Here is a 55,366-nt window from a genome sequence, read left to right on the forward strand (position 1 = left end):
ACCTGCGCGACGTCGCCCGGCTGATCGTGGACGACCTCGGGCGGGGCCTGCCACAGGGGCGGCTGAACCTGGACCTTCCGCCGCGCCCAGTGATGTCCGATCTGGACCCCGACGTCTTCGGCATCGTCTGCCGGAACCTGGTCGAGAACGCCCTGCGTCATGGCTCGGAGGACGAGGCGATCGACATCGCCCTGTCAGACAATGGAACCTTCGTCGTGTCGAACGCCGGGCCCGTGGTCCCGGGCGACGCTCTTGACCGTCTGACAGCCCGATTCGAACGGGGGCCATCGGACGCCCCCGGAAGCGGTCTGGGGCTTGCCATCGTCGCGGCGATCGCCGAGCGCACGGGAAGCCGGCTTCATCTCAGCTCGCCGCGTCCGGGCCGCGCCTCGGGGTTCGAGGCAAGCGTGACGCTTCCGACGTCGGACCCGTCACCGCCAAAAACATTCGACCGTTGATATAGGTCAATGCGCGGTGTGCCGCGCCCTCTAGGGTCCGGTTCGATTTCTCGCATCAGACGGAGGAGCAAAGCCGTGCGAACATCGACCAGACTCAAGCTTGCAGCAGCCGCCTCGGCGATCGCGGTGGTGGCGGCGGCGGGCAACATGACCGATCCGGCGGGGTTCGGCTTCTTCGCGTCCCCGGCGCGGGCCGAAGACGGATCGGGCGGCCCCGAGAACTCGAAGGGGAACCAGGGCGGTCAGGGCGAAGGCAGCCAGGGGGCGCAGGCCGGCCAGGGCAATCAGGGCGGGCAGGGCACCGGCCAGGGTGGTCCCGACCCGGATTCGGATTCGAAAGGCCCGCAGGCCGGTGGGCCGGCCGACACGGGGTCGAGCGGCGGCAAGCCCGTCTGGGCGCAGGAAGGCATCCCCGAGGTCGAGCTTGGCCGGCTGAGCGTCGCGCGCTCGCCCGATCAGGTGCTCGACCGGGCCTATGCCGAGGCGCTGGCGACGCTGACGGACGAGATGATCGACTTCTACAACATCGCAAGCGACGATGGCTGGGTCGCCCTGCTTGACGCGCTTTCGAACGATTGGGACGAGCTGAGCCTGATCGACTCTCCTCTGCAGAACCTTTCGCTGATGAAGGAAGCGCTCGACGGCACATCCGCGCTGAGCGACCTGGGCGTGACAACGGACAACGACACGCTTCTGGCGATCTTCCTTGGCGTTGCCTCGGACAAGACCGTGGCCATCAGCACCGACACCGTCATCGCGGTCACGACGATCCTCGGCGACCCGGTGACCGGCAGCGACGCCGATGATCTGGCCGCGGCGGCCGAGGCGATCCGGATCGCGGTCCTGGCGGGCCACGGCTGAGGCAGGGAACAGGGCACCCCGGACCCATGCGGCCGGGGTGCCCCGGCATTTCAACCTTACTCGAGGGATGCTTTCGAACATGACGCGCTCGAACACGACGCAACGGGTCCGGTGTGCCGTCTCTGCCCTCGCGGCGGCGGCGGTGATTGGCCTTTCGCCCTTCGCCATGACATCGCCTGCCTTGGCGCAGGACCATACCGAAGAAGGCGGCCACGGCGGTGGACAGGGAAGCGGGAAGGGCGGGTCCGGCGGGCACGAGGATGGCGGCCACGAAGACGGCGGTCACGACGACGGGGGCCACGACGACGGAGGCCACGAGAGTGGCGGCAAGGGCCAGGGCGGTTCGGGTTCGGGCGGCGGCCAGGGGCAGGGCGCGGGCGAAGGTTCTGGCGCGGGCAACGGTGGTCAGGGCAGCCAGGGTGGACAGTCGCAATCCCGTCCGGTCTGGGCGCAGGAAGGCATCCCCGAGGTCGAGCTGGGCCGACTGAACGTCGCGCGGTCTCCGGCGCAGGTGATCGACCGGGCCTATGCCGAGGCCGTGGGCGCGATGACGCCCGAGGTGACGGCGTTCTACGCCCTGACTCTCGATCAGATGGAAACGGTCCTTCGCGAGGACTGGGACACGTTGCAGATCATCGACTCGCCGCTGCAGAATCTCGCGTTGCTGCGGGACGGGCTTGACGGGACGTCTATCCTTGTGTCGTCGGGGATCAACACGGACAACGACGCGCTTCTGGCCGTCTTCCTTGGCACCGCCTCGGACAAGGGGCTGCCCATCACGAGGGAGACAGCGCTTGCCGTATCGACCATCCTTGGGCAACCCTTGAGCGAGGGTGCAGCACAGGCGCTGGCAGAGGATGCTGAACGGATCAGGCTGGCGATCGTCGCAGGACACGGCTGAGGTAGAGCAGAAATGAACAACATTCTTGGACTTGGAACCGCAGCGGCGATCGCCGCCGCGGTTCTTCCCATGCAGGCGGGCGCGCAGGACACAGGCACCGTGCTTGGCCAGCGTGTCGCCAGCGTGACCTTCGGCCCCTACGCGCGGGTGGAGTTCGGAAGCGCGTCGCCGTCGCTCGATGGCGCCTACTGGCTGCCGCCGGGGGATTCCGATCCGCAGGTCAACTTCGATGCCACGCTTCTCGACGATCGCACCGGGTTCGGGTCAGCCGCGTTCGGCTATGACTGGCAGAACGGCTTTCGCGCCGAACTGGCGATCTTCGGCACCGGCACGTCGGATTTCACCGCGCCCTGTTCGTCCGTTTCGGACGGCAGTCCCTGCAGCGAACACAGCGACATCACCTCGGCTTCGGTCAGCACCTCCGGCTTTCTGGGCAACGTCTACTATGCCCCCTTCGAGGCACAGGGGTCGAATTCGATCTTCCAGCCCTTCGTCGTCGCCGGCATCGGCATCGCGCGCAACGAGGTCGGCGCGTGGACGCGGACCAAGAACCCGGACAACCCGACCCTGGCCGACAACACCGTGCGGACCTTCGAGGGGGCGACCAATTCGGACTTCGCGTGGTCCGTGGGTGTCGGCGCTGCGGTGCAGGTCACGCGTCCGGGGCAGTGGCCCGTGATCGTCGAGGCTGCATGGCGATACTACGATTTCGGCACGGCGTCGGGCGGGTCGCAGCCCGTCGGCACGGGAAGCTCACCGCGCGAGCCGCTGACCTTCGATCTTGACACTCAGGTGATCTCGATCGGCGTCCGGGTGCCGCTGCAGCGCTACTGAGCCACGCCCGAACCGCCGGTCCCGGGGGCGGCTTCCGGGGGCGGCTTCCCGGGGTGGCTTCTGGGCGGTTGATCTATGTCAGGGCGCTTGGCCAAGTCGCGCGGCATCCTTTCCCAAACGGGGAGGAGCCAGACGCCCATGCAGCGGTCTGCCGGATCACAGCGCGATGTTCGACGCAACGGCCCCGCGCGGGCGGTGGTGTCATGACCGGCGCCGTCTTGCTGTCCGATCCGCGCGATCTGCTTGCCGTCCTTCTGGGCCGGGGCTTCCGCGTGATCGCCCCGCAAGAGGCCGATGGCGTGATCGCCTACGCCCCGCTTTCCGATCCCGACGGCCTGCCACGCGGCCGCATCGACGAACAGTCGCCCGGCAGCTACCGCCTGACCGACGGCGATCCCGAACGCTGGTTCGACCAGGTCGTCGGACCCGGAAGCTGGAAGGCTTGGCTTTATCCTGCGCGCCGCAAGCTCTGGAGCGCCGAACGCAGCGCCGAGGGCCTGCGCTTCGACACGCCCGACGACCCCTGGCCCGAGACCGTGTTCTTCGGCGTCCGCCCCTGCGAACTGGCGGCGATGGAACGCCAGGACGATGTCTTCGGGTCGGGGCCGTTCGCGGATGGCGCCTATGGCCGGCGCCGGGCGGGCACGCTGGTTGTCGTGGTCCAGTGCGCCCGCGCGGCCGAGACCTGTTTCTGCGCCTCGATGGGCACGGGCCCCAGGGCCGATGCGGGCTTCGACCTTGCCATCACCGAGCTTGCGTCGGACGCCGGGCCGCGTCTTCTGGTCGAAAGCGGCAGCGACGCGGGGCAGGCGATCCTGGCCGACCTCGCCGCCCCGGCGGCGGCCGACGACGATCTGGCCGAGGCGCGTCGCGTTGCGGACGCCACGGCCCGCGCGCAGGTCCGGCACATGCCCGCCGAGGTGGCCGAAGGCCTGCCCCGGCGACCCGGGGCCGCCGTCTGGGACGAGATCGCCACCCGCTGCCTTGCCTGTGCCAACTGCACGCTGGCCTGCCCGACCTGCTTCTGCTCGGACGTCGAAGAGACCAGCGACCTGACCGGCGAGCACGCCGAACGCTGGCGGGTCTGGGACAGCTGCTTCTCGGCCGACTTCAGCTATATCCACGGCGGTTCTGTCCGGCCGTCGACGGCCGCGCGCTATCGCCAGTGGATGACGCACAAGCTGGCCTGGTGGCACGATCAGTTCGGCGCCTCGGGCTGCGTCGGCTGCGGGCGCTGCATCACCTGGTGCCCCGTGGGCATCGACATCGTGGCCGAAGCCACCGCCGTCCTGGCCTGTCCCGAGGAGTGAGCCCATGGCGATCCACACGATCCGCGACCTTCTGGCCGGGCATCCGGCCTTCCGCGACTTCGACGACGAGGCGCTGGACCTCATCGCCGGCTGCGGCACCAACGTCCATTTCACCGCAGGCCGGCCGATCTTCCGCGAGGGCGATCCGGCCGACAAGGTCTTCATCCTTCGCCACGGCGACGCGGCCATCGAGATCGCGGCGCCCGGCGCGGGTCCGATCGTGGTCGAATCCCTCCACCCCGGCGACGTGGTGGACTGGTCGTGGCTGGTGCCGCCGCGCCGCGCCATGTCGGACGCCCGCGCCGTGACCGACGTCAGCGCGATCAGCCTTGACGCGTCCTGCGTGCTGCGCAAGTGCGACGAACACCCGGGCCTCGGCTACCAGATGTTCAAGCTCTGGCTGCCGCACCTGGCGCAAAGGGTGCGGGCGCAGCGGCTTCAGCTTCTGGACCTCTACGGCCCCGATGCGCGCTGAGGCGGACACCCGCGCGCCTTCGGGCGACCCGATGCGGCCGCGCGCCTTTCGCGTGACCGAGGTCTGGCGCGAGCTTGACGACGTCGTCTCGATGCGCCTCGCCGGACCGGGAGGCGAGCCCTTCGCCTTCGCGCCGGGCCAGTTCAACATGCTCTACGCCTTCGGCGTGGGCGAGATCGCGGTCTCGATCTCGGGCGATCCGGCGCGGCCGGACGAGCTGCTGCATACGATCCGCGACGTGGGCGCGGTGTCGGGCGCGCTGGCCCGGTCTGGGCAGGGCACGGTGCTGGGGGTGCGGGGGCCCTTCGGGGCCGGCTGGCCGGTCGAGGGCGAACGCGGGCGGCATCTTCTGTTCGTCGCTGGCGGGCTTGGCCTGGCGCCGCTTCGGCCCGCGATCTACCGCGCGCTGTCGGCGCCCCGGCTTTACCGGGGGATCACGCTGATCATGGGCGCGCGCTCCCCGCGCGAGCTGCTTTACGCCTATCAGCTGGCCGGCTGGGCGGCCGGGCAGGCCCTGCGCCTGTTCGTCACCGTCGATCACGCGGGCCCGGAATGGACCGGGGCGGTGGGCGTCGTGACCGGGCAGTTCGCCCGCGCCCTCGAGGGGATCGACCCGGCCTCGGTGTCGGCCTTCGTCTGCGGCCCCGAGGTGATGATGCGCCACGGATGCGCCGATCTGGCGGACCTTGGCGTGCCGGCCGACCGGCAGTGGATCTCGATGGAGCGGAACATGAAATGCGCCGTGGGCCTGTGCGGGCATTGCCAGTTCGGGGCCGACTTCGTCTGCCGCGACGGCCCGGTCTTCCGGTATGACCGAATGGCCCGCCGCCTTGGCGTGAGGGAGCTCTGAGATGGCGCGACCGAAGCTTGCGGTGTGGAAATTCGCCTCGTGCGACGGCTGCCAGCTGTCGCTTCTGGATTGCGAGGACGAGCTTCTCGCCATCGCCGGGGCCATCGACATCTCGCATTTCCTCGAAGCGACAAGCCGCGTGACCGAGGGGCCCTATGACCTGTCGCTGGTCGAGGGCTCCATCACCACGGCCCACGACGCCGCGCGCATCCGCGAGATCCGCGCGCAATCGAAGGTGCTGGTCTCGATCGGGGCATGCGCCACCGCCGGCGGCATCCAGGCGCTGCGCAACCACGCCGAGGTCGGCGAATGGACGCGCGCGGTCTATGCCCATCCCGACTATATCTCGACGCTGGCCACCTCGACAGCGATCTCGGACCATGTGACGGTCGATCTGGAACTGCACGGCTGCCCGGTGTCGAAGGCGCACCTGCTGGAACTGGTCGCGGCCACGCTGTCCGGGCGCAGGCCGCAGATCCCCAATGTCTCGCAATGCGTCGAGTGCAAGCGCCACGGCACGCCCTGCGTCCTGGTCTCGAAGGGGGTGCCCTGCCTCGGCCCCGTGACACGGGCGGGCTGCGGCAACCTTTGCCCCTCGGTCGGGCGGGGGTGCTATGGCTGCTTCGGGCCGGTTCCGGGCGCGAACACGGCCGAGTTGTCGGCCCGCTTCAAGGCACTGGGGCTGTCGGAGGCCGAGCAGCAGGCGCTTTATCGCGGCTTCACCTGCGCGGCGCCCGCGTTCGAGACGGCCGGCTTCGGGGCGGCGGGAGGCGGCGATGACTGAACGCACGATCAAGGTCGATGCGCTGGCGCGCGTGGAAGGCGAGGGGGCGCTTTACGTGCGTCTGCGCGACCGGACGGTCGAGGCCGTCGAGTTCCGCATCTTCGAGCCGCCGCGCTTCTTCGAGGCGCTTCTGCGCGGCCGGCCTGCGGCCGACGCGCCCGACATCACCTCGCGCATCTGCGGCATCTGCCCCATCGCCTATATCATGAGCGCCTCCGAGGCGGTGGAAGACGCGCTGGGCATCGCGATCACGCCCGAGATCCACGCCCTGCGGCGGATGATCTATTGCGGCGAGTGGATCCAGAGCCACGTCCTGCACGCCGCCATGCTGCACGCCCCCGACTTCCTCGGCCTGCCCGACGCGATCGAGATTGCGCGCGCCGACCCCGACCTCGTGCGCACGGCGCTGCGGCTGAAGAAGATCGGCAACAGCCTGATGGAGGTGATCGGCGGGCGCGCGGTGCATCCCGTCAACACCCGCATCGGCGGCTTCTTCCGGGCGCCCGATCGCGACCGCATCGCCGCGCTGATCCCCGAGCTTGAATGGGGCGCTGCCGCGGCGCGCGAGCTTTCGCTGGCCTTCGCCCGCTTCGACTTTCCGCAGGACGAGGGCGACTATACCTTCGTCTCGCTCGTCCACCCCGAGGTCTATCCGATCCTCGAGGGCCGCATCGGGTCGAACCGGGGCCTCGACATCGCGAAATCGGAATTCGGCGATGTCTTCCACGAAACTCATGTCGCGCGGTCGAACGCGCTTCACGGCCACATGCGCGGCGCCGAAAGCTATATGGTCGGGCCGCTGGCACGCTATGCCAACAACTTCGACCGCCTACCCGAGGTCTGCCGGCAGACCGCGCGCGAGGCGGGTCTGGGCCCGATCGAGCGCAATCCCTTCAAGTCGATCATCGTGCGGATGATCGAGGTGCAGTTCGCCTGCCTCGAGGCGCTGCGCCTGGCCCGCGCCTATGCGGCCCCTGTGCCGGCCCATCTCGAGGCCGCGCCGCGCGCCGGAGAGGGCTTCGGTTGCACCGAGGCGCCGCGCGGCATCTGCCATCATACCTACGTCCTTGACGACGAGGCGCGCATCCTGTCGGCCACCATCGTTCCGCCGACCTCGCAGAACCAGCCGCAGATCGAAGTCGACCTCCGGCGGGTGATCGAGGCGGCGCTCGACCTTGACGACGCGGCGTTGCAGCGGCGCTGCGAACAGGCGATCCGCAACTACGATCCCTGCATTTCCTGCGCCACGCATTTCCTCAAGCTGACGGTCGAGCGTGTCTGAGGATCTTGGCGCCGTCTCGCGGGTCATCGGCGTGGGCCACCCGTTCCGGCGCGACGACGGGGTGGGTCCGTGGCTGGCCGCGGAACTGGCGCGGCGGGGCATCGAGGCCACCGCGCACACGGGCGATGGCGCGGGCCTGGTCGAGGTGCTGGCGCAGGCGGCCGAAACGGGCGAGGCCCTTCTGTTCGCCGACGCCACGCAGTCGGGCGCGCCGCCAGGCACCGTCGTCGTCCTTGACGCCCATGCCGCGCCGCTGCCGCCCGACACCTTCCGCAACTCGACGCACGAATTCGGCCTTGCGGCGGCGGTCGAGACGGCGCGCGCGCTGGGCCTCTTACCGGCCTCGGTCGTGATCGTCGGTATCGAAGGGCAGGATTTCACCTTCGGCGACGGGCTGAGCGCGCCGGTCGAGGCAGCCGCCCTTGCCGTGCTCGACCGTCTGGTGCGGGCGCTTGGCGCGGAATCGGGGCGCGACCGCACGGCGCTTTTCACGTCGCCCGTCCCCGACTAGTCTGGCCAGGCGGAGGGCCGATGTCGCTCGAGTTTCCGAACCCTGATCTGACCGCCCAGGCCTTTTCCGAGGAAGCCTGGGCCGAGGTGCTGTCGGCGGTCGATCGCGCCTATGCCGACCTTGTCAGCTATCAGGAGCAACTCGAACGGCAGAACGAGGACCTGCACGAGTTCCGGCGCTTTCTGGCCTCCATCCTGACCTCGGTCAGCGACGTGATGGCCGTGGTGCGGCGCGACTGCACGATCGAACAGGCCAGCCGGTCGCTGGGCGAGGCGCTGGGCTGCGGCGCCGAGGCGCTTCAGGGGCGCGACGTGACGACGCTGTTCGCCCCGGACGAGGCCGCCAAGCTGGCCGAGGCGCTGGACGCCGTGCGCCAGACGCGCGCGCCGGTGCGGTTCGAGACCCTGCTGCAGGGCAGCGACGGGCCCGCGCCCTTCGATGTGTCGGTCACGGCGCGCGTCAGCGACCGGGGCCGGATGATCGGGGCGGTGATCCTTGGCCGGCCTCTGGGTGAGCTTCGCCGCGCCTATGCCGAACTCGAGGCCAGCCACCGCAGCCTGAAAGAGGCGCAGACCCAGCTTGTGCGCAACGAGAAGCTCGCCTCGCTTGGCCGGCTTCTGGCCGGGGTGGCGCACGAACTGAACAACCCGATCAGCTTCGTCTACGCCAACGCCCACGCGCTCGAGCGCTATATCGGCCGGTTCGAAACCTATTTCGAACGGGTCGAGGCCGGCGCCCCGCGCGAGGAACTTGTCGAACTGCGCCAGACGCTGAAGTTGGACCGCGAACTCAAGAACCTGCGCACCGCAATCGATGGGGCGCGCGAAGGGTCCGAACGCGTGCGCGACATCGTGGCCGACCTGCGCCGCCTGTCGGTCGCGGGCGGCGCCACGCGCGAACGTTTCGATCTGGTCGAGGCCGCCCGCGTCGCCACACGCTGGGTTCTGCGCGGATCGAAATCGGGGATCGAGGCCCGGTTCGAAGGCTGCGACAGCCTGCAGATCCTGGGCAACGTCGGCCATGTCCAGCAGATCGTGATGAACCTGGTGCAGAACGCGCTCGACGCGATGGCCGGGGTCGAAGCCCCGGAACTGACGCTTGAGATCGGTCAGGGCGACGGCATCGCCTGGCTGACCGTGGCCGACACCGGCCCGGGCGTGCCCGAGGCCCTCGCGGCGTCGGTCTTCGATCCGTTCTTCACCACGAAGCCGGTCGGGCAGGGCACCGGGCTTGGCCTGTCGATCAGCCACAAGATCGCCGAGGAACATGGCGGCCGCCTTGTTCTGCTGCCCCGAGACAGGGGCGCGGCCTTCCGCCTTGAACTGCCGCAGGAGGGCGGGGCATGAACCTTCTGTGGCTTCAGTCCGCGGGCTGCGGCGGCTGCACCATGTCGCTTCTGTGCGCCGAGGACCCAAACATCCTTGAGTTGTTCGAAGGCGCGGGGATCGAGATCCTGTGGCATCCGGCCCTGTCCGAGGCCACCGGCGACGAGGTCGCAGCCCTGTTCGATCGCATCGTCGCGGGCGAGGTGGCGCTGGACGTCCTGTGCGTCGAAGGCTCGATCGTCACCGGCCCGCGTGGCACGGGGCGCTATCACATGCTGTCGGGCACTGGGCGGCCGATGCTGGACTGGGTGCGCGCGCTGGCGCCGCTGGCGCGCGAGGTCGTCGCCGTCGGGACCTGCGCGGCCTTCGGCGGCATGACGGCGGCCGGCGGCAATCCGGCGGGCGCGATCGGCCTTCAGTACGACGGCAGCCAGCCGGGCGGCGCGCTTGACGAAGGCTTCCGCGCGCGCGGCGGCCTGCCGGTCGTCAACGTGGCCGGATGCCCGACCCATCCCGACTGGGTCGCCCAGACGCTTCTGCTGCTGGCCGACGGCGGGCTTGGGGCCGGGGCGCTTGACGATTTCAACCGCCCGCGCTTCTACACCGACCACCTGGTCCATCACGCCTGCCCGAAAAACGAGTTCTACGAATACAAGGCCAGCGCCCGCGCCTTGTCCGAGATGGGCTGCATGATGGAGCATCTGGGCTGCATCGGCACCCAGGCGGTGGGCGACTGCAACATCCGGCCCTGGAACGGCGGCGGGTCCTGCACCCGGGGCGGCTATCCCTGCATCGCCTGCACCAGCCCCGAGTTCGAGGAACCGCGCCTGAGCTTCACCGAGACGCCCAAGGTCGCGGGCATCCCCGTGGGGCTGCCGTCGGACATGCCGAAGGCCTGGTTCATGGCGCTGGCGTCGCTGTCGAAGGCCGCGACGCCCGAACGGATCGCGCTCAACGCCCATTCCGACCGGATCGCCGTGGCGCCAAGGCCGAAACGGGAAACGCGATGAGCGGCCGGCAGCTTCTGGTCGGTCCGTTCAACAGGGTGGAGGGCGATCTCGAGGTCCGGCTCGAGGTCGAGGACGGCCGGGTGCGGGCGGCCTACGCCAATTCGCCGCTTTTTCGTGGTTTCGAAATCATGCTGCGGGGGCGCGATCCGCGCGACGCGCTGACGATTACGCCGCGGATCTGCGGCATCTGCTCGATCAGCCAGTCCGCGGCGGCGGCCTTCGCGCTGGCCGAGGCCTCGGGCGCCGAACCCACCCCGCAAGGTGCGCTTGCCGCCGCCATCCTGCACGGGGTCGAGAACCTTGCAGACCACGTCACCCATTTCAACCTGTTCTTCATGCCCGACTTCGCCCGCCCGGCCTATGCGCACCGCCCCTGGCACGCACGGATGGTCGAGCGGTTCACCGCCACGAAGGGAAGTGCGGCGCGCGCGGCGCTCGACGCGCGGGCGCGGCTGATGCACATCACCGGCGTTCTCGGGGGGAAGTGGCCGCATACGCTGGCGATCCAGCCCGCCGGCGTCACACGCGCGCCCGACATGGCCGAACGCGTCCGCATCCTGGCCACGCTGCGCAGCTTTCGCCGGCATCTGGAAGGCGCGCTCTTCGGCGCGCCGCTGGAGGACTTCACGGCGCTTTCGGGTCTTGCCGATCTTGACGCCTGGCAGATGGGGGACGCGGGGCTGTTCCTTGACGCCGCACGCGATCTGGGACTTGCCGGCCTGGGCGCGGGCCCGCGCCGCTATCTGTCGTTCGGCGCCTATCCCCAGCCCGCGGGGCGGACGACCCGGCCCGGGGTCTGGGTCGGCTCCGAAACCGGGGGCGCGGTTCATTCGCTTGACCCTGCCGGGATCGAAGAGGACGTGGCCCAAAGCTGGATGCTGGGCGCGCCCGCGCATCCCTATGACGGCGTGACCCGCCCCGACGAGGCGATGGCCGAGGCCGCCTACAGCTGGTGCAAGGCGCCGCGCCTTCAGGGCGCGCCCTGCGAAGTCGGCGCACTGGCGCGGCAGGCGGTCGACCGACACCCCCTTGGCGTGGCGCTGGCGGCCGAGGGCGGCGTGCGCGCGCGTGTGGCCGCGCGCCTGCTCGAGATCGCGCGCACCCAGATCTGGCTTGAGACCTGGGCGGGCGCGCTCGATCCGCAGGCGTCCTTCATGGGCCGGTTCGACCTGCCAGACACGGGGCAGGGCGCGGGTCTGGTCGAAGCCGCGCGGGGATCCCTCGGCCACTGGATCCGGATCGAGGGCGGGCGCATCGCAAATTACCAGATCGTCGCTCCGACGACCTGGAACTTCTCGCCCCGCGACGGGGCGGGGCGGCCCGGGCCGCTCGAGCTGGCGCTCGAGGGCGCGCCGGTCTGCGCGGACGAGGCAAGCCCGCTGTCGGTCCAGCACATCGTGCGCAGCTTCGACCCTTGCATGGTCTGCACGGTCCACTGATGCACGGCCTGCGCATCCGCGTGCGGGGGCAGGTGCAGGGCGTGGGGTTCCGGCCGTTCGTCTGGCAACTTGCGACCCGCTTGGGCGTTACGGGCGAGGTGCTGAACGACGCCGAGGGGGTGCTGATCCATGCCGCGGGCCCCGATCTCGACCGGTTCGTGCAAGCGCTGTCGGCCGAGGCGCCACCGCTGGCCCGGGTCGACGCGGTCGAGGCCGCCCCGGCCGAGGTGCCCGACCGCGCGGGCTTCGTCATCGCCGCCAGCGGCGGGCCGGGCGCCGAGACGCGGGTGACGCCCGACGCGGCGACCTGCGCCGATTGCCTGGCCGAGATCCGTGATCCGGCCGAACGCCGCTTCGGCTATGCCTTCGCCAACTGCACGAACTGCGGCCCGCGCTTCTCCATTCTCACCGGCCTGCCCTACGACCGGGCGCAGACGACGATGGCGGCCTTCGCGCTTTGCCCCGCCTGCCGCGCCGAATACGAGGACCCCGGCGACCGCCGCTTTCACGCCCAGCCCGTGGCCTGCCCCGCCTGCGGACCCCGCCTCTGGGCGGAAACCGTTGACGGCGAACGTCCGGGGGGCGATGCCATCGCCACCGCTGCCACCTGGCTGACGGCGGGCCGGATCGTCGCGCTGAAGGGCCTGGGGGGATTCCACCTGGCCTGCGACGCCACGAACCCCGACGCCGTCGCCGCGCTGCGGGCGCGCAAGCGCCGGCCTGGCAAGCCCTTCGCCCTCATGGCGCGGCTCGACGGCATCGCCCGCCATGCCGCCATCGACCCGGAGGAAGCCGCGCGTCTCGCCGATCCTGCGGCCCCCATCGTGCTGTTGCGCAAGGCGGGCCTGCCGCTGCCCGAGGGAATCGCCCCCGGCCAGGCGCGGCTGGGCTGGATGCTGCCCGCCACGCCACTGCATCACCTTCTGATCGACGCGGTGGCGGGGCCGCTGGTGATGACCTCGGGCAACCTCTCGGGCGAGCCGCAGGTAATCGGCAACGACGAGGCGCGCGAGACGCTGGCACCCTTCGTCGACGGCTTCCTGATGCACGACCGCGACATCGCGCGTCGCCTTGACGACGGGGTCGAGGTGCTGGGGCCGCAAGGCCCGATGGTCCTGCGCCGCGCGCGTGGGCGGGTGCCGGGGACGCTTCGCCTGCCCGACGGGCTGCCCAGCGGCCAGGTCGTGGCCTATGGCGGGCAGCTCAAGTCGGCGATCTGCCTGACCAAGGGCGGGCAGGCGCTGCTGTCGCATCACATGGGCGATCTCGACACGGCGCTGTCGGTTGCGGAGTTCGACAAGGCCGATCGCGATCTTGCCGGGCTGTTCGACCACCGCCCCGAAGCCGTGGCCGTGGACCTGCACCCCGATTTCCACGCCACGCGGCACGGGCGCGCGCGCGGCGCGGCGCTGGGCGTTCCGGTGGTCGAGGTGCAGCACCACCATGCCCACATGGCTGCCGCCTTGGGCGAGGCGGGCTGGCGTGGCGGTGTCGCCGTGGGACTGATCCTCGACGGGCTGGGGCTGGGGCCGGACGGCACCGTCTGGGGGGGCGAGGTTCTGGTCGGGGACTACGCCCGGGCCGACCGCGTGGCCCACCTGACGCCCGCACCGCTGGTGGGCGGCGACCGCGCGCAGGTCGAACCCTGGCGGAACGCCGTGGTGCGCCTTGACGCCGCCGGGCTTGGCGATCTGGCGGACGCGCTGTTCGCCGACCGGCCGCGCGCGCTTCTGCGCCAGGCGGCGGTGGCCGGTATCAATGCCCCGCTGTCAAGTTCCGCCGGGCGGCTTTTCGATGCCGTCGCCGCCTGCCTTGGACTCGCCGCCGATGGCCAGAGCTACGAGGGCGAGGCGGCCATGCTGCTCGAGGCGCTGGCGGCGGGATCGGTGGACAGGGGGGCTTACCCCTTCGGGGTGTCCGGGGCCGGGATCGACCCCGCGCCGGTGTTCCGCGCGCTGGCGCAGGACCTGCGGCAGGGGGTGGCGACCGGCGACATTGCGCGGCGGTTTCACGCGGGCCTCGCGCGGGCCTTCGCCGGGGCGGCGCGCCGCGCGGCGGATCAGGCGGGCACGCGGACGGTCGCGCTGTCGGGCGGCTGCTTCCAGAACCTGACGCTCTTGGGGATGGTCTGCGACGCGCTGACGGATCTGGAACTTTGCCGGCCGGGGCAGGTGCCCGCCAATGATGGCGGCCTTGCCTTCGGACAGGCGCTGGTGGCGCTGGCACGGCTGGAAACCCTCTGACCAGCCCGCGCTTGGGCCGGTAAGCGCCTTTGCGCGGCTGTGCGGCGGGATCTTCTGAAAATCCATTAAAAGCAATGGTTTGCGCCGACGCGTAGTGATGGCGGCTTTCGCTGTCGCATACGCCCGCATACCGCGACCCTGTGCCTGCAAGGCGCCATGTCGCGCGCCGGAACGATTCGGGGACGGAGGAGGACCGGGGTTGAGCCAGATCGAAACCTTCTACGACGTGATGCGCCGGCAGGGGATCACCCGCCGCAGCTTCATGAAATACTGCTCGCTCACGGCGGCGGCGCTGGGCCTTGGTCCGTCCTTCGTGCCGAAGATCGCCCATGCCATGGAGACAAAGCCCCGCACGCCGGTGATCTGGGTGCACGGACTGGAATGCACCTGCTGTTCGGAAAGCTTCATCCGCTCGGCCCATCCTCTGGCCAAGGACGTCGTGCTGTCGATGATCAGCCTCGATTACGACGACACGCTGATGGCGGCGGCCGGGCATCAGGCGGAAGCCGCGCTCGAAGACACCATCCAGAAGTACAAGGGCAACTACATCCTTGCCGTCGAAGGCAACCCGCCACTGAACGAGGACGGGATGTTCTGCATCGTCGGCGGCAAGCCCTTCGTCGAGCAACTGCGCCACGCCGCCAAGGACGCCAAGGCCATCATCAGCTGGGGGGCCTGCGCGTCCTACGGCTGCGTGCAGGCGGCCAAGCCCAACCCGACGCAGGCGACGCCGGTGCACAAGGTCATCACCGACAAGCCGATCATCAAGGTGCCCGGCTGCCCGCCCATCGCCGAGGTGATGACCGGCGTCATCACCTACATGCTGACCTTCGACCGCCTGCCCGAGCTTGACCGCCAGGGCCGCCCCGCGATGTTCTATTCCCAGCGCATCCACGACAAGTGCTACCGCCGGCCGCATTTCGACGCCGGTCAGTTCGTCGAGGCCTGGGACGACGAGTATGCGCGCAAGGGCTATTGCCTTTACAAGATGGGCTGCAAGGGCCCGACGACCTACAACGCCTGCTCGACCGTGCGCTGGAACGAAGGGACAAGCTTCCCGATCCAGTCGGGCCATGGCTGCATCGGCTGTTCCGAGGACGGCTTCTGGGACCAGGGCAGCTTCTACAACCGCGTCACCGACCTGACCCAGTTCGGGGTCGAGGCCAACGCCGACCGCGTGGGCCTTGCGGCGGCGGGGGTCGTCGGCGGGGGCATCGCGTTCCACGCCGCCGTCTCGGCGCTGAAATCCGCTCAGAAGAAAACCCAGGACCGCGTGTCCGAGAACGAGGAGGTCTGACCCATGGTCGTGCAAACCCCCAACGGCTTCACGCTTGACACCTCGGGCCAGCGGATCGTGGTCGATCCGGTCACCCGCATCGAAGGGCACATGCGCTGCGAGGTGAACGTCGACGAGAACAACGTCATCACCAACGCGGTCTCGACCGGCACGATGTGGCGCGGGCTCGAGGTGATCCTGAAAGGCCGTGACCCGCGCGACGCCTGGGCCTTCACCGAACGGATCTGCGGCGTCTGCACCGGGACCCATGCCCTGACCAGCGTCCGCGCGGTCGAGGACGCGCTGGGGATCACCATCCCCGACAACGCCAACTCGATCCGCAACATCATGCAGCTGAACCTGCAGATCCACGATCACATCGTGCACTTCTATCACCTGCACGCCCTTGACTGGGTCAATCCGATCAATGCCTTGCGCGCCGATCCGAAAGCGACGAGCGAACTTCAGCAGGCGGTGTCGCCGTCCCATCCGATGTCCTCGCCGGGCTATTTCCGCGACGTGCAGAACCGGCTGAAGCAGTTCGTCGACTCGGGCCAGCTGGGCCTGTTCAAGAACGGCTACTGGGACAACCCGGCCTACAAGCTGCCGCCCGAGGCCGACCTGATGGCCACGACGCACTATCTCGAGGCGCTGGACCTGCAGAAGGACATCGTCAAGATCCACGCGATCTTCGGCGGCAAGAACCCCCATCCCAACTGGCTGGTGGGCGGCGTGCCGTCGCCGATCAACATCGACGGCGTGGGCGCGGTGGGCGCGATCAACATGGAGCGGCTGAACATGGTCAGCTCCATCATCGACCAGTGCATCGCCTTCGTGAACAACGTCTATCTGCCCGACCTTGTCGCGATCGGCGGCTTCTACAAGGACTGGCTTTACGGTGGCGGATTGTCGTCGCAATCCGTCCTCGCCTATGGCGACATCCCCGAGCACGCCAACGACTTCTCGGCCGGCCAGCTGCACCTGCCGCGCGGCGCGATCATCAACGGCAACCTCAACGAGGTGCACGACGTCGACGTGCGAGACCCCGAACAGGTGCAGGAATTCGTCGACCATTCCTGGTACGACTACGGCGAGCCCGGCAAGGGCCTGCACCCCTGGGACGGCGTCACGCAGGCGAAGTACGAGCTTGGGCCCAACGCCAAGGGCACGCGGACCCATATCCTCGAACTGGACGAGGCGGCGAAGTATTCCTGGATCAAGGCGCCGCGCTGGCGCGGTCACGCGATGGAGGTGGGGCCGCTTGCCCGCTATATCATCGGCTACGCCAGCGGGCACGAGGACATCACCAACCAGGTGAAGGGGCTTCTGCGCACCATGGAGCTGCCGGTCGAGGCGCTGTTCTCGACGCTGGGACGGACGGCAGCGCGCGCGCTCGAGGCCGAGTACTGCGCGCGCCTTCAGAAGCACTTCTTCGACAAGCTCGTCGCGAACTGCCGCAACGGCGACACCGCGACCGCCAACGTCGAGAAGTGGGACCCCTCGACCTGGCCGAAAGAGGCCAAGGGCGTCGGCATGACCGAGGCGCCGCGCGGCGCGCTGGGCCACTGGGTGCAGATCCGCGACGGCCGGATCGAGAACTACCAGTGCGTGGTGCCCACGACCTGGAACGGCTCGCCCCGCGACACGGCCGGCAACATCGGCGCCTTCGAGGCCAGCCTGATGAACACGAAGGTCGAACGCCCCGAAGAACCGGTCGAGATCCTGCGCACGCTGCACAGCTTCGACCCCTGCCTGGCCTGTTCGACGCATGTCATGTCGCCGGACGGCAGGGAACTTACCACCGTCAAGGTCCGCTGAAGGAGGAACACCCATGAAACGACTAATCCTTGCCGCCACGGTCCTGCCGGTTCCCGCCTTCGCCCACGGCGTCCATGTCGCGCTTCCCGCCCCCGCGCACGAGGCGTTTCACGGCGGCATCCTTGCCGGCCTGATCGTCGTCGCGGCGGCCTTCGCCCTCGCGTGGCTGAAGGACCGCAGGCCATGAAGGTCGAGGTTTCCGATGACACGGTCGCCGCGCCGGTTCGGACCCGGGTGGACTTCTACTCGCCCCTCCCGCTGACCGGGGACGCCACCGACCGCGACCGCGCGACCATCACCCGGCGCACCAGCGTCTATGTCTACGAGGCGCCGGTGCGGCTGTGGCACTGGATCAACGCCGCCGCGATCATGACGCTGGTGGTCACGGGGTTCCTCATCGGTTCGCCGCCCCCCACGATGGAGATCGGCGAGGCGACCCACCAGTTCCTCTTCGGCTACATCCGCTTTGCGCATTTCGCGGCGGCGATGATCATGACGGTGGGCTTTTTCGGCCGGATCTACTGGGCCTTCGTTGGCAACAGCCACTCGCGTCAGATGTTCCTGCTGCCGCTGCACCGCAAGGCCTGGTGGGCCGAGGTCTGGCGCGAGGCGCGGTGGTACCTGTTCCTGGAATCCGAGCCGAAGAAATACGTGGGCCACAACCCGCTGGCGCAGATCGCGATGTTCTTCTTCATGACCGTGGGGCTCAGCTTCATGATCGTCACGGGCTTCGCGCTTTACGCCGAAGGGCTGGGACAGGGGTCCTGGGCCGATGCCATCTTCGGTCCGCTGCTGGCCTTCGTGGGCAACTCGATGGTGCTGCACCAGCTGCACCACCTGGGCATGTGGTTCATCGTGATCTTCATGATGATCCACATCTACGCGGCGATCCGCGAGGACATCATGTCCCGGCAGTCGATGGTGTCGACCATGATCTCGGGCACGCGCACCTTCAAGGACGACCGGCCGGACTGATCCTTTCCACCCACGGACCCCGAGTCGGGCGGGCGCTTCGGCGCCCGCCGTTCGTTCTGGCAGGCGGCCTTTCGATCCGGCGCCGATCTGAAAGCTTGATTTGCATCAAGGACGGTTCCGGCCATCCCGCCTAACCTGATTTGCGACGGGATTTCAGGCGGTTGGCGCGGGATGACCAGCAGTGGTCGTTTTTCATCCAGCCGGGCGGAAGGTCGATAAGCTGTTGAACATCCAAGGCGGCCGGCCTGAGCCGCGCGGATGAGGGAGGAAGACCATGACCGACCGCGTCCTTGTTCTGGGGATCGGCAACGTCCTTTGGGCCGACGAAGGCTTCGGCGTGCGCTGCGTCGAACGTCTGGCCGAGACGCGGGCCTTCGACGGCGACGTGACGCTGCTCGACGGGGGCACGCAGGGCCTTTACCTGCTTCCGTTCCTCGAAGAGGCCGACATCCTTCTGGTCTTCGACGCCATCGACTATGGCCTCGCGCCCGGCACGCTGAAGATCGTCGAGGGCGACGAGGTGCCCCGCTTCATGGGCGCCAAGAAGATGAGCCTCCACCAGACCGGTTTTCAGGACGTGATCGCCACCGCCCAGCTTCTGGGCCGCTGCCCGCCCGCGCTTTTCCTCGTGGGCTGCCAGCCCGAAGAGCTTGAGGATTACGGCGGCGGACTGCGGCCCGCGGTCGCCGCCCGCATCCCCGCGGCGATCGAGGTCGCCTGCGACTGGCTGGCCGCGCGCGGCATCGCCTCGCGCCCCGGAACCACCGTGACGGGCGATCTGGCTGACTGGTCGATCCGCCACGACGCCTACGAGGCCGGACGGCCCTCTGCCGACGAGGCCTGCCGCACAGGCGACGCCCGCTTCTTCCCCCCGGTCGGGGAGTAGGCCCATGTGCGTCGGCATCCCCATGCAGATCGTGTCGGCCGATGGGTTCATGGGCCGCGCGACGGACGGCACGCGCGAGGTCGCGCTTGACCTGGCGCTGACCGGCCCGCTCCCCGCGGGCACCTGGGTGCTGACCTTCCTTGGCGCCGCCCGCGAAGTCATCACCGAGGCCGAGGCCGCCCTTATTTCCGACGCCCTTGGCGCGCTGGCCCGGATCATGGCGGGGGGCGAGGCCGGCGACGCCTTCGCCGATCTCGACCGCAACGGTCCGCGCCTTCCACCCCATCTTGCCGCGGCCCATGCCGCCGGCCGCCATCAAGCCTGAGGAGGGACGGGGCATGTCGCACCCGCTGATCGACCGACTGACCACCGGGCTGGGCTGGCCCCGGCTCGAGGACGCGGGCGCGCTTGCCGCCTGGCGCGACCGGCCGGGCGCGCATGTGCTGTTCCTGCCCGGGGACTGGCAGCGCAACCTCGAGACCGCCGACGTGGCCGTGATCCTGCCCGAACTGCGCGCCGCCTTCCAGGGCCGTTTCGACTGCGCCGTGGCGGGCGAGGCGGTGGAAACCGTCGTCAAGGAGGCCTCGGGCGTCTTCAAGACGCCGGCGCTGATCTTCTACCGCGATGGCGTCTGCCTTGGCGGCATTCCCAATGTGCGCGACTGGGACGACTACATCGTCCTGACCGCGCGCTTCCTCGACCGTCCCGTCGTCGCTGCCTGAGGAGGCCCAGATGATCCGCGACTTCCAGCGTCCCCCGGTGGGCTTCGGCCCCGGCTCGCAGCCCGATCCCGAGGAGGGCGCGGCGCTTGAATTCATGGCGCTGCCCGGCGACATGCGCACCTATGTCCCGCACGTGCCGATGGTCGAGGCCGATGCCGCGCTTGCGCCGGCGCTGGCCTGTCTTTCACGGATCGCGGCGGCGGCCGGGCGGGTCGCCGGGGGTGCGGCGGCCGAGGTCGTCGACCTGCGCGGGCTCGACCCCGCCAACCGCCGCCTGATGGCCGAGACCCTGGGCGAGGGCGAGGTCGCCATGAAGCTGCGCGGCATCCCCGCGCTGTCGGTGCAGGAAAGCGTCTTTGCGGGCGTCTGGAGCGTGACCGGCGCCGGTGTCGACCGGGTCGAGGTGGCCCCGGTGCCCGAGGCCGCGCGGACCCGGGCCTTCGATCCGGTCACGGCGCCGGTCGCCGCGCCCGCCGGCCCCGGCGTGGTGAACGCGCCCGCGCTTCTGGCCGAGCTTCTGGACAAGAGCGCCGCCTTCGCGGGCGAGTTGCATGTCATCAACCTGACGCTTCTGCCCCATACAGAAGACGACCTTGCCTGGCTCGAGGCGCGGCTGGGGCAGGGGTCGTCCGACATCCTGTCGCGCGGCTATGGCAACTGCCGGGTGCGGGCCACGGCCACCCCCTTCGTCTGGCGCGTGCAGTTCTACAACTCGACCGACGCGCTGATCCTCGACACCTTCGAGGTCTCGTCCATGCCCGAGGTCGCGCTGGCCGCGCCCGAGGATCTGGCCGACAGCGCCCACCGCGTGGCCGAAGTGCTGGAGGCGATCCGATGAGCGGATTCGAAGGCTCGTACCTGGGCGCGTCCGACCGGATCAGCCCGCAGGCGATCATGGAATGCAAGATCTGCTGGACGCCCTATGACCCGGCCGAAGGCGACGATTTCCGTCAGGTCATGCCCGGCACCGCCTTCTCGGACCTGCCCGACGACTGGAGTTGCCCCAACTGCTCGGCGCCCAAGGCGCAGTTCATGGTGCTGGAGGATCCCGGCGCGAATGCGCTGCGCGATGCGGCCGTGGTGCGCGCGGCGACCGACCGGCTTGTGGCCGACTTCACCGAGATCTGGCACGCCAAGATGCGCGACGTGCCGTTGGTGAACAAGGCGCTGCGCGTCGAGGCGGTGGGGTTCCGGCGACTGGACGGCCGCATCGTCGGCGTGCTCGTCGCTCCGTGGTTCATGAACCTGATCCTTCTGCCGGACGGCGACGACTGGTCCGGCCTGCGGCCGGGCGAGAAGGAAGTCGTGGCCTTCCCGTCGGGCGACTACGAGTTCCTGCACAACGTCCGCGAGCTGACGGGCGGCTACAAGGCCTGTTCGCTGTTCTCGCCGATGGGCGAGTTCACCCGCCAGACCGACGCCACCGACGTGGCGCGCGCGGCGATGACGGCGCTGTTCGATCCCGCGCACCGCGACGGCACCGATCGCGCCGCCGACATCCGCGCCGCGCGCGAGGCCGAGCTTGCGCCGGTCGACCCCGAGACGGCGACCGATCCGAACGCTGCGCCCGTCTTCGACGAGGCGCCAAGCCGCCGCGCGGTCATCACCGGCGGTCTCGCCGTTGGGGAGGGGGCTGCCTGATGTTCGACGCCGCCGCCTCTGCCACCGCCCCTGCCACTGCCCCTGCCGCGCCTTCCGCACTTGTCGCCCAGCGGGCCCCGGGCGTGCCCGTGGACCGGCTGGTCGTCGGGCGGGACGTGGACGAGGTCGCGGCGCTTCTGCCGCGGCTGTTCAACCTGTGTCGCGCGGCGCAGGGCGCGGCGGTCGAGGCGGCGCTGGGCCGTCCTGTTGCGACCGCCGGCATCGCGCAGGAGATCCTGCGCGACCATCTTGTGAAGTTCCATGTCACCTGGCCCGCCTTCTTCGGCCTGCCGCCCGCGGCGCTTCCCGCCGACTGGGCCACGGGCGGCGAGGCGCTGCGCCGGGCGGTCTTCGGCGCCCCCGGCCGCGCCCCGGTCACCGCGGCCGAGGTCTTTGATTTCCTGGCGTCCGAGGACGGCGTCGCGCCCGTGCTGCGCCGGATCGACGGATGTTTCGCGCCGGGCGAGGCGGCGGCCCCGGGCATCGCGCCGGTCACGCCCGAGACGATGTGGGACGTCGGGCCTGTCGACAACTCGGTCGCCGCCCGCACCGCCGATCATCCCGCGATGCGGGCGATCGAGGCGGCGCGGGGCCGTGGCCCGCTGTGGCGCGCGGCGGCGCGGCTTTTCGACATCGAACGCGTGATCGCGGGCGGCGTGGCCGCGATCGTGGCGCCCCGGCGCGGCGAGGCCGTGGTGCCGGCCGCGCGCGGCGCTTACGCGGTGCGCATCGCGCTTGACGGCCGGGCCGTCACGGCCTTCGCGCGGGTGACACCGACCGACCATCTGCTGACACCGGGCGGCGTGCTTGACCGCGCCCTTTCGACGCTTCCCGCACTGAAGGCGGGACTTGGGCCGCTTCTTCTCGATATCCTCGACCCGTGCAGCCCGGTGCGGCTGCGGGAGGGCACCGATGCATGAGATGTCGCTGTGCGAAGGCATCCGCCGGATCGTCGACCAGGCGGCCGCCGCGCCCGACATCGCGCGGGTCACGCGCGTGCGGCTTGAGATCGGGCGCTTCGCCGGCGTCGAAAAGGCGGCGCTGTCCTTTGCCTGGGACGTGGTCATGCGGGGATCGAAGGCCGAGGGGGCGGAACTTCTGATGATCGACCTGCCCGGGCGGGCGACCTGCTTCGATTGCCTGCGCACGGTCGAGATCATGGACCGCCTCGACCCCTGTCCCGACTGCGGCGGGGGGCGGCTTCTGCCCGAGGGCGGCGACGAAATGCGGATCAGGGACATGGAGGTGATGTGATGTGCACGGTTTGCGGATGCGGCGACGGCAAGGTCGAAGGTCACGGTCATGCACACGGTCACGCACACGGGCATGACCACGGGCATGACCACGGTCATCCCCAGCATCATCACGGCCACGGGCACGACCATGGCCACGATCACCACCAGGGGCATTCCCACGGACATGCCCACGGGCACGACATTCACTACGGCACCGGCGCCGCAGGCGTCAGCGTTCCGGGGATGAGTCAGGAGCGCCTGATCGAGATCGAGACCGGCATCCTGACCGAGAACGACCGCTTCGCCGCCGCCAACCGGGCCCGTCTGGCGGGCCTTGACTGCTATGCCGTCAACCTCGTGTCGTCGCCCGGGTCGGGCAAGACCACGCTTCTGTGCGCCACCATCGCCGCACTGGCCAAGGCGGGCGAGGGGCCGGTGGCGGTGATCGAAGGCGACCAGCAGACCTCGAACGACGCCGACCGCATTCGCGCGACGGGCGCGCCGGCGGTGCAGGTCAACACCGGAAAGGGTTGCCACCTGGACGGGCACATGGTGGGGCATGCGCTCGATCACCTCGACATCGGCCGTGGCACCACGCTTTTCATCGAGAACGTCGGCAACCTTGTCTGCCCCGCCGCCTTCGATCTGGGCGAGGACGCGAAGGTCGCGGTGCTGTCGGTGACCGAGGGCGAGGACAAGCCGCTGAAGTATCCCGACATGTTCACCGCCGCGCGGCTGGCGCTTTTGAACAAGGTCGACCTGGCGCCGTTTTGTGACGTAGATATGGACCTTTACGAGTCGAACCTCAAGCGGGTGAACCCGCTGATCGAGGTCATCCGCATCTCGGCGCGCACGGGCGAGGGGCTGGATCGCTGGATCGCCTGGCTGCGGGCCGAGGCGCAGGCCAAGCGGATCAAGCGGGCGGCCGAGTGATGCCCGCGCGGTCGCTTCCCACGATCCTGGTCGTCGACGACGAACCCCATTCCGTCGCCTCGATGCGGATGGCGCTGGAAGACGACTTCGCCGTGCTCGAAGCCCGCAGCGCGGACGAGGCCTGGCGTCTGATGGAAGAGCACTGGGTGCAGGTCGTCATTTCGGACCAGCGGATGCCCGGGCGCTCGGGGATCGAGCTTCTGACCGAGATCCGCGACCGCTGGCCCGAGACCGTGCGCATCATCGTGACCGGCTATACCGAGACCGGCGACATGATCGACGCCATCAACGAGGCGGGGATCTATCAGTTCATCACCAAACCCTGGCATCCCGACCAGCTTCTGATGGCCGCCCGCAACGCCGCGCGTCTGTTCGAACTGGCCCGCGACCACGAGCGGATGACGCTTGAGATGCACTATCTCAGCAGCACCGCGAACGCCAAGCTCGAGGACCGCCGGCGCCTGCTGCAAGAGGGGCTGGGCTTCGACAAGATCCTGCGCGGGCCGAATTCCTCGCTCAATCCGGTGATCGCGCTGGCGCGGCAGTATGCAAGCTTCGACGTGCCGGTGCTGATTACGGGCGAGGCGGGCACCGGCAAGACCGACCTGGCGCGCGCGATGCACTATGGATCGCTGCGCGCCGACCGGCCGTTCTACGAACTCAACTGCGCGGGTCTGGGCGACGACGTGCTCGCGGCCGAGCTTTTCGGCATCCGAAAGGGCGCGATCCCGGGCGTGCCCGCGACGCGGATCGGGCTGCTTCAGAAGGCCGACCGGGGCACGCTGTTTCTCAACGGCGTCGACACGCTGTCGCCGGCGATGCAGATGGCGCTTCTGCGGCTGGCGCGGGAGGGCGCGTTCCAGCCGGTGGGCGGGCACGAGACGCTGTCGTCGGGCGCGCGGCTTCTGGTGGGCGCGCATCGTGACCTGCGCGATCTGGTGGGCGACGGTGCCTTCCGGGGCGATCTCTATTTCGCGCTGGCCGTGACCGAGCTTCAGCTGCCGCCGCTGCGCGCCCGTCCGGGCGACATCTCGCGGCTGGCCGAACGCTTCGTGCACGATGCCGCCGCGCGGCACGGCAAGCCGGTGCGCGGGATTTCCGCGGCGGCGCTGGAGTTCCTTGAACACTACGACTGGCCCGGCAACCTGCCCGAACTGGCCAACGAGGTGGTGCGGATGCTGATCCTCGCCCAGGGTGTGACGCTGGGGCCCGAACTGATCTCGCGCCATATCCTGCAGTCCGAACCGGGCGACGACGGCGCGGACCGCCGCGCGATGGACCTTGGGACCATGGATGGAACGCTCAAGGACCGGGTCGAGATGATGGAAATGCGCATCCTGCGCGAGACCATGACCCGGCTGAAGTGGAACAAGTCGCGCGCGGCCGGCGAACTGGGCCTGAGCCGGGTGGGGCTGCGCGCGAAACTCGACCGCTACGGGATCGAACCCCACGCGGCCTACGCCGAGGAGGGCTGAGCGATGTGCCTTGGAATTCCGGGTCAGATCACCGCGATCACCGACCGCGACCGCCTGATGGCGATGGCCGATGTCTCGGGCGTGCGGCGCGAGGTCTCGCTGGCGCCGGTCTCGGACCGGCCGCTGGAGGATCTGGTCGGCGAATGGGTGCTGATCCACGTGGGCTTCGCCATGGCCGTGATCGACGCGGACGAGGCGCAGGAAACGCTCGAGGCGCTGCGTGGTCTTGGCGAGGCGCAGGAAACGCTCGAACAGATGGCGGAAGGCGAAAAGGCGTTTATGGAGGCGCGGCCATGAGATACGTCGAGGAATTCCGCGATCCCAGGGCCGCGAAGGGCGTCCTTGGCGCGATCGCCCGCACCGCCGACGAGATCGGCGCCACCCGCGCGCGCCCGGTCCACATCATGGAGATCTGCGGCGGTCACACCCACGCGATTTTCCGCTACGGCCTCGACAAGCTGGTGCACGAGGGGATCGAGTTCATCCACGGCCCGGGCTGCCCGGTCTGCGTCCTGCCGATGAGCCGGGTCGACGAATGCGTCGAGCTGGCCGAGAGACCCGAGGTCATCTTCACCACCTTCGGCGACGCGATGCGGGTGCCGGGCACCAGGAAGTCGCTTCTGCAGGCCAAGGCCGGCGGGGCGGACATCCGCATGGTCTATTCGCCGCTCGACGCGCTGGAACTGGCGCGCCGGAACCCCGACCGCGAGGTGGTGTTCTTCGGCCTTGGGTTCGAGACAACGACGCCCTCGACCGCGCTGACGATCCAGCAAGCCGCGCGCGAGGGGCTGACGAACTTCACCGTCTTCTGCAACCACATCACCGTGCCGCCGCCGATCAAGGCGCTGCTCGACGATCCGCACATGGTGCTCGACGGTTTCGTGGGGCCGGGCCATGTGTCGATGGTGATCGGCATCCATCCCTACGACTTCATCGCGCGCGACTATGGCAAGCCGCTGGTCGTGGCCGGGTTCGAGCCGCTCGACCTGCTGCAATCGGTGCTGATGGTGCTGCGCCAGATCCGCGACGGCCGCGCCGAGATCGAGAACCAGTATGCGCGCGTCGTGCCCGAGCACGGCAATCCGGTCAGCCTGGCCGCGATCGCGGATGTCTACGAGCCGCGCCCAAGCTTCGAGTGGCGCGGCCTGGGCGAGATCGACGCCTCGGGGCTGCGTATCCGCCCGGCCTATGCCGCCTTCGACGCCGAGGCGAAGTTCGGCATCGGCTATGGCGCCGCGGCCGGCCGCCCGCCCGTGGCCGCACCCGAGGGCTGCGCCTGCGGGGCGGTGATGACCGGACGGCTGAAGCCCACCCAATGCCCGCAGTTCGGACGGGGCTGCACGCCCGAGACGCCGCTTGGCGCGCTCATGGTGTCGTCGGAAGGGGCCTGCGCGGCCTATTACCAGTATGGCGGCGCGCGCGCGGTGGAGGCGGCGGAATGACCATCTCGACCCCGGTTTCCCGCCTGCGCGACACCCATGTGACGCTGTCCCACGGCGGCGGCGGCCGGGCCATGCGCGATCTGGTCGAAGAGGTCTTCACCGCCGCTTTCCGGCCCCCGGGGATGGAGGATCAGGCCCGGCTGATGGACGCGGCCCTGCAGGTGCCCGGCGCGCGCCTTGCCTTCACCACCGACAGCTTCGTGGTCACGCCGGTCGAGTTTCCGGGCGGCGACATCGGCAAGATCGCGGTCTGCGGCACGGTCAACGACCTTGCGGTGGGCGGCGCGCGGCCGCTGTGGCTGTCGGCCTCGTTCATCATCGAGGAAGGCACCGAGATCGCGCTTCTGCGCCGGATCGTCGGCAGCATGGTGCGCGAGGCCGAGGCCGCGGGCGTGCGCATCGTGACCGGCGACACCAAGGTCGTGGGCCGCGGATCGGCTGACAGGGTCTTCGTGACCACCGCGGGCGTGGGGGTCATCCCCCCCGGGCGCGACCTTCTGGCCGAGGCGATCCGTCCGGGCGACGTGGCCATCGTCAACGGCGTCCTGGGCGACCATGGGGCGGCGATCCTGGCGGCGCGCGGCGAACTGGCGCTGTCGACCGAGTTGCAAAGCGACTGCCAGTCGCTGTGGCAGCTGATGGAGGCGGTTCTGGCCGCCGCGCCGAATGTCCGCGCCGCGCGCGACGCGACGCGCGGGGGGCTTGCCTCGGCGCTGAACGAGATGGCCGAAGCCGCGGGCGTCACCGTCGAGATCGACGAGACGCGCCTGCCGCTGCGCGACGAGGTGCGCGGCATGTGCGAGATCCTGGGACTTGATCCGCTTTATCTGGCGAACGAGGGCACGCTTGTTCTGTTCGTTCCGCCCGACGAGGCCGACGCCGCGCTGACAGCGATGCGCGCGACGCCGGCCGGGCGCGGCGCGGTCGCGATCGGACGGGCCCGGGCGCGGGCCGGCATGCCGGTCGTCATGACGACCGCCTTCGGGGGCAAGCGCATCGTCGACATGCTGGTGGGCGAGCAGCTTCCGCGCATCTGCTAGGCCCGCCCGGGCCGATCGGGCGGAACCCGCGCCTGCGCGGTTGACCGCCATCGCCGGCCGCCCTTATCTGGCGGCGGGGCGGTCCTGGGCGCTGACCCGAGGGATCTGGGCATGACGACGGACAAGGGCGATACCACGCAGGGCGGCGACCAGACAGGCGGGGCCGCGTCGCTTCTCAGGCTGGCATCGCTGTCGCCCTTCGGGCTGATCCTTGGAACGCTGTTCTTCGCGGCCTCGCTGACGCCCAGCCTTGTGCCCCGACCGCCGGTGATCCAGGGGGCGCTCGGCGGTTTCAGCCTGGCGGCGGGCTATGGCATCGCGGTTGCGCTTCAAACGGTCTGGCGCTGGCTGGGCCTTCCCGGCCCCAGGCTTCTGGCGCGCCGCGACGCGGTCCTGGCGGCGGTGGCGCTGTGCGCGGGGGCCGTGGGGCTGGCGCTTTGGTGGTCGGCGGGATGGCAGGACGGCCTGCGCGCCGTGATGGGGATGGAGCCGATCGACGCGGCCGGCCGGGCCACCATCGCCGCCACGGCGGTGGCGCTGGCAAGTGTGCTGCTGCTTCTGGCGCGTCTCTTCGCGCTGATCATGCGGTTTCTCGCGCGACGGCTTGAACATCGGATGCCGGGCCGGGTGGCGACGATCGTGGCGGTCGTGCTGACCGCGTTGCTGTTCTGGTCGATCGGGGACGGGGTCCTGGTGCGCGGGGCGATGCGGACGGCGGACGCGACTTTCCAGGCGCGCGACCGCGTGTTCGAGGCGACAAGCCCGCAGCCCACCGACCCGCTCAAGACCGGGGCGCCGGGATCGCTTCTGGCCTGGGAGGGGCTGGGCCGGGCCGGGCGCGAGATGATCGCGCGCGGACCCACGCGCGCCCAGATCGCGGCCGCGACGGGGCGTCCCGCGCTTGAACCCCTGCGGGTCTATGCCGGGCTGAACTCGGCCGAGACGCCGCGCGCGCGGGCCGAACTTGCGCTGGCCGAACTGATCCGCATCGGCGCGTTCGACCGTTCGACCCTTGTGATCGTGACGCCCACCGGCACCGGCTGGGTCGATCCCGAAGGCCAGTCGGCGCTGGAGTTCGTGCTGGGCGGCGACGTGGCGACGGTCGCGGTGCAGTATTCCTATCTGGCAAGCTGGATCGCGCTTCTGGCGCAGCCCGAATACGGCGTCGAGACCGCGCAGGCGGTCTTTGCCGCCGTCTATGACCACTGGAGCAGCCTGCCGCGCGACGCGCGCCCGCGGCTTTACCTCAACGGTCTCAGCCTGGGCGCCTATAACTCGGACCTCAGCCACGACACGTTCCAGGTGATCGGCGATCCCTTCCACGGGGCGCTCTGGGCCGGCCCGCCGTTCAACACCCGCACCTGGGTCGACGTGACGCGCGCCCGAAACCCGGACACGCCAGCCTGGTTGCCGATGTTCCGCGACGGATCGGTGGTGCGCTTCCTCGGGGCAGGGGGCGCGCAGCACGCCGCGCCCGCACCGTGGGGGGGCTATCGCGTCGTCTTTCTGCAATATGCCAGCGACGCGATCACATTTTACGATCCGGCCTCGTTCTGGCGGAAGCCCGACTGGATGGCCGCGCCGATCGGCCCGGACGTGTCGCCCGACTTCCGCTGGATCCCGGTCGTCACCTTCCTGCAACTGACCTTCGACATGATGTTCGCGGTCGCACCGCCCATGGGGCACGGACACGTCTATGCCTTCGGCGACTACGTCGATGCCTGGGCGTCCCTGACCGGCGCGCCGGGATGGACACCCGGGGGGCTCGACGCGCTCAAGCGCGCCTATGCCGACGGGTTCGGCGAAGGCAACTGACCGCCCGCCCGGCCCCGACAAACTTGCGACAGGTCAAGGCGGAAACCTTCCGCTCTCGCTATGTATTTGGGGACAGAGGCCCTGAAACAACACGCGAACACCCGCCATGCAACTGAAAACGCTGCCGATTCTACTTGCAACGACGAGTCTTCTTGCCAACCTTGCCGGTCTGGCCTTCGCCGGCTCGATCGAGATCGCGCCGCAAGGCGTGACCGAATGGAAATCCGTCTTCGGCCAGGTCGAAACGCGTGACCGGGTGCCGGCACGGGCAAGGACCGGCGGCACCATGGTCGCGCTTGACGTGACCGAGGGCGACAGCGTCAGCGCCGGCCAGCGCCTCGCGATGATCGAGGACCCCAAGCTCAGCTTCCAGATCGACGCGCTGGACGCACGGCTGACCTCGCTTCAGGCGCGTCTTGAAACCGCGCGCTCGGAACTGGCGCGCGGCGAGCAGTTGATCGAACGTGGCGTGATCACCGCGCAGCGGCTTGAAACGCTTCAGACCTCGGTCGACGTGATCGACGGCGAAATCGCTGGGCTGGGGTCCGAGCGACTTGTGATCGAACAGCAGATCGCCGAAGGCGAGGTGCTGTCGCCCGAAGCCGGGATCGTCCTGTCGGTTCCCGTCTCGCTTGGTTCGGTCGTCGCCCCGGGCGAAGCCGTCGCCGTTGTGGGCGGAGGCGGCGTCTTCCTGCGCCTCAGCGTGCCCGAGCGTCACGCCGAGGATCTGGCCGAAGGCGACACGATCGAGATCGGCGGCGAGGGCGAGGTGCGCACCGGCACGCTGGCCAAGCTTTACCCCCAGATCGATGGCGGCCGCGTCGCAGCCGATGTCGAGGTCGAAGGCCTTGATCCCCGCTTCGTGGGCCGCCGTGTCCCGGTACGGCTGCCAGTGGGCGAACGCATGGCGATCGTGGTACCGCAATCGGCCCTGTGGCAAAGCGGCGGGCTGGATTTCGTGATGGTCGAGGCCGCCGACGGCGCGGCGCAGCGCGTCGTCGTGCCCGGTGGCCGCGTGATGCGCGACGGCGAGGTCTGGCGCGAGATCCTGACCGGCCTTCACGCGGGCGACGTCGTGGTGACCGGCGATGAGTGACAGCAACTACGCGCCCTCGGGCGCCCTTGGCATCGCCGGCCGGCTGACGCGGGCCTTTCTTGCCTCGCCGCTTACGCCGCTGCTTCTCATGGCGTCGCTTGCCGTGGGGCTGATCGCGCTGGTCAGCCTCCCGCGTGAGGAAGAGCCGCAGATCTCGGTGCCACTGGTCGACATCCACGTGCAGGCCGACGGGCTTCGTGCCGAGGACGCGGTGAAGCTTGTGACCGAGCCGCTCGAGACCATCGTGAAGGGCATCGACCAGGTCGAACACGTCTATTCCGACACCCGCGACGACCGGGTGATGGTCACGGCGCGTTTCGAGGTGGGCGTGCCCTCGGACACCGCGATCCTGCGGGTGCGCGACAAGATCCTTGCCAATCTCGACCGCATTCCGGTGGGCATCCCCGAGCCGCTGGTCGTGGGCCGGGGCATCAACGACGTGGCGATCGTCGCGCTGACCTTCAGCCCGGCCGAGGGGCAGGACGGGATTTCGGCCGCCGATCTGACGCGGATCGCGCGCGAGGTCGAGGTGCGGCTGGCGCGGATCGACGACGTGGGGCTGACCTATGTCATCGGCGGCACCGACGAGGCGCTGCGCATCGCGCCCGATCCCGAACGGCTGGCGCTTTACGGGATCACGCTGCAGCAGCTTGCCGGCAAGGTGCAGGGCGCCAACCGCGCCGCGCCCGCCGGCACCCTGCGCGACGAAGGCGAGCAGGTGGGCCTGGTGATCGGCGATACGCTGTCGACGCCCGAAGAGATCGGCAACCTCGAACTGACCGCGCGCGACGGGCGCACCGTCTATGTCCGCGACGTGGCGACCGTCGCCTTCGTCACCGACATGGACGACCGCCATGTCGCCACCCTGCACCGGGGCGCCGATGGCGAGGTCCACCGCCGCCCGGCCGTGACGCTGGCGCTGGCCAAGCGCGCGGGCGCGAACGCGGTCCTGGTCGCCGAAGAGATCCTGCACCAGGTCGAGGCGATGCAGGGCGACCTGATCCCCGACAGCGTCGCGGTCGAGGTCACGCGCGACTATGGCGAGACGGCCGACGAGAAGGCCAACGAGCTTCTCTTCCACCTTGCCCTGGCGACCGTGTCGATCGTGGCGCTGGTCTTTGTCGCCATCGGCTGGCGCGAGGCGCTGGTGGTGGCGATCGTCATTCCGGTGACGATCCTGCTGACGCTCTTCGCGGCCTGGATCATGGGCTACACGCTGAACCGGGTGTCGCTGTTCGCGCTGATCTTCTCGATCGGCATCCTGGTGGACGACGCCATCGTGGTGATCGAGAACATCGCCCGGCACTGGGGGATGAAGCGCGAAGGCCAAAGCCGCTTCGGCGCGGCCGTGGCCGCCGTGGCCGAAGTGGGCAACCCCACAATCGTCGCCACGCTGACGGTGGTGGTGGCGCTTTTGCCGATGCTTTTCGTCTCGGGTCTGATGGGCCCCTACATGAGCCCGATCCCTGCGAACGCCTCGGCGGCGATGATCTTTTCGTTCTTCGTGGCGGTGATGATCACGCCCTGGCTCATGCTGAAGATCGCCGGGCGCGCGCCCTTGCACCATGACGAGGGCGAAGGCGCCTTTCCCGGCGGCCGCCTAGGCCGGATCTACGCCGCCGTCGCGCGGCCGGTCCTGAAGACCAAGGCGCGAAGCTGGACCTTTTTGCTGGTGGTCGCGGTGCTGTCCTTCGGATCGCTCGCGCTGCTTTACACCAAGGACGTGACGGTCAAGCTGCTGCCCTTCGACAACAAGTCCGAACTGTCGATCGTCATCGACCTGCCCGAGGGCGCCAGCGTCGAGGCGACCGACGCCGTGGCGCAGGCCGCCGCGCGCATCGCGCTTGAGCTGCCCGAGGTGCATTCGGCCCAGACCCATGCCGGCACGGCCTCGGCCTTCAACTTCAACGGCCTCGTGCGGCACTACTACCTGCGCCAGTCCCCCGAGATGGGCGACGTGCAACTGAACCTCGAGGCCAAGCACCACCGCGAGCGCACCAGCCACGAGATCGCGTTGGACCTGCGCGCGCGGCTGGCGGCGCTCGATCTGCCCGAGGGCACTGTGCTGAAGGTGGTCGAGCCGCCTCCGGGCCCGCCGGTGATCGCCACGCTTCTGGCCGAGATATATGGCCCCGACGCCGAGACGCGCCGCGCCGTGGCCGAGAAGGTGCGTGCCGCCTACGGCACGGTGCCCTTCGTCGTCGATATCGATGACAGCTATGGCGAACAGCCCCGGCGGCTTCGGGCCGAACTGAAACCGTCCGAGCTTGATTTCTACCGCGTGGCCGAGGCCGACGCGCTGGAAACGCTGCGGCTTCTGAACGGGTCGGTGACCGTGGGCTATTCGCACCGGGGCGAAGGGCGCCGCCCGATCCCCATCGTGATGGCGCGCGACCGGTCGCAGAACGTCATGGATGCGACCGCGCTGTCGACGCCGGTGCCCGCGAACGCGCTGCCCGGCGGACGCGGCGTGGTCGAACTGGGCGACGTGGTCGCGATCACCGAGGAACGCGCGTCCTTCCCCGTCTTCCGGCACAACGGCCACGACGTCATCATGGTCACGGGCGAACTTGCCGGGGCCTTCGAGGCGCCGCTTTACGGGATGCTCGCGGTGGCCGAGGCGCTTGACGCGATGGACTGGCCCGAAGGGACGAAGCCCGAGATCCGCCTGAACGGCCAGCCCGACAGCACCGAGACGCCGGTGCTGCTGTGGGACGGCGAATGGGAAGTGACCTGGGTCACCTTCCGCGACATGGGCGCGGCCTTCGGGGTGGCGCTTCTTGGGATCTACATCCTTGTCGTCGCGCAGTTCGGCAGCTTCCGCCTGCCGCTGGTGATCCTGACGCCCGTGCCGCTGACATTCCTTGGCATCATGGCGGGGCACTGGCTGTTCGGCGCGCCGTTCTCGGCCACGTCGATGATCGGGTTCATCGCGCTGGCCGGCATCATCGTGCGCAACTCGATCCTGCTGGTGGATTTCATCCGCCACGCCGACCCCGAGGGCAAGGTGACGGTCGAGCTTCTGATCGAGGCCGGCGCCACGCGCTTCAAGCCGATCCTTCTGACCGCGATCGCGGCGATGATCGGGGCGGCGGTGATCCTGGTCGACCCGATCTTCCAGGGTCTCGCGATCTCGCTTCTGTTCGGGCTTCTGTCCTCGACCGCGCTGACGGTGCTGGTGATCCCGGCGGTCTACCGGGTGATGAAGACCTGACGCGTCAGCCCATCGCCAGCAGGGCAAGGGCGACGATGGTGGCCAGAAACAGCGTCTCGGCCGCCAGAAGGCCCATCGAGGCGCGCCCGGCCTTCAGGACGTCGCGCGGCACGGTCTTGAGGCCCACCGCCGCGATCGAGGCCAGAAGCAGCCAGCGCGAGGCCCCCGCCGCGGCCTCGGTCACTGGCGCGGGCAGGGCGGCGACCGAGTTCAGCGCGGCAAGCGCCACGAAGGCCAGGACGAAGCCCGGCACCAGGGGCGGCCGCTTTCCGGCGAAGGCGGTCGCGGCCGTTCTCTGCCGGATCACGAGGGCCGCGACGACGACGATGGGCGCCAGCATCGCCACGCGCAGAAGCTTGACCAGGGTCGCCGTCTCGCCCGCCGCATCCGAGACCGAAAAGCCCGCCCCCACGACCTGCGCCACGTCATGGATCGTGGCGCCGATGTAGATGCCCGCCGCGCGGTCGTCGAAGGCCAGAAGCCCGCTCAGCACCGGGTAAAGGACCATCGCCACCGTCGACAGGACGGTGACGCCGACCACGGTGAAGACCAGCCGTTCCTCGGACCGCTCGTCCCGGGGCAGGATCGCGGCGATGGCCATGGCGGCCGAGGCACCGCAGATCGCCACCGCGCCCGCAGACAGAAACGCGAAGCGATAGCGGAACCCGAAGAAGCGCGCGGCCAGAAGGCCGAAGGCGATCGTGGCCAGCATCGCGCCCACGACAAGCGCCACGACCGGCGCGCCGAGGTCGGCCACCATGTCGAAGCTGATGCGCAGCCCCAGAAGCGCCACGCCCAGCCGCAGGACCTGCCGGGCGGTGAAATCGATGCCCGGGGCGATGCGGTCGACCTCGGACAGGAAGTTGAGCGCGATGCCGAAGAGAAGCGCCAGCAGCATCGCCGGCGCGCCATAGTGTTCGGACACGAACTGGCTGGCCAGCGCGACAAGACCCGCGACCAGGAAACCCGGCAGAAGACCGCGCAGCCTGTCGGGCAGGGGGGGCGGTCGGGCGTCGACGGTCATTGGCCGGACGCGCCCGCGGCCAGCGCGCGGGCGGCGTCGAGATAGTGCCGCGGCACCTCGATCCCCTCGGACTCGGCGCGGCGCCGGGCGGCGGCCCGCCGCGCGCCCGGAAGGCGTGCGCCCTCGACCGACAGGATGATCGAGACCAGCGTCTCGAGGCGGGCGCCGAAGGCCACCGGATCGGGCGGGGCAAGCGCCACAAGGAACTGTCCGACGCCCGGGGGCGGGCCGCCGGCGTTGAAGAACGACGACGCCTCGGCGCTGAGGGTGGACCCAGTCATGACGGCGGCGAAGATCTCGACCATCAGCGCCAGCGCCGTGCCCTTGGCGCCGCCAATCGGGATCATCGAGCCCTCGAGCGCGGCGTCGGGGTCGTTAGTGGGATGGCCGTCGCGGTCAAGCGCCCAGCCTTCGGGGATCGTCGTGCCCGATTTCTTCGCGTGCATCACCTTGCCGCGCGCGACCCGCGACAGGGACAGGTCGATGACCAGCGGATCGCCCGCCGCGCGCGGGGCGGCAAAGGCGATGGGATTGGTGCCGAAGACCGGCGTCGCGCCGCCCCAGGGCGCGATGGCGGCCGGGGCGTTGGCGAACATCAGCGCGACAAGCCCCTCGCGCGCCAGCCGTTCGACCTGAAGCGACAGCGCCCCGCAGTGGTGCGAACGGGTGATCGCCATGGTGGCACTGCCGCGGGCGCAGGCCAGCGGCGCACCTTCGGCGATGGCGCGGTCAAGCGCGGGGTAGGCGAAGCCAAAGCCCGCGTCGATCACGAGGCCGGTGTCGCTGACCCGGGTGCAGGTGACGTCCGCGCCGGCGTGGATCTTGCCCGCCCGGACCTGGGCCACGTAGTCCTCGACCCGGGAAAACCCGTGGCCGGCCTGGCCTTCGGCCTCGGCCGCGACAAGGGCGGCGGCGACCGAGCGGGCCACCGCTTCGGGCACCCCATTGGCGGAAAAGGCGCGGCCAAGAAGATCCTCGGCCGCGCCCAGCGTGATGCGTTCGGTCTGTCCCATCGTCTGTCCTTGCGTCCGGGCGGTGCGTCCCGCCCGGCCGTGTGTCAGGCGCTCCGATAGAGCTTGGTCATCGAGAATTCCCTGTGACCCAATGCCTCGGCGGCGGTGTTCCGGCCGTTGGCGGTGCGGCGGATCATCTCGATCAGCGCGTCGCCGGCCTGGTCGATCGTCATCTCGCGGCGCAGGATGCCCGAGACGTCGACATCGACATGCTCGCTCATCGTGCGGATCGTGCGCGGGTTGGCCGAGATCTTGATGACCGGCACGATCGGGTTGCCGATGACGTTGCCCTGGCCGGTGGGGAAGGTGTGGATCACATATCCCCCCGCGGCCATCAGCGTCACGCATTCGGCGGCGGCCGACGAGCTGTCCATGAAGTAAAGACCCGCGCCCGACGCCGGTTCCTCGGCCGGGCCGAGGATGTCGATGTAGCGCGAGGTGCGCCCGATCTTCTCGAGGTTGCCAAGGGCCTTTTCCTCGATCGTGGTCAGACCGCCCTCGATGTTGCCCTTGGTGGGCTGGCTGTCGGACAGGTCGTCGGTCTGGTGGGCGAAGATCACCTCGTCCTGATAGGCCTTCCACATCTTGTACCAGCGCTCGCCCACGTCGTCGTTGATCGCGCGCGCCTTGCAGATGTGCTCGGCCCCGGTGATCTCCGAGGTCTCGCCGAAGCAGCCGTAGATGCCCTCGGGCAGCAGCTTGTCGTACATGTTGCCGACCGTCGGGCAGGAGCCGAGGCCCGTCGTCGTGTCGCTTTCGCCGCACTTGGTCGAGATCCAGAGTTCCGACAGCGCGCATTCCTCGCGCTGCAACTCGGAGGCGTAGTGCACCATCTCCTTGGCGGCGCGGCTGGCGTCCATGATGGTCTTCAGATCGCCGTTCTGCTCGATCGAGAAGCCCTGCACGGGCTTGCCGGTCTTCGCGATGCCGTCGACGACGCGCTGGGTCCAGCCCGGCTCGATCCCGATGACGACGACGGCGGCCACGTTGGGATTGGCGCCGGTGCCGATGATCGTTCGGAAGTGCAGGTCGAGATCCTCGCCGAACTGCAGGCGGCCATAGGCGTGGGGGATCGCCATCGTGCCCTTGATGTTGTTCGCCACCGCCTCGCAGGCGGCGTTCGAGATGTCGTCAAGCGGCAGGATGAGGACGTGGTTGCGCACGCCGACGCGGCCGTTGTCGCGCCGGTAGCCCATGACGGTGATGTCGGAATAGCTGCCCATGTCGCTTACCACCGCTTTGTCTTGAGGTTGTGGGTATGGACGTGTTCGCCCTTGCCGATGGCGCCCACGATCTTGCCGATGTCTTCGCCGTACTTGATGGCGGTGTCGCCGGGCGCCAGGTCCTTCAGCGCGATCTTGTGCCCGATCGGCACGTCGCCTCGGGCCGTGAGCCGGAAGGTCGAATTGTCATGCGTCACGCAGCACAGCATGTCGGTGCCGGCCTTCAGGCCTTCGACCACGACGACGCCGACGTTGTCGGCATGGTCGTGGACAAGCAGATGCGGAATGGTCACGGGGCCTCCTCCCACTTCGTTCTTATGTCTTATATAAGACTCATGACTATAGACGAGTCAATCGGTTCCGCTAGAATGGCCGCGAAGGCAAGGGAGATCCCATGGACCAGAGGCCGGAGGTCGGGCTGAGGCCGCTTTACCTGCAGGTGCGCGAGCGCCTTGTCCGGCGTCTGATCGACGGCGACTGGCAGCCCGGCGACCTGATCCCCAGCGAGATCCAGCTTGCCGCCGACTACCAGGTCAGCCAGGGCACCGTGCGCAAGGCGATCGACACCATGGTGCGCGAGAACCTGCTGCGCCGCCGGCAGGGCAGGGGAACCTTCGTCGCGACCTCGGACGACGACCGCTTCGTCTTCCAGTTCTTTCGCCTTCAGCCCGACGCGGGCGCGCGGGTCCAGCCGTCCTCGCGCGTGCTGTCGGTGGGCCGTGCGACCGCGCCCCCGGGGGTGGCGCCCGCGCTGGGGCTGAAGCCCGGATCGGACGTCGTGCGCATCCGCCGGGTGCGGCTTCTGGCCGGGCAGACGGCGCTGGTCGAACGGATCTTCCTCGACGCGCGGCGGTTCAAGGATTTCCCCGCCGCGCGCGAGACGCCGAACAACCTTTACGACCTCTATTCCCGGCGCTGGGGCATCACCATCGGCCGCACCGAGGAACGGCTGAGGGCCGTGGCCGCCGACGCCGACGAGGCGCGGCATCTGGGCTGTGCGCCGGGCACGCCGCTTCTTCAGATCGAGCGTGTCGCCCGCGATCTCGAGGACGCGCCGACCGAGTATCGCCTGTCGCGCTGCCTGACCGACCGGTTTCACTATTTCAACCAGCTGAGCTGATTGCCGCACCCTCAGGGCCCGTCGAGATGACGGATCCGACGCAGGCCCGGGAACCAGCGCAGCCAGAGCCCGGCGACCGCCAGCGCCCCGATCCCGCCAAGGGCCACCGCCGCCACCGGGCCGACGAAGGCCGCCGTGGTGCCGGCGCGGAAGGCGCCAAGCTCGTTCGAGCCGCCGACGAAGACCTGGTTGACGGCGTTCACACGGCCGCGCAGCTCGTCGGGGGTCCAGAGCTGGACAAGGGTGCTGCGCACGAAGACGCTGACCATGTCGCAGCCGCCGATCAGCACAAGCGCAAGGATCGACAGCCAAAAGACCTCGGACAGGGCGAAGATCAGCGTGAACAGCCCGAAGCCCGCCACGCTGGCGAACAGCACGTGCCCGGCGCGGTCGCGGATCGGGTAGAACATCAGGTAGAAGCCCACCGCGATGGCGCCCACCGCAGGGGCCGCGCGCAGCAGGCCAAGCCCGGTGGGGCCGACGCCAAGGATGTCGCTGGCGTAGATCGGCAGAAGCGCCGCCGCCCCGCCAAGGATCACAACGAACAGATCAAGCGACACCGCGCCAAGCACGACCTTCTCGCGGAAGATGTAGCGCAGACCGGCGCTGAGCGCCTCCCAGCCCGCGTTCTGCACCGGCAGGCGCCGCGCCGCGCGCGGGATGCGCAGCACCAGCACGGCGGCCAGCACCATCAGCCCCAGCGTGACCAGATAGGCAAGGTCGGGGCGGATCGCGTAGAGGATGCCGCCGGCCACCGGGCCGCAGATCGTCGACAGGTTGTGGGCGGTGGCGTTCAGCGTGATCGCGTTGGCCAGACTGGCGGGCGGCACGATGTTCGGCACGATCGCCTGGCGGGCCGGGTTGTAGAAGGCGCGCGCCGTTCCGAAAACGGCCAGAAGCACGAAGATGTAGATCACGTCGACCCCGCCGCGCTGCGCAATCAGCGCAAGCATGCCGGCGATGGCGCCCATGACCACAAGGCAGACCGCCATGATCCCGCGCCGCGAAAAGCGGTCGGCGACGGCGCCGGTGACCAGCACCAGAAGCAGGGCGGGCGCGAATTGCGACAGGCCGACAAGGCCAAGATCGAAGGGATCGCGGGTCAGGTCATAGACTTGCCAGCCCACCGCCACCGTCTGGATCTGCACCGCGAAGCCCGCGCAGAGGTGCCCCAGCCAGTAGCTTGGAAAGCCCCTGTGGCCGAAGGCCGCGAAGCGGGCCGGAGGGGACGCGCCGGCGCTATCGGTCATGTCGATGCCCCGCGGCCCCGCGCCAGTCCGTCCTCATTTTCGGTCCGGGGTCCTCTCGCTCGGGGCTGGCGTCACGCCTGGATGGCCTGCAGATCGGGCAGGGCATCCTTGCCCTTGCTTTCGACCTCGTCGAGGATGCGCAGCACCTCGGCCGCGGCAAGGCGCGCCTCGGTCCGGGCGGCCTGTTCGGCGCGGTCGCCGTTCCCGGACTTGATGGCCTCGACCACCTCGCGCAGCTTGGCCACGCTTTCGGAGGACCGTCCCGCCGATCTGCGGGGATGGGCCAGCCCCACGGCGCGCCAGCGCCAGATCTGGGCAAGCACCGTGGACAGCATCTTCGACAGCGTGTTGCTGCCGGCCCCGGTGTGGATCGCGTCGTAGAAGGCGTTCTTGGCCAGAAGGATCGTCCGCGGGTCGCCGCCGCGGTAGGCGCGTTCGACCTCGGCGAAGGCGTCCTCGAGCAGGGCCAGATGCGCGGGGTCGGGCCGTTCGGCGAAAAGCCGTGCGCCAAGCCCTTCGAGCGTCTCGCGGATGCGGTAGAGTTCGCGGGCCTCTTCCACGGTCAGCGCGCGCACCACCGGACCCTTGTTGGGGATCAGGCTGATCAGCCCCTCAGACTCGAGCTGCCGAAGGCTTTCGCGCAGCACCGTGCGCGAGACGCCCAGCATCTCGGTCAGTTCACGCTCGGTCAGTCGTCGACCGGGGGCAAGCCGCCCTTCGATGATCTCGGTGCGCAGGTTCTGCAGAACCTGTTCCCGAATCGGCGCCGCGGCGCGCTTCACTGTCAGCCTGTCATCCATGCGGCCCTCTTAGCGCAGATTGTATGACGATGCTACTTGACCCAGATTGTATTACGATACTACAGAATGGGGCAACGAGAACATGCTTCTGGAGGAAACGTCATGAGCGACAGCAAGATCAAGGTGGGAATCATCGGACTTGGGCGGTGGGCACGGGTGCTGACGCGCGGGTCCCGCCAGTCGTCGAAGATCGAGATCGTCAAGGGCTACAGCCGCAGCGCCGAGAAGCGCGCAGCCTTCCAGGCCGAATACGGCGTGCCGTCGGTCGACAGCCTCGATGCGCTTCTTTCGGACCCCGAGATCAAGGGCGTCATCCTGACGGTGCCGAACGAGCAACACCTGCCGGTGGCCGAGGCCGCCGCCAAGGCCGGCAAGCACATCTATACCGAAAAGCCCATCGCCAACACGCTTGAGAACGGCATCCGTCTTGAAGCCCTGCAAGAGCAGTACGGCGTGCGCGCCATGGTGGGCCATTCGGCGCGCCTGCTGCGCGGCGCGCGCATGATGAAGGACGCCATCGACTCGGGCGAGCTTGGCACGTTGTCGTTCATGGAATCGAACTTCTCGAACGAGCGCGCGCTGGAACTGACGCCGGACACCTGGCGGTGGTACCGCGACAAGGCGCCGGGCGGCCCGCTGTCGCAGCTTGCCACCCACCTTTTCGACAGCCTCTACATGCTGGGTGGCGAGATCGAGGAAGTCAGCTCGATCGCCTCGAAGCTGTCGCCCGTGGGCGCCGAGGTCGACGACCAGTCGATGACCACGCTGCGCTTCAAGTCGGGCGCGCTGGGTTATGTCGGCTCGTGCTGGACCTCGCCGGGCATCTACTTCATCCGCGTCTATGGCCAGAAGGGCCTGATGCACTTCGAGCTCGACTTCGGCCGCTGGGACGACCCCGACACCGTGCACGAGACCTCGACGCTCTACATCCAGCGCGGCAAGGACGGCTACGGCAAGCGCGAAGTGCTCGACATGGGCAAGTCGAACATGTTCACCGACGAACTCGACATGTTCGCCGACATGTGCCGGACCGGCAACAAGGTCGAGCTCGAGGCCGCCAACGGCCTTGTCGCGCTGGCGATCGTCAACGCGGCGCTCGCCTCGGTCGAGCGTAACGGCCAGTGCGTCAAGCTGTCCGAGATCCTTGACGGTGCGCGCGCCCGCGTGGCCGCCGAAGACCAAAGCGCAGCCTGAACAGGAGGGCGCCGTACATGTCTCGCTATTTCATCGAGTTGACGCAGCCCGAGATCAAGGCGCAGTTCGACCGGCACCCGCTGGTCATCCTGCCCTGCGGCAGCGTCGAGCAGCACGGCGCCCACCTGCCCACGGGCACCGACATCTTCGCCGCCAACAGCGTGTCGCACGCCGTGGCCGAGAAGATGGACGGTGTCGTCCTGCCCGGCGGACCGCTGGGGGTCACGCCGATGCACATGCCCTTCGAGGCGACGATTTCGCTGTCGCCCGAGACCTACCAGCAGGTGGTGATCGAGACCTGCGTCTCGACCGCGCAGCACGGGGCGAAGAAGCTGCTGATCGTGAACTGGCACGAAGGCAACATCGCCTCGCTTCAGATCGCGGCGGAAAAGCTGCACCGCACCTACGGGATGAGCGTGGTGATCGCGCAGGCCTGCTACGTGGCCGAGGAACTCTGGGGTCCCTACTGCGGGGGCCTGACCCACGCCGGCGAGATCGAGGCGCTGTCGATCCTGCCCGACCATGGCCATCTGGTGCACCTCGAGCGCGTCGAACGCTCGTCCGAGAAGCGGCGGGGCGAACATATGGACAAGCTGCGCCGCACCCGGGCCTTCGTCCCGATCCTGACCGACATCCGGTCTATCGCGCCCACCGGCTGGTATGGCGATCCGGCGCCGGCCACGGTGGAACGCGGCCGCCAGATGATCGAGGATGTCGCCGGCGCCATCGCCAAGGAAGCGACCGCCATCTTCGCCCAGCTTGACCGGATCCAGGGCGCGGCGGCCAAGGATCTGGCCGCGGAGTAGAAAGCATGGCTTCGCGCGTCACCCTGGAAGAAGCCGTCGACCTCGACCTTCCCGGCCGGCGGTCGCGCGAGATCTTCTCGGGCGAAAGCGGCGCGCAGAGTACGCTGCGGCTTGTCGACATCGCCGTGCCCGAGCCCGGCGCCCCGCGCCGTCCGCCGCACTGGCACCCCGACTGCGAGGAGTGCATTCATGTCCTGTCGGGCGAAGGCGTGACCTGGGTCGAAGGCGCGGAATTCCCCATGCACCCCGGCGACACGATCCGTATCGCCCCGGGCGAGCGGCATGTCACGCGAAATACGGGTGACAAGACGCTGTCTTTGCTTTGCTTTTTCCCACGCCCGACGATCACGGTGATGACATGAACAGGGGCGCGGCATGACCGTCGATGTGCTTTGCCTGCGGCCCGAGGCCGACTTCCTGTCGATCGGAGTGACGCCCCCGGGCGATCTGTCGATCGCCTATCGCGGCCCCGGCGATGCCGACGTCGCGTCCCTGATCAAGGGCGCGAAGGCGCTTGTCATCCCGGCGGTCGGTCCGGCGCTTCCGCCCGAGTTTTTTCGCGGCACAGCCTTGCGTCTGGTGCAGGTGACCGGGGCGGGGCTTGACCGGCTGGACCGCGCGGTCCTGGCCGAAGAGGGCATCGCGCTGGCCAACGTGCCGGGCGGGTCGAACGCGGCGCTGGCCGAATACGTCGTGGCGAACGCCATATCGCTCAGCCGGGGATTTCATGCCGCGGGTGCGGCGCTGCGGGCGGGCGCCTATGCCGAGCATCGCAAGCGCATGGTGGGGGCGAACCTGCGCGGGCTTGGCGGACTGACCGTGGGTCTTGTCGGACTGGGCACGATCGGCCTTGCCGTGGCCGGACGCTGCCGCGCGATGGGCGCCGAGATCGCCTTCTACGATCCCGCGCCGCCACGCGATCCCGCGGCCCTTTCCGCCCTTGGTGCGCAGCCGATGGCGCTTGACGCCCTTCTGGGGGCAAGCGACGTGGTGACGCTGCACGTGCCGCTGATCGAGGCCACGCGCAACCTGATCGACGCGCACCGGCTTTCCCTGATGAAGCCCGGCGCGATCCTGATCAATGCCGCCCGCGGCGGCATCGTGGACGAAGCGGCCCTTGCCGCCGCGCTGGAAGAGGGGCGCCTGTCCGGCGCTGCCGTCGACGTCTATTCGACCGAGCCGCCCTTGCCAGACAACCCGCTTCTGAACATCAGCGCCGCCGCCGCGTCGCGGCTGATCCTGACGCCGCATATCGCCGGCGTGAGTCTTCAGGCCTCGCAATACCTGTTCGCCGAGGCGTGGAAGAACGTGGCCCGCGTGCTGATCGACGGCGCGGACCCGTTGAATGTCGTGCCGTGATGGCGCGCAGGCCACGGATCGGGGCCGGTCGATGGGGCACCGGCATGAGGGTGGAGACGGCCGCAGCCGGCCGCAGGGATCGCAGGCGCGGGGCGAGTTTTGGTGCTATGCAATCGTTTGCTCGCGCGCTAGAGTGACGTAACAAGAAGATCCAGGGAGGAACGGATCATGGGAGTGGTGGGCAGCAGTGCCATCGAGCCGACGCATCGGGCAAGGGAAGCCTCGGCGAAAAAGGAACCTGTGATTGTCGCGAAGGGCCTGACGGTCGGATACAAGCTGCATCGCGAACGCAAGCTTCTGACCGCGCTCAGGGACATCACCCTGACCGTCAACAAGGGCGAGTTCGTCTGCCTTCTGGGGCCGTCGGGCTGCGGCAAGACCACTTTCATCAACGCGATCTCGGGGCTTGTGCTGCCCTGGGAAGGGACGATCGAGGTCGACGGGCGTCCGGTGACCGGCCCGGGGCCTGATCGCGCCATGGTGTTCCAGGACTATGCCCTCATGCCCTGGCGGACGGTCGAATCGAACGTGCGCATGCCGTTCGAGATGCAGAACCTCGGGCTGTCGAAGCAGGAAATCGACGCCCGCGTCGCCCGCTACCTCGAGCTGGTGGAACTGACCGGGTTCGAGCGGTCCTTCCCCTACGAGTTGTCGGGCGGGATGAAGCAGCGCGTCGGCATCGCCCGGGCGCTTGCGACCGAACCGAAGATCCTTCTGGCCGACGAGCCCTTCGCCGCGATCGACGCGATGACGCGCGAGGCGATGCAAAGCGAGCTTGAACGCTTCGTGACCAAGACGAAGCAGACCGTGGTCTTCATCACCCATTCGATCGACGAGGCGATCACCCTTGGCGACCGCATCGTCGTGATCTCGCGCCGGCCTGGACGCATCAAGGAAGTGATCGACGTGAACCTGCCCCGGCCGCGCTTCGATCAGGAATTGAAGTCCCTGCCCGAGTACACCGAGCTGCGCGAGCGGATCTGGCGCCTTGTCAAGGACGAGGCGCTGTCCGGCGCCCATGGAGAGGAATGATGGCGAAAGTGGATTCAAACGTCTCGCAAGGTCAAAGCGCGTTCGAGGACGCCGATCGCATCCGGGCGATGAAGTTCTCGTTCCGCGAACTCTGGAACCGCCACGGGTCCTGGGTCGTGACCACCCTGAACCTGACCTGCTTCTTCCTACTCTGGGAGGCTTTCGCACGGTCCGGGGTGATCAACCCGATCTTCCTGCCCACCGCCAGCGGCATGTTGTCGACGCTGTGGGAGGGCCTGACCAACTCGGCGCCGCCGAACGCGGCCTTCTCGGGTCAGATCATCGACCACCTGCTGTTCACGCTTCGCAACCTGTCGATCGGCCTGATCATCGCCTGCGTCATCGGCATCCCGGCCGGCCTTCTGATGGGGGGCAACAAGTACGTCGAGACGGTGCTCAGCCCCTATGTCTGGGCGCTGGCGTCGCTGCCGCGGATCGCGCTTGTCCCGCTTTTCATCCTCTTCATGGGCTTCACCGTGAAGATGCAGATCACCATCATCGTGCTGTCGGCTGTGTTCCCGATCATCATCAACGCCTGGGCGGGGGTGAAGACGACCGAGAAGTCGCTGATCTCGGCGGCCAAGGTCTTTGGCGCGAAGAAGTCCAGCATCTATCTGCACGTCGTCCTGCCCTACACGCTGCCGTTCATCATCTCGGGCGTGCAGCAGGGCATCGGGCGCGGGCTTGTTGGGGTCGTCATCGCCGAGATCTTCGGCGGATCGAACGGCCTTGGCTTCCTGATCAACCGCGCCGCCGACACGTTCAACTCGGAGCTGATGTACGCGGTTCTGCTGTTGCTGGTGATCGTGTCGCTGTCGCTGATCAAGTTGACGCAGATGCTGGAAAAATACGTCGCCCCGTGGCGCCAGCAGCTGAAGATGTAGGTTTTGAGGGTTTCACAGCCGACTACCGTGAAAACAAGGGAGGAAAGTAGAATGTCGAAATACCACACCAATGGTCCGATCCGCCTCGGCCGACGGGATTTCCTGATGAAGGGCAGCGCGGGCGCGCTTGGCACCATCATCGCGGCGTCCACGCTGAACAAGGCCGGTGCGCAAACGCCCAGCATCGACAACATCATGGCGAACCTGCGCACGATCAAGCTGGGGGACTTCAACCCCAACTACGCCAACCAGTGGACCTTCCGTCTGGTGCAGGCATTGGGCTATCTCGAGGAAGTCGGGATGGACGGGATCGAGATCATCCTGTCGGACGAATACGTCCCCGGTCTGGTCGGCGGCAGCCTCGACATCGCCCATGGCGACACGAGCGAGTTCCTGGCCGCCGGCGTGGCCAGCGGCCTGCCGATCACGATGATCTCGATCCACCGCTCGAGCGAATGGTGGATCATGGGCGTGTCGGCCGGCATCGAGACCCCCGAGGACCTGAAGGGCAAGGTCATCACCGGCGGCAGCCTTGCCGGGCGCAACACCTACATCATGCGGCAGGCGCTGATCCGCATGGGGCTTGATCCCGACACCGACGTGCAGTTCGTGCCGTCCTCGGGCGGGTCGGACAGCCGCCTTGGCGCGCTTCTGGCGGGCCAGGTGCAGGGGGCAAGCCTGTTCCCGCGGCACGAGGCCCCGCTGGTCGAGGCGGGCGGCAAGTTCATCTTCGAGGAACTTGTCAGCGCGCCGCAGGAAAGCTTCGCGGTGATGGGCGACTGGCTTGAGGCGAACGCGGACACGGCGCGCGCCTGGCTTGTCGCCGACATCAAGGCGCGCCAGTGGCTCATGGATCCGGCCAACAAGGATCAGGCCTACCAGATCATGATCGATCTGGGCTACGAGATCCCCGACAGCTTCAAGGCGCTCTACGAGGTCGAGAAGGCCCAGATCAGCCCGGACGGTGGGTTCGCAAGCGCCGAGGACATGGACAACTTCGTCGCCGAACTGGCCCTGACGGGCGACGTGCCCGAAGGTCTCGACTGGCGCCCGTTCTTCAACCTCCAGTATCTCTGGGAAGCGCAGGAAGCGCTGGGTCTGCCGCGTCGGCCGGCGTCGATCTGACGGCCTGAACATCGCCGGCGGCCCTTCGCGGGGCCGCCGGTGCGCCCCTGGGGCGACCATCGTCCGCCATTTCGCCTACACTGCAAGGATCGCCCCCGATGGGACAGATGGTCAACGGCATCTGGGAAAGCCGACCGACCAACGAGGTCAAGGTGGACGGACAGTTCGTCCGCAAGCCGTCGGCCTTCCGCAACTGGGTGACCGAAGACGGCGCCCCCGGTCCGACGGGCCACGGCGGGTTCACGCCCGAGGCGGGCCGCTATCACCTTTACGTCTCGTACGCCTGCCCCTGGGCGCACCGGGTCCTGATCTACCGAAGCCTGCTTGGCCTCGAGCATGCCATCGACATCTCGGTCGTGCATCCGGTCAACATGGAAAACGGCTGGGAATTCGCCGAGTACCCCGGCGCGACGCCCGACCACCTGAAGGACGCGCGCTTTCTTTATCAGGTCTATGCCGCGGCCGATCCGGCCTATTCGGGCAAGGTGACCGTGCCGGTGCTGTGGGACCGGCAGGGCGACACGATCGTGAACAACGAATCCGCCGACATCATGCGGATGCTTGGCGGCGCCTTCCGTCCGCTGGCCACCTCGTGGCAGGAGTTCTGCCCCGATGACCGGCGGGACGAGATCGATGCCCTGAACGACGAGATCTACCGCCACATCAACAATGGGGTCTATCGCACCGGTTTCGCCGTCTCGCAGGAGGCCTACGAGACCGCCGCGCGGGGCCTTTTCGGCGCGATGGCGGCGCTGGACGCGCGCCTCGCCGACAGCCGCTTTCTTCTGGGCGACACGCCGCTCGAACCCGACTGGCGCCTGTTCACCACCATGATCCGCTTCGAGCCGGTCTATTACTTCCACTTCAAGTGTAACCTGCGCCCGCTGGCCGCCTACCCGAACCTTCGGCGGCACACGCGCGCTTTGCTGAACTTCCCGAAGGTGCGCGGGACAGTGCATCTCGACCATATCGTCGATCACTACTACCTCGCGCACCGCCGGATTAACCCCCACGGGATCATCCCGCTGGGTGCGCATGTCGATCTTGATGGGCCCGACTGGTGCGACCTGACGGACGAAGGGACGGCCTGATGCTGACGCTTTACCACTATGACCGCTCGACGGCCGCGCAGCGGGTGCGTCTGCTGCTGGACGAGAAGGGACTACCCTGGAAAAGCGTGATCGTGGACACGGCCAGGGGCGATATCGACCAGCTGCCCGAGAACTACCACGAGATCAACCCGAAGGGTCTGGTGCCGACGATCGAGAACAAGGGCGTGGGCATCGCCGAGTCGCTCATCATCCTCGAATACCTCGAGGACGCCTTCCCCGAGACGTCGTTCCGCCCCACCTCGGCCGAGGATCGCGCGAAGATGCGGCTCTGGATGCGGCGGATCGACGACGGGATTCACGTGGCCAGCCGCACGATCGGCGTCTGCATCGTCAATCGCTTCATCTATCTCGAGCAGGGGGCCGAGAAGATCCGCACCTACCACGAGAAGATGCGCGACCACGTGCGGCGCGACAATGACCGCGTCAACATCGAGATGGGCCTTGCCTCGCCGTTGTTGCCCGATGCGCTGAAGAGGTTCCGCGCGCTTTTCGAGGACATGAACACCCGGCTCGAAGGGCACGACTGGCTTGCGGGCGAGGCCTACTCGCTCGCCGATATCGCGCTGGTGGTCTATCTGCGGCGGATGGAGTCGTTCATGATGGCCCCGCTCTGGAGCCATCTGACCGCGCTGAACACGTGGTACGCACGGATCGCCGAACGGCCCGCCTACAAGACCGCCGTCATCGACTGGGGCGACATCACCGAGGCCAAGCGCACCGAACACGGCCAGGGCGCCTTCCCCGAGATCGCGAAGCTTTGGATGGCCTGACCGGCGCCGCAGGCAAGCCGGCCTTCAGCCCGCGATGGCCTCGCGGCGGATCCTCACCTTCGCCCGGTCGCGGCACAGGGCGTGCAGGAAGCAGGTCCGTTCCGCCACCCCCACGATCCTGCGCGCGGTGTCGTCGTCCACGTCGGTGTCGATGAAGACATGGGTTTCGGCCGGGTCCGCCGTGCCGCCCTTGCCGCTGCCGCTGGAGGCGCCTCCCAGGGTGAAATGCAGGTCCTGGACCACGCGGTAGCCGGTCACGGGATGCTTGGCCATGTGGGAATAGCGTCCGACCTGCGTCATGAAGCAGAAGGCCACGCCGATGGCGAAATAGCTGGCGGCATCGGGGGCAATCGCCCGGGCGTGGTCGGGCCGGTCGTCCACGACGAAGGTCCAGGTCGACGACGATTGCGCGAACTGTTCGCGCAGGCAGTCGTATGTGCCGTCGGGTCGCACCCGACAGGTCGTGCGCAGGTGCAGAAGCTTCTTCGTGCCGTCAAGCACCGGGGCAAGGGGCGGATTGGCGGTGATCCGGCGCACCACCTCGTCTTCCGACTCGGTCCTTTCGGCAAGCGGCGAGGCCACGAGCGCCCCCGGTGCCGGCCTGAGCGCGCCGATCGGATCGCCCGGGTCGGCGTAGGCCGGAACGGACAGCGCCGCCACTTCGACCGGATCGATCTGGACGCCGTTGTGGGTCAGCGTGAAAAGGCTGATCTTTTCGTCGCGCACAAGGCCGTTCACCGGCGCCGCGGCCACCGCGTCCATCAGCAGGCGGTGCAGATCCTCGGGGTCGGCATCCCCCTCGCAGGTCAGCGACACCTCGGGCGACAGCGCGCCCGAGACCATCGTGCCCTTCGGGAACGACCCGTCGCGGTAGTAGAAGTTCTCGAGCACCAGCACTGGGTTTCGCAGCGCGATGCCACGCGCCTTCGCCAAGGCGCGCAGCTCGGTCATGAAGAAGGCCCCCATCCCGACGCTGACATAGCTCAGCGGGTTCGGCGCGGCGTCGTGGCCGCCCAGATGCGCGCCCTCGTCCGAGGCGAAGCGCCACGCCCGCCCGGTCAGCCCCGACAGCGTCACGCCTTCCTTCTGGATGCCGCCCAGCGTGCGGACCCAGGCCCGGACCGACTGGCCGTGGCGATCGGGCGGTGGCGCAAGGCCGGCGTCGGCCAGGCCGTCGACGGCGTGGATCAGGGGAAGGCCCAGCTCTTCAAGGGACAGGTCAGTCATTGAGAAATGCCTTTGTTCATGGGGGAAAGATCGCGGTGCGACGCCGCCTGGCCGGGGGTCAGAGGCGGGCGCCGATGGTGGCGGTCACCTCGCCCAGCCCGACGACCGAATGCACCAGAACGTCGCCTGGCTTCACCGGCCCGACGCCCGCGGGCGTTCCCGACATGATCAGGTCGCCCGGCTTCAGCTCCATCGAGTGCGAGATGATCGAGATCACCTCGGGCACGTTCCAGATCATCTCGTTGAGATTGCCGTCCTGCCGGACTTCGCCGTTCACGGTAAGCCGGATGAAGCCTTCGCTTGGGTGGCCGACCACGGACACCGGGTGCGCCGGGCCGATCAGGGCCGAGTTGTCGAAGGCCTTGCCCCAGTCCCAGGGCCGGCCGACGTTGCGCAGCGCGATCTGGATGTCGCGCCGGGTGAAGTCGTTCCCGATGGCATAGCCCCAGACGTGGTTCAGGCTGTCCTCGACGGCGATGTTGCGCCCGCCCGTGCCGATGATCGCCACAAGCTCGACCTCGTGGTTGAGGTCGTTCGTCTCGGGCGGGTAGGGGATGGTGCTGCCGGCATCGACCACGGCGTCCGCGGGCTTTGTGAAGAAGAACGGCGGGTCGCGGTCGTCCATCCCCATCTCGCGGGCATGCGCCGCATAGTTCCGGCCGACACAGAAGACGCGACGCACGGGCAGACGGGCGTCCGAGTTCGCGACGGCGATCGACGCCTGCGGCGGCGGGGCGAAGACATAATCCATGGGGCGGGGGGTCCTTCCGGGTTGTTTGATAGATTGTATGACAATCTTTGCCGGGCGCGGCAAGCGTCGCGGCCCGGCCCCGGTCGTTTTCTGCCCCGAACCCACACGCAACGGGATGCTTTTCGCCGCCTGACGTGCAATCCTTTGCGTGATTGTCGGACAATCCCGAGTCGCGCGGCCGTCAGGCCGCCCGTCGGGGCAGCGTGGGAGGACGCACCATGAGCCGAAGCTTCACATCACCCTACTGGGAAGAGATCTGCGGGAACCTCGATGATTCGCGGACCTTCAACCGGATGCGCGACACGCCCTATTACCGCGACGCGGTCTATCCGCAGTTCTCGCGCGCCGAATACGAACGCCGTTTCGCCGCGCTGCGCGGGCTGATGGCCCGCGACGGGCTTGACGTGGTGATCTGCCCCGGCGGCCCCAGCCACTGGAGCTTCGGCGGCGGCATGCTCTGGCTGTCGGGCCACTGGGAATGGCACAGCTTGTCGGCCTATGTCGTCTTCCCGCGCGAGGGCGAACCCACGCTGATCTACGACCGGGGCGGCACCCATATCGAAGCCGTGCGCAAGGAGGTCGAGGTGGCGATCCGCGACGTCCGTTCGGGGCGGGGCGGACACCACGCCGAGGTCATGGCCGAACGCATCCGCGAACTGGGGCTGGAGAACGGCCGCATCGGCCTGCTCGAGATCGACGCCCGCAACAAGGACTACATGCCCGCGAACCAGTATCTGACACTGAAGCGTGAACTGCCCAAAGCCGAGATCGTCTTTACCGAAGGCTTCATGCACGAGCTTGTCGTCGTCCACAGCGACGAGGAACTCGATTGCGTGCGGCACGCGGGCCGGCTGTGCACGAATGCCATGCAGGCCCTGGCCGACCGCGCCAGACCCGGCGCCACGGAACAGGATCTGCGCGCGGCGGCCGGGGCAGCGATCCTTGAAGGCGGCGGCGACATCGACTTTCTGATCATCGGTTCGACCCCGATGGACGACCCGGCGATGGTCTTCGGCAACCCGCGCCCCTCGCTTCGGGAGCTCCGGAAGGGCGATATCATCATCATGGAACTGGCCGCGGGCTATCGCGGTTATTCCGCCCAGATCGGCCAGCCGATCTGCATCGGCACGCCCACGCCCGACGTGCAGCGCTTCTGGGACGAGATCGCCAAGCCCGGCTACGAACGCGTGGTCGCGACCATCGCCCCGGGCCGGCCGGCGTCGGACATGCAGGAGGCGGCGCGCTTCTTCCGCGAGAACGGGGTGCAGTCGCGGCCGATCGTGACCCACGGCATCGACTTCGTCTCGGACGGGCCGCACGTCTATATCGAGAAGACACAGACGCACGACTACGACGCGATCCTCAAGCCCGGCATGGTGCTGATGCCCGAGCCGAACCCGATCTCGGCCGACGGCCGGCTGGGCATGTTCGTGGGCCACACGCTGATCGTGACCGAGGACGGTCACGAATGCGTGGACGACTGGCCGCTCGAACTGGTCGTCGTCTGACCGCGTGGGGCTGGGTGGGGATGGCCGCGTCTGCGGTCAGCCCAGCTTTTCGGCCAGCCAGCGGAACGAGGCCGGCGCCCAGTCTCGGTAGTGCTCGAAGGCGCAGTGCCCCGCGTCGGGATAGACGCGGGCGCTGCGCATCCCCACGGGCCCGCTGTCGAGCATGTAGTAGATGTTGCCGATCGGGGCGAGGTGATCCTCTTTCCCGTTGATCATCAGCACGGGCATGGTGATCCGGTCCACCAGGCCCAGCGACGACAGCGCCCAGCCATCGAAGATCTCGTTCTCCTTCTCGACCGACCAGGTCGGGAACGAGGGCGGGCCGCCCTCGGGGCCGAAGACGAACTTCGAGCGTCGGTTGCGCGCTTCGACGAAGGCGGCCATCTCGGCGTCGGTCATGCGATAGCCGAAGGGGTGGCCGGCATTGGCGACCACGGCGCGCACCTTGTCGGGGGCAGTGCCCGCAAGCTGCATCACCGAATAGCCGCCGCGGCTGATGCCGAAGGCGCCCACGCGGTTCGCGTCGACCTCGGGGCGCGCCATCAGCGCGTCGATGGCCGCGACCCAAGCCTTGACCGATTCGGGCACCCAGGGAAACGGGTTCTCGCCCGTGCCCGGGGCATCCATCACGAGCGAGGCAAGCCCGGCCTCGAGCGCGCGTTCGCTGGCCCAGCCGCGATCCTCCTTGAAGACGTCCGAGCCGCACATGATCAGCACCGCCGCGACCGGCGTGTCGGATTTCGGGGCGCGGAAATGCGCGCGGAAGGTCTTGCCCTCGCAGGTGATGTCCATCACCTCCATCGGCGGGTCGAGGTGGGCGCAGGCCTTGCGGTAGGCGCGGGCGCAGTCGGCGCTGATGCCGGCCTTCATCGGGCTGATCTCGCCCGGGAAGCGGCCGATGGCGTAATAGGTCTTGGCAAGCAGATAGGCCTTGCGCGCGGCCGCGAAATCGCCCGCCGCCTCATGCCGGTCGCCGTCGTCCTCGTGCCGCTTGCCCGCCGCGCGCCAGACCGGGACCCAGTGCTCTTCGGTGGTCTTCTCGAGCCCGCCGACGATTCGCTCCAGTTCCTCGAGGTCGTCGATCATCGACAGCCAGCGCCGGTAGAACCCGCCGCGCGCCACGACGAAAGGGTCTTCGTCCGTCCGATACTCCAGATCTTCCACTCGTTTAATCATTTTCTGGCGTCCTCCCGGGCCGACGTCGGTCGACCGTAATACAATCGTAGACATAAGTGATATCAGGCGCTACCGTCTACACAATCGATTGCATAACGCGGAATGGGCCGCGGGGCGAATCGAAGATGCCGGCAACGGCGCGCGGCAAAAATAGGGAGGAGACGATGACAATGACTGTACTACGACACGGTCTTATGACGGCCGTTGCCGTGGGGGCGCTGACGCTGGCGCTGCCCGTGGCAAGCTTCGCGCAGGACGTGAAGAACCCGGGCGTGCTGGTGCATGCCGCCGACGACGAGGCCACCACGCTTGATCCCGCGCAGGTCGAGCCGGGTGAGGGCGGCGAAACCATCATCCTTCAGGTCTATGAACGGCTGCTCGACATCGGGCCCGGCTCGCCCGACCTGATCCCGGCGCTTGCGACCGAGGTGCCGACCGACGACAACGGCCTGATCTCGGCCGACGGTCTGACCTACACCTTCCCGCTGCGGCAGGGGGTGGTGTTCCACGATGGCACGCCCTTCACGGCGCATGACGTGAAGTTCTCGTGGGATCGCGCCATGACGATGGACCTGCCCGAGGGCAACGCGGGCGTCCTGCAGGACATGATCGCCTCGACCGAGGTCGTGGACGACTACACCTTCCGGGTGACCCTGAACCGGCCAAGCGCAAGCTTCCTGAACTCGGTCGTGATCGCCATGGTCGCCTCGGTCGTCAGCCAGGACGCCGTCGAGGCCAATGGCGGGGTCGAGGCCGGCGCGCCCAACATCTTCATGGCGGGCAACATGGTCGGCACCGGACCCTACAAGTTCGTGGTCTGGAACCGCAGCGAGAACCTGCAGCTTGAGGTCAACGACGACTACTGGGGCGAGAAGGCCAACCTCGATGTTCGCATCGAGATCGGCGGCGACCCCGACGTGCGCGTGCTGGGTCTGCGGGCCGGCGAATACGACACGATCGAGACCGACCCGTCCTTCGTGGCCGACCTCGAGGGCGCCGAGGGCGTGACGATCTACAACGAGGGCCTGCTGCTCGAGCCGCTTCACATCGGCTTCAACCTCAACATCCCCGAGGGCGCGCTGCCTGCGGGCGACACGATCCCCACGGACTTCTTCCATGATCCGCGGGTGCGCCAGGCCTTCAACTATGCCTTCGACTACGAGGCCTTCCTGAACGGGCCGCTGGCCGGCTATGGCGACTTCAACACCCACTACATCCCGGTCGGGATCTTCGGCTACGACCCGGAGGCGCCGCGCTACAACAAGGCCGACCCCGAGAAGGCGGCCGAGCTGTTCAAGGAGGCGGGCTACTGGGATGACGGCTTCACCGTGTCGGTGATCACCGAAGAGGGCAACCTCTTCGCGCTGATGTCGCTGGTGCTGAAGGACTCGCTGGCGAAGATCAACCCGAAGTTCAACGTCAACGTGATGGCCGTGGCCGAAACGGTGTTCGACGACGCCCATGCCCAGGACCCGCTGGAATACGCGATGTGGGCCAAGAACGCCGACCCGGCGGCGGACCCCGACGCCTACATGCGCGCCTATGTCCATCCCGATGGGGAGTGGGGCCAGGTCCATGGCTTCGCCAACGGCTACAGGGACCCCGCCAAGGTTGCCGAGCTGATCGAGGCCGCCTCGGTCGAGCTGGATACCGACACCCGCGCCGCGATCTACTCGGAGCTTCAGACGATGCTCTACGACGATCCGATGTGGCTGATCGGCGCGCAGGAAGGCGTCGTGATGGCGCACCGCGACTGGGTCCAGGGCTTCCAGATGCAGCCGCTCTGGCCGCGTCCGGGCCTGAAGTTCGCGCTGCTCAACAAGTGAGCCTGCGCGCACCGGACTGATCGGAAAGAAACGGCGGGCCCGCACAGCTGCGGGCCCGCTGCAAGGACAGGGAGGCAGGGATGCAACTTCGCGACTACATCATTCGACGCCTCATGGTGCTGCCGTTCCTCATGCTCGGCGTGTCCATGGTCGTCTTCGCGCTGACCCGGGTCGGCGGCACGCCGATCGGGATCTACCTCAGCCACGAGATGACGCCCGCGGAAGTCGCCGAGGTCGAGGCGCGCTTCCACCTCGATAAACCGCTTCCGGTCCAGTACTTCTACTGGCTGCGCGGCATCGTGCAGGGCGATTTCG

The 55,366-nt window shown here is 68.6% G+C and carries 55 protein-coding genes (2 of these 55 only partly in view); 46 read left to right on the forward strand and 9 right to left on the reverse strand.

The features are described 5' to 3' along the window. The 33 genes from ACRDNQ_RS04465 to ACRDNQ_RS04625 form a co-directional block, all read left to right on the forward strand. Positions 1 to 458 carry the 3' end of an ATP-binding protein gene (locus ACRDNQ_RS04465; RefSeq protein WP_431827425.1) on the forward strand. Its footprint begins 901 nt before the window's first position, so only the last 458 of its 1,359 coding nucleotides appear in the window; its start codon lies beyond the left edge, outside the window; its stop codon occupies positions 456 to 458. Between the two features lie 75 nt (positions 459 to 533). Further along, on the forward strand, positions 534 to 1,319 hold the full coding sequence (locus ACRDNQ_RS04470) for a hypothetical protein (protein WP_431827426.1): 786 nt from the start codon (positions 534 to 536) through the stop codon (positions 1,317 to 1,319). Positions 1,320 to 1,485: 166 nt separating this feature from the next. Continuing rightward, the gene (locus ACRDNQ_RS04475; protein ID WP_431827427.1) at positions 1,486 to 2,220 is read left to right on the forward strand and encodes a hypothetical protein; all 735 of its coding nucleotides are present in this window, start codon (positions 1,486 to 1,488) and stop codon (positions 2,218 to 2,220) included. 12 nt (positions 2,221 to 2,232) lie between these two features. Next, on the forward strand, positions 2,233 to 3,054 hold the full coding sequence (locus ACRDNQ_RS04480) for an outer membrane protein (protein ID WP_431827428.1): 822 nt from the start codon (positions 2,233 to 2,235) through the stop codon (positions 3,052 to 3,054). Positions 3,055 to 3,257: 203 nt separating this feature from the next. Beyond that, on the forward strand, positions 3,258 to 4,364 hold the full coding sequence (locus ACRDNQ_RS04485) for a 4Fe-4S dicluster domain-containing protein (protein WP_431827429.1): 1,107 nt from the start codon (positions 3,258 to 3,260) through the stop codon (positions 4,362 to 4,364). Between the two features lie 4 nt (positions 4,365 to 4,368). Then, positions 4,369 to 4,839, forward strand: a complete 471-nt coding sequence (locus ACRDNQ_RS04490; RefSeq protein WP_431827430.1) for a cyclic nucleotide-binding domain-containing protein — start codon at positions 4,369 to 4,371, stop codon at positions 4,837 to 4,839. Further along, complete coding sequence (locus tag ACRDNQ_RS04495; protein ID WP_431827431.1) at positions 4,829 to 5,689, forward strand: FAD/NAD(P)-binding protein; 861 nt, start codon at positions 4,829 to 4,831, stop codon at positions 5,687 to 5,689. The genes ACRDNQ_RS04490 and ACRDNQ_RS04495 overlap by 11 nt, the downstream gene beginning before the upstream one ends. Before the next feature lies 1 nt (position 5,690). Beyond that, a complete protein-coding gene (locus tag ACRDNQ_RS04500; protein WP_431827432.1) occupies positions 5,691 to 6,473 on the forward strand; it encodes an NADH-quinone oxidoreductase subunit B family protein in 783 nt (260 codons plus the stop codon). Next, entirely contained in the window at positions 6,466 to 7,755 is a 1,290-nt protein-coding gene (locus ACRDNQ_RS04505; RefSeq protein WP_431827433.1) for a Ni/Fe hydrogenase subunit alpha, read from the forward strand. The genes ACRDNQ_RS04500 and ACRDNQ_RS04505 overlap by 8 nt, the downstream gene beginning before the upstream one ends. Further along, a complete protein-coding gene (locus tag ACRDNQ_RS04510) occupies positions 7,748 to 8,266 on the forward strand; it encodes a hydrogenase maturation protease (protein WP_431827434.1) in 519 nt (172 codons plus the stop codon). The genes ACRDNQ_RS04505 and ACRDNQ_RS04510 overlap by 8 nt, the downstream gene beginning before the upstream one ends. Before the next feature lie 20 nt (positions 8,267 to 8,286). Beyond that, positions 8,287 to 9,612: a sensor histidine kinase gene (locus tag ACRDNQ_RS04515; RefSeq protein WP_431827435.1), complete on the forward strand. Its 1,326-nt coding sequence runs from the start codon at positions 8,287 to 8,289 to the stop codon at positions 9,610 to 9,612. Continuing rightward, positions 9,609 to 10,601 carry an NADH-quinone oxidoreductase subunit B family protein gene (locus ACRDNQ_RS04520; RefSeq protein WP_431827436.1) on the forward strand — a complete coding sequence of 331 codons (993 nt, stop codon included), beginning with the start codon at positions 9,609 to 9,611 and terminating at the stop codon, positions 10,599 to 10,601. Before ACRDNQ_RS04515 ends, ACRDNQ_RS04520 begins: the two co-directional genes overlap by 4 nt. Continuing rightward, positions 10,598 to 12,040 carry a nickel-dependent hydrogenase large subunit gene (locus ACRDNQ_RS04525; protein WP_431827437.1) on the forward strand — a complete coding sequence of 481 codons (1,443 nt, stop codon included), beginning with the start codon at positions 10,598 to 10,600 and terminating at the stop codon, positions 12,038 to 12,040. The genes ACRDNQ_RS04520 and ACRDNQ_RS04525 overlap by 4 nt, the downstream gene beginning before the upstream one ends. Then, on the forward strand, positions 12,040 to 14,283 hold the full coding sequence (gene hypF, locus ACRDNQ_RS04530; RefSeq protein WP_431827438.1) for a carbamoyltransferase HypF: 2,244 nt from the start codon (positions 12,040 to 12,042) through the stop codon (positions 14,281 to 14,283). Before ACRDNQ_RS04525 ends, hypF begins: the two co-directional genes overlap by 1 nt. Positions 14,284 to 14,482: 199 nt before the next feature. Then, positions 14,483 to 15,580 carry a hydrogenase small subunit gene (locus ACRDNQ_RS04535; RefSeq protein ID WP_431827439.1) on the forward strand — a complete coding sequence of 366 codons (1,098 nt, stop codon included), beginning with the start codon at positions 14,483 to 14,485 and terminating at the stop codon, positions 15,578 to 15,580. Between the two features lie 3 nt (positions 15,581 to 15,583). Continuing rightward, the gene (locus ACRDNQ_RS04540) at positions 15,584 to 17,377 is read left to right on the forward strand and encodes a nickel-dependent hydrogenase large subunit (protein ID WP_431827440.1); all 1,794 of its coding nucleotides are present in this window, start codon (positions 15,584 to 15,586) and stop codon (positions 17,375 to 17,377) included. Between the two features lie 13 nt (positions 17,378 to 17,390). Then, entirely contained in the window at positions 17,391 to 17,564 is a 174-nt protein-coding gene (locus tag ACRDNQ_RS04545; protein WP_431827441.1) for a hypothetical protein, read from the forward strand. Beyond that, on the forward strand, positions 17,561 to 18,352 hold the full coding sequence (cybH, locus tag ACRDNQ_RS04550) for a Ni/Fe-hydrogenase, b-type cytochrome subunit (protein WP_431827442.1): 792 nt from the start codon (positions 17,561 to 17,563) through the stop codon (positions 18,350 to 18,352). The genes ACRDNQ_RS04545 and cybH overlap by 4 nt, the downstream gene beginning before the upstream one ends. A gap of 274 nt (positions 18,353 to 18,626) precedes the next feature. After that, the gene (locus tag ACRDNQ_RS04555) at positions 18,627 to 19,238 is read left to right on the forward strand and encodes a HyaD/HybD family hydrogenase maturation endopeptidase (RefSeq protein WP_431827443.1); all 612 of its coding nucleotides are present in this window, start codon (positions 18,627 to 18,629) and stop codon (positions 19,236 to 19,238) included. 4 nt (positions 19,239 to 19,242) lie between these two features. Then, positions 19,243 to 19,563: a HypC/HybG/HupF family hydrogenase formation chaperone gene (locus ACRDNQ_RS04560; RefSeq protein ID WP_431827444.1), complete on the forward strand. Its 321-nt coding sequence runs from the start codon at positions 19,243 to 19,245 to the stop codon at positions 19,561 to 19,563. Between the two features lie 13 nt (positions 19,564 to 19,576). Then, the gene (locus ACRDNQ_RS04565) at positions 19,577 to 19,960 is read left to right on the forward strand and encodes a thioredoxin domain-containing protein (RefSeq protein ID WP_431827445.1); all 384 of its coding nucleotides are present in this window, start codon (positions 19,577 to 19,579) and stop codon (positions 19,958 to 19,960) included. A 10-nt stretch (positions 19,961 to 19,970) separates the two neighbouring features. Next, positions 19,971 to 20,798, forward strand: a complete 828-nt coding sequence (locus ACRDNQ_RS04570; RefSeq protein ID WP_431827446.1) for a hydrogenase expression/formation protein — start codon at positions 19,971 to 19,973, stop codon at positions 20,796 to 20,798. Then, the gene (gene hybE, locus ACRDNQ_RS04575) at positions 20,795 to 21,601 is read left to right on the forward strand and encodes a [NiFe]-hydrogenase assembly chaperone HybE (RefSeq protein ID WP_431827447.1); all 807 of its coding nucleotides are present in this window, start codon (positions 20,795 to 20,797) and stop codon (positions 21,599 to 21,601) included. Before ACRDNQ_RS04570 ends, hybE begins: the two co-directional genes overlap by 4 nt. After that, positions 21,601 to 22,521 carry a hydrogenase expression/formation protein HupK gene (locus tag ACRDNQ_RS04580; protein ID WP_431827448.1) on the forward strand — a complete coding sequence of 307 codons (921 nt, stop codon included), beginning with the start codon at positions 21,601 to 21,603 and terminating at the stop codon, positions 22,519 to 22,521. Before hybE ends, ACRDNQ_RS04580 begins: the two co-directional genes overlap by 1 nt. Continuing rightward, a complete protein-coding gene (hypA, locus tag ACRDNQ_RS04585) occupies positions 22,514 to 22,855 on the forward strand; it encodes a hydrogenase maturation nickel metallochaperone HypA (protein WP_431827449.1) in 342 nt (113 codons plus the stop codon). The genes ACRDNQ_RS04580 and hypA overlap by 8 nt, the downstream gene beginning before the upstream one ends. Further along, positions 22,855 to 23,769 (forward strand): hydrogenase nickel incorporation protein HypB, encoded by a 915-nt coding sequence (gene hypB, locus ACRDNQ_RS04590; RefSeq protein WP_431827450.1) that lies wholly within the window; start codon positions 22,855 to 22,857, stop codon positions 23,767 to 23,769. The genes hypA and hypB overlap by 1 nt, the downstream gene beginning before the upstream one ends. Beyond that, entirely contained in the window at positions 23,769 to 25,244 is a 1,476-nt protein-coding gene (locus ACRDNQ_RS04595; RefSeq protein ID WP_431827451.1) for a sigma-54-dependent transcriptional regulator, read from the forward strand. The genes hypB and ACRDNQ_RS04595 overlap by 1 nt, the downstream gene beginning before the upstream one ends. Before the next feature lie 3 nt (positions 25,245 to 25,247). Continuing rightward, positions 25,248 to 25,541 (forward strand): HypC/HybG/HupF family hydrogenase formation chaperone, encoded by a 294-nt coding sequence (locus ACRDNQ_RS04600; protein WP_431827452.1) that lies wholly within the window; start codon positions 25,248 to 25,250, stop codon positions 25,539 to 25,541. After that, positions 25,538 to 26,686, forward strand: coding sequence for a hydrogenase formation protein HypD (gene hypD / locus ACRDNQ_RS04605; protein ID WP_431827453.1), 1,149 nt, complete (start codon positions 25,538 to 25,540; stop codon positions 26,684 to 26,686). The genes ACRDNQ_RS04600 and hypD overlap by 4 nt, the downstream gene beginning before the upstream one ends. Next, the gene (gene hypE, locus ACRDNQ_RS04610) at positions 26,683 to 27,726 is read left to right on the forward strand and encodes a hydrogenase expression/formation protein HypE (protein WP_431827454.1); all 1,044 of its coding nucleotides are present in this window, start codon (positions 26,683 to 26,685) and stop codon (positions 27,724 to 27,726) included. The genes hypD and hypE overlap by 4 nt, the downstream gene beginning before the upstream one ends. Before the next feature lie 111 nt (positions 27,727 to 27,837). Further along, the gene (locus ACRDNQ_RS04615; RefSeq protein WP_431827455.1) at positions 27,838 to 29,541 is read left to right on the forward strand and encodes an alpha/beta hydrolase; all 1,704 of its coding nucleotides are present in this window, start codon (positions 27,838 to 27,840) and stop codon (positions 29,539 to 29,541) included. Positions 29,542 to 29,647: 106 nt separating this feature from the next. After that, entirely contained in the window at positions 29,648 to 30,637 is a 990-nt protein-coding gene (locus ACRDNQ_RS04620; protein WP_431827456.1) for an efflux RND transporter periplasmic adaptor subunit, read from the forward strand. Next, positions 30,630 to 33,851 carry an efflux RND transporter permease subunit gene (locus ACRDNQ_RS04625; protein ID WP_431827457.1) on the forward strand — a complete coding sequence of 1,074 codons (3,222 nt, stop codon included), beginning with the start codon at positions 30,630 to 30,632 and terminating at the stop codon, positions 33,849 to 33,851. Before ACRDNQ_RS04620 ends, ACRDNQ_RS04625 begins: the two co-directional genes overlap by 8 nt. A 4-nt stretch (positions 33,852 to 33,855) precedes the next feature. Here ACRDNQ_RS04625 and ACRDNQ_RS04630 read toward each other — a convergent pair whose 3' ends face one another. Genes ACRDNQ_RS04630 through ACRDNQ_RS04645 form a run of 4 tightly spaced genes read right to left on the reverse strand, consistent with a single transcriptional unit; the run spans position 33,856 to position 37,404 of the window. Continuing rightward, positions 33,856 to 34,875, reverse strand: coding sequence for a YeiH family protein (locus ACRDNQ_RS04630; RefSeq protein ID WP_431827458.1), 1,020 nt, complete (start codon positions 34,873 to 34,875; stop codon positions 33,856 to 33,858). Then, positions 34,872 to 35,888: an Ldh family oxidoreductase gene (locus ACRDNQ_RS04635; RefSeq protein ID WP_431827459.1), complete on the reverse strand. Its 1,017-nt coding sequence runs from the start codon at positions 35,886 to 35,888 to the stop codon at positions 34,872 to 34,874. Before ACRDNQ_RS04635 ends, ACRDNQ_RS04630 begins: the two co-directional genes overlap by 4 nt. Before the next feature lie 44 nt (positions 35,889 to 35,932). Then, positions 35,933 to 37,111, reverse strand: a complete 1,179-nt coding sequence (locus tag ACRDNQ_RS04640; RefSeq protein ID WP_431827460.1) for a UxaA family hydrolase — start codon at positions 37,109 to 37,111, stop codon at positions 35,933 to 35,935. Positions 37,112 to 37,116: 5 nt separating this feature from the next. Continuing rightward, positions 37,117 to 37,404 carry a UxaA family hydrolase gene (locus ACRDNQ_RS04645; protein WP_431827461.1) on the reverse strand — a complete coding sequence of 96 codons (288 nt, stop codon included), beginning with the start codon at positions 37,402 to 37,404 and terminating at the stop codon, positions 37,117 to 37,119. 101 nt (positions 37,405 to 37,505) lie between these two features. Here ACRDNQ_RS04645 and ACRDNQ_RS04650 point away from each other — a divergent pair, with 101 nt between their 5' ends. Next, entirely contained in the window at positions 37,506 to 38,231 is a 726-nt protein-coding gene (locus tag ACRDNQ_RS04650) for a GntR family transcriptional regulator (protein ID WP_431827462.1), read from the forward strand. Between the two features lie 11 nt (positions 38,232 to 38,242). On the opposite strand, the gene ACRDNQ_RS04655 is transcribed toward ACRDNQ_RS04650, so the two are convergent. Continuing rightward, positions 38,243 to 39,481: an MFS transporter gene (locus ACRDNQ_RS04655; RefSeq protein ID WP_431827463.1), complete on the reverse strand. Its 1,239-nt coding sequence runs from the start codon at positions 39,479 to 39,481 to the stop codon at positions 38,243 to 38,245. Positions 39,482 to 39,552: 71 nt separating this feature from the next. After that, positions 39,553 to 40,281 (reverse strand): GntR family transcriptional regulator, encoded by a 729-nt coding sequence (locus tag ACRDNQ_RS04660; protein WP_431827464.1) that lies wholly within the window; start codon positions 40,279 to 40,281, stop codon positions 39,553 to 39,555. Between the two features lie 102 nt (positions 40,282 to 40,383). Between ACRDNQ_RS04660 and ACRDNQ_RS04665 the strand changes: the two genes are divergently transcribed. The 9 genes from ACRDNQ_RS04665 (at position 40,384) to ACRDNQ_RS04705 (ending at position 48,563) form a co-directional block, all read left to right on the forward strand. Next, positions 40,384 to 41,475 (forward strand): Gfo/Idh/MocA family protein, encoded by a 1,092-nt coding sequence (locus ACRDNQ_RS04665; RefSeq protein WP_431827465.1) that lies wholly within the window; start codon positions 40,384 to 40,386, stop codon positions 41,473 to 41,475. 17 nt (positions 41,476 to 41,492) lie between these two features. After that, positions 41,493 to 42,281 (forward strand): creatininase family protein, encoded by a 789-nt coding sequence (locus ACRDNQ_RS04670; RefSeq protein ID WP_431827466.1) that lies wholly within the window; start codon positions 41,493 to 41,495, stop codon positions 42,279 to 42,281. 5 nt (positions 42,282 to 42,286) lie between these two features. Then, positions 42,287 to 42,643, forward strand: coding sequence for a cupin domain-containing protein (locus tag ACRDNQ_RS04675; protein ID WP_431827467.1), 357 nt, complete (start codon positions 42,287 to 42,289; stop codon positions 42,641 to 42,643). A 13-nt stretch (positions 42,644 to 42,656) separates the two neighbouring features. Next, a complete protein-coding gene (locus ACRDNQ_RS04680) occupies positions 42,657 to 43,640 on the forward strand; it encodes an NAD(P)-dependent oxidoreductase (protein ID WP_431827468.1) in 984 nt (327 codons plus the stop codon). A gap of 168 nt (positions 43,641 to 43,808) precedes the next feature. Then, on the forward strand, positions 43,809 to 44,672 hold the full coding sequence (locus ACRDNQ_RS04685; protein ID WP_431827469.1) for an ABC transporter ATP-binding protein: 864 nt from the start codon (positions 43,809 to 43,811) through the stop codon (positions 44,670 to 44,672). Continuing rightward, positions 44,672 to 45,556 carry an ABC transporter permease gene (locus ACRDNQ_RS04690; RefSeq protein ID WP_431827470.1) on the forward strand — a complete coding sequence of 295 codons (885 nt, stop codon included), beginning with the start codon at positions 44,672 to 44,674 and terminating at the stop codon, positions 45,554 to 45,556. The genes ACRDNQ_RS04685 and ACRDNQ_RS04690 overlap by 1 nt, the downstream gene beginning before the upstream one ends. A 51-nt stretch (positions 45,557 to 45,607) precedes the next feature. Next, positions 45,608 to 46,681 (forward strand): ABC transporter substrate-binding protein, encoded by a 1,074-nt coding sequence (locus ACRDNQ_RS04695; protein ID WP_431827471.1) that lies wholly within the window; start codon positions 45,608 to 45,610, stop codon positions 46,679 to 46,681. A 98-nt stretch (positions 46,682 to 46,779) separates the two neighbouring features. Continuing rightward, entirely contained in the window at positions 46,780 to 47,772 is a 993-nt protein-coding gene (locus ACRDNQ_RS04700) for a glutathione S-transferase family protein (protein WP_431827472.1), read from the forward strand. Then, on the forward strand, positions 47,772 to 48,563 hold the full coding sequence (locus ACRDNQ_RS04705; RefSeq protein ID WP_431827473.1) for a glutathione S-transferase family protein: 792 nt from the start codon (positions 47,772 to 47,774) through the stop codon (positions 48,561 to 48,563). The genes ACRDNQ_RS04700 and ACRDNQ_RS04705 overlap by 1 nt, the downstream gene beginning before the upstream one ends. A 24-nt stretch (positions 48,564 to 48,587) precedes the next feature. Here the strand turns inward: ACRDNQ_RS04705 and ACRDNQ_RS04710 are convergent, their stop codons facing one another. Further along, on the reverse strand, positions 48,588 to 49,790 hold the full coding sequence (locus ACRDNQ_RS04710) for an OsmC family protein (RefSeq protein ID WP_431827474.1): 1,203 nt from the start codon (positions 49,788 to 49,790) through the stop codon (positions 48,588 to 48,590). A 58-nt stretch (positions 49,791 to 49,848) separates the two neighbouring features. Beyond that, positions 49,849 to 50,541 (reverse strand): fumarylacetoacetate hydrolase family protein, encoded by a 693-nt coding sequence (locus ACRDNQ_RS04715; RefSeq protein ID WP_431827475.1) that lies wholly within the window; start codon positions 50,539 to 50,541, stop codon positions 49,849 to 49,851. Between the two features lie 218 nt (positions 50,542 to 50,759). Between ACRDNQ_RS04715 and ACRDNQ_RS04720 the strand changes: the two genes are divergently transcribed. Then, the gene (locus ACRDNQ_RS04720; RefSeq protein WP_431827476.1) at positions 50,760 to 52,049 is read left to right on the forward strand and encodes a M24 family metallopeptidase; all 1,290 of its coding nucleotides are present in this window, start codon (positions 50,760 to 50,762) and stop codon (positions 52,047 to 52,049) included. 36 nt (positions 52,050 to 52,085) lie between these two features. Here ACRDNQ_RS04720 and ACRDNQ_RS04725 read toward each other — a convergent pair whose 3' ends face one another. Further along, positions 52,086 to 53,225 carry an alpha/beta hydrolase family protein gene (locus tag ACRDNQ_RS04725; protein WP_431827477.1) on the reverse strand — a complete coding sequence of 380 codons (1,140 nt, stop codon included), beginning with the start codon at positions 53,223 to 53,225 and terminating at the stop codon, positions 52,086 to 52,088. 170 nt (positions 53,226 to 53,395) lie between these two features. Here ACRDNQ_RS04725 and ACRDNQ_RS04730 point away from each other — a divergent pair, with 170 nt between their 5' ends. Next, entirely contained in the window at positions 53,396 to 55,051 is a 1,656-nt protein-coding gene (locus ACRDNQ_RS04730; RefSeq protein WP_431827478.1) for an ABC transporter substrate-binding protein, read from the forward strand. An 80-nt stretch (positions 55,052 to 55,131) separates the two neighbouring features. Then, positions 55,132 to 55,366 carry the 5' end (the start) of an ABC transporter permease gene (locus ACRDNQ_RS04735; RefSeq protein ID WP_431827479.1) on the forward strand. It continues 779 nt past the right edge of the window, so only the first 235 of its 1,014 coding nucleotides appear in the window; its start codon is at positions 55,132 to 55,134; its stop codon lies off the right edge, out of view.

Origin of the sequence: Saliniferula longa (genome assembly GCF_050789285.1) — a bacterium.
In the GTDB taxonomy this organism is placed as follows: Bacteria; Pseudomonadota; Alphaproteobacteria; order Rhodobacterales; family Rhodobacteraceae; genus CAVPWP01.

Excerpts from the sequence above, each read along its gene's own strand:
- ACRDNQ_RS04565 (WP_431827445.1), top strand. The coding sequence starts at position 19,577 with ATGTCGCACCCGCTGATCGACCGACTGACCACCGGGCTGGGCTGGCCC.
- ACRDNQ_RS04545 (WP_431827441.1), top strand. The coding sequence starts at position 17,391 with ATGAAACGACTAATCCTTGCCGCCACGGTCCTGCCGGTTCCCGCCTTC.
- ACRDNQ_RS04650 (WP_431827462.1), top strand. The coding sequence starts at position 37,506 with ATGGACCAGAGGCCGGAGGTCGGGCTGAGGCCGCTTTACCTGCAGGTG.
- ACRDNQ_RS04595 (WP_431827451.1), top strand. The coding sequence starts at position 23,769 with ATGCCCGCGCGGTCGCTTCCCACGATCCTGGTCGTCGACGACGAACCC.
- ACRDNQ_RS04520 (WP_431827436.1), top strand. The coding sequence starts at position 9,609 with ATGAACCTTCTGTGGCTTCAGTCCGCGGGCTGCGGCGGCTGCACCATG.
- hypA (WP_431827449.1), top strand. The coding sequence starts at position 22,514 with ATGCATGAGATGTCGCTGTGCGAAGGCATCCGCCGGATCGTCGACCAG.
- cybH (WP_431827442.1), top strand. The coding sequence starts at position 17,561 with ATGAAGGTCGAGGTTTCCGATGACACGGTCGCCGCGCCGGTTCGGACC.
- hypD (WP_431827453.1), top strand. The coding sequence starts at position 25,538 with ATGAGATACGTCGAGGAATTCCGCGATCCCAGGGCCGCGAAGGGCGTC.
- ACRDNQ_RS04690 (WP_431827470.1), top strand. The coding sequence starts at position 44,672 with ATGGCGAAAGTGGATTCAAACGTCTCGCAAGGTCAAAGCGCGTTCGAG.
- ACRDNQ_RS04600 (WP_431827452.1), top strand. The coding sequence starts at position 25,248 with ATGTGCCTTGGAATTCCGGGTCAGATCACCGCGATCACCGACCGCGAC.
- ACRDNQ_RS04485 (WP_431827429.1), top strand. The coding sequence starts at position 3,258 with ATGACCGGCGCCGTCTTGCTGTCCGATCCGCGCGATCTGCTTGCCGTC.
- hybE (WP_431827447.1), top strand. The coding sequence starts at position 20,795 with ATGAGCGGATTCGAAGGCTCGTACCTGGGCGCGTCCGACCGGATCAGC.
- ACRDNQ_RS04685 (WP_431827469.1), top strand. The coding sequence starts at position 43,809 with ATGGGAGTGGTGGGCAGCAGTGCCATCGAGCCGACGCATCGGGCAAGG.
- ACRDNQ_RS04700 (WP_431827472.1), top strand. The coding sequence starts at position 46,780 with ATGGGACAGATGGTCAACGGCATCTGGGAAAGCCGACCGACCAACGAG.
- ACRDNQ_RS04500 (WP_431827432.1), top strand. The coding sequence starts at position 5,691 with ATGGCGCGACCGAAGCTTGCGGTGTGGAAATTCGCCTCGTGCGACGGC.
- ACRDNQ_RS04480 (WP_431827428.1), top strand. The coding sequence starts at position 2,233 with ATGAACAACATTCTTGGACTTGGAACCGCAGCGGCGATCGCCGCCGCG.
- ACRDNQ_RS04475 (WP_431827427.1), top strand. The coding sequence starts at position 1,486 with ATGACATCGCCTGCCTTGGCGCAGGACCATACCGAAGAAGGCGGCCAC.
- ACRDNQ_RS04695 (WP_431827471.1), top strand. The coding sequence starts at position 45,608 with ATGTCGAAATACCACACCAATGGTCCGATCCGCCTCGGCCGACGGGAT.
- ACRDNQ_RS04515 (WP_431827435.1), top strand. The coding sequence starts at position 8,287 with ATGTCGCTCGAGTTTCCGAACCCTGATCTGACCGCCCAGGCCTTTTCC.
- ACRDNQ_RS04495 (WP_431827431.1), top strand. The coding sequence starts at position 4,829 with ATGCGCGCTGAGGCGGACACCCGCGCGCCTTCGGGCGACCCGATGCGG.
- ACRDNQ_RS04630 (WP_431827458.1), bottom strand. The coding sequence starts at position 34,875 with ATGACCGTCGACGCCCGACCGCCCCCCCTGCCCGACAGGCTGCGCGGT.
- ACRDNQ_RS04665 (WP_431827465.1), top strand. The coding sequence starts at position 40,384 with ATGAGCGACAGCAAGATCAAGGTGGGAATCATCGGACTTGGGCGGTGG.
- ACRDNQ_RS04490 (WP_431827430.1), top strand. The coding sequence starts at position 4,369 with ATGGCGATCCACACGATCCGCGACCTTCTGGCCGGGCATCCGGCCTTC.
- ACRDNQ_RS04660 (WP_431827464.1), bottom strand. The coding sequence starts at position 40,281 with ATGGATGACAGGCTGACAGTGAAGCGCGCCGCGGCGCCGATTCGGGAA.
- hypF (WP_431827438.1), top strand. The coding sequence starts at position 12,040 with ATGCACGGCCTGCGCATCCGCGTGCGGGGGCAGGTGCAGGGCGTGGGG.
- ACRDNQ_RS04625 (WP_431827457.1), top strand. The coding sequence starts at position 30,630 with ATGAGTGACAGCAACTACGCGCCCTCGGGCGCCCTTGGCATCGCCGGC.
- ACRDNQ_RS04670 (WP_431827466.1), top strand. The coding sequence starts at position 41,493 with ATGTCTCGCTATTTCATCGAGTTGACGCAGCCCGAGATCAAGGCGCAG.
- ACRDNQ_RS04580 (WP_431827448.1), top strand. The coding sequence starts at position 21,601 with ATGTTCGACGCCGCCGCCTCTGCCACCGCCCCTGCCACTGCCCCTGCC.
- ACRDNQ_RS04615 (WP_431827455.1), top strand. The coding sequence starts at position 27,838 with ATGACGACGGACAAGGGCGATACCACGCAGGGCGGCGACCAGACAGGC.
- ACRDNQ_RS04555 (WP_431827443.1), top strand. The coding sequence starts at position 18,627 with ATGACCGACCGCGTCCTTGTTCTGGGGATCGGCAACGTCCTTTGGGCC.
- ACRDNQ_RS04635 (WP_431827459.1), bottom strand. The coding sequence starts at position 35,888 with ATGGGACAGACCGAACGCATCACGCTGGGCGCGGCCGAGGATCTTCTT.
- hypB (WP_431827450.1), top strand. The coding sequence starts at position 22,855 with ATGTGCACGGTTTGCGGATGCGGCGACGGCAAGGTCGAAGGTCACGGT.
- ACRDNQ_RS04640 (WP_431827460.1), bottom strand. The coding sequence starts at position 37,111 with ATGGGCAGCTATTCCGACATCACCGTCATGGGCTACCGGCGCGACAAC.
- ACRDNQ_RS04705 (WP_431827473.1), top strand. The coding sequence starts at position 47,772 with ATGCTGACGCTTTACCACTATGACCGCTCGACGGCCGCGCAGCGGGTG.
- ACRDNQ_RS04560 (WP_431827444.1), top strand. The coding sequence starts at position 19,243 with ATGTGCGTCGGCATCCCCATGCAGATCGTGTCGGCCGATGGGTTCATG.
- ACRDNQ_RS04725 (WP_431827477.1), bottom strand. The coding sequence starts at position 53,225 with ATGATTAAACGAGTGGAAGATCTGGAGTATCGGACGGACGAAGACCCT.
- ACRDNQ_RS04525 (WP_431827437.1), top strand. The coding sequence starts at position 10,598 with ATGAGCGGCCGGCAGCTTCTGGTCGGTCCGTTCAACAGGGTGGAGGGC.
- ACRDNQ_RS04655 (WP_431827463.1), bottom strand. The coding sequence starts at position 39,481 with ATGACCGATAGCGCCGGCGCGTCCCCTCCGGCCCGCTTCGCGGCCTTC.
- ACRDNQ_RS04720 (WP_431827476.1), top strand. The coding sequence starts at position 50,760 with ATGAGCCGAAGCTTCACATCACCCTACTGGGAAGAGATCTGCGGGAAC.
- ACRDNQ_RS04715 (WP_431827475.1), bottom strand. The coding sequence starts at position 50,541 with ATGGATTATGTCTTCGCCCCGCCGCCGCAGGCGTCGATCGCCGTCGCG.
- hypE (WP_431827454.1), top strand. The coding sequence starts at position 26,683 with ATGACCATCTCGACCCCGGTTTCCCGCCTGCGCGACACCCATGTGACG.
- ACRDNQ_RS04620 (WP_431827456.1), top strand. The coding sequence starts at position 29,648 with ATGCAACTGAAAACGCTGCCGATTCTACTTGCAACGACGAGTCTTCTT.
- ACRDNQ_RS04570 (WP_431827446.1), top strand. The coding sequence starts at position 19,971 with ATGATCCGCGACTTCCAGCGTCCCCCGGTGGGCTTCGGCCCCGGCTCG.
- ACRDNQ_RS04710 (WP_431827474.1), bottom strand. The coding sequence starts at position 49,790 with ATGACTGACCTGTCCCTTGAAGAGCTGGGCCTTCCCCTGATCCACGCC.
- ACRDNQ_RS04540 (WP_431827440.1), top strand. The coding sequence starts at position 15,584 with ATGGTCGTGCAAACCCCCAACGGCTTCACGCTTGACACCTCGGGCCAG.
- ACRDNQ_RS04675 (WP_431827467.1), top strand. The coding sequence starts at position 42,287 with ATGGCTTCGCGCGTCACCCTGGAAGAAGCCGTCGACCTCGACCTTCCC.
- ACRDNQ_RS04505 (WP_431827433.1), top strand. The coding sequence starts at position 6,466 with ATGACTGAACGCACGATCAAGGTCGATGCGCTGGCGCGCGTGGAAGGC.
- ACRDNQ_RS04680 (WP_431827468.1), top strand. The coding sequence starts at position 42,657 with ATGACCGTCGATGTGCTTTGCCTGCGGCCCGAGGCCGACTTCCTGTCG.
- ACRDNQ_RS04730 (WP_431827478.1), top strand. The coding sequence starts at position 53,396 with ATGACTGTACTACGACACGGTCTTATGACGGCCGTTGCCGTGGGGGCG.